The sequence below is a fragment of the Saccharicrinis sp. 156 genome (assembly GCF_050589685.1).
Lineage (GTDB): Bacteria > Bacteroidota > Bacteroidia > Bacteroidales > Marinilabiliaceae > Saccharicrinis.
Window position 1 is genome coordinate 1 of the sequence record NZ_JBNGOS010000045.1, and the last position, 50,803, is coordinate 50,803.

Consider the following 50,803-nt stretch of genomic DNA (forward strand, 5'->3'; position numbering starts at 1 on the left):
GCCTTCTTGATTTTTTCATGCAACAAATATATCCTCTTGAAATCTCTTATAGAAGACCGGGTTAGCCGTGCGGATACTAAAAATCTACGTTGTAATGTTTTATTGGGTGCTTACTTTAATGCTAAACGCACAATTTAAACCAACATTTAAATCGCTTGATGAACATGGTGTACCAGAATGGTTTCAAGATGCCAAATTTGGAATTTACACCCATTGGACACCAACTACTATAGGAAATGAATTAGTGCCTTGTGGTTGGTATCCTTATTATATGTATCAAAAGGATTCAGTTTTAACGCATGGCGGAGATAAGCGAAGCGATGGCCCTCATAGGGCGTATACAGCACATGTGAAAAAATATGGCGATCCGTCTGAGTTTGGATGGAAAGATGTGGTTAAAACGTTTCAACCTAAAAAGTTTGATGCTGCAGAATGGGCAGAATTATTTCATAAAGCAGGGGCTAAATTTGCCGGACCAGTAGCCATGCACCACGATGGTTTTGCGATGTGGGACAGTGAAGTTACACGTTGGTGTGCAGGCAAAAATTCTGGTATTGATCCATCGGCAGGATTAGAAAAGGAAATCCGCAAACGAGGCATGAACTATATTGCTTCGTTTCACCATGGTAAAACATGGCAATATTTTGTGCCTTCTTATGCGTATGATGGAACAAATCCAGAATACCGTGATTTATATTTTGAACCTCATGCATATCACGATCCAATGTCTGATAATTATAAAAAGTGGTGGCGAGATGTATTGGATGAATATATAGAAAAGTATAATCCGGACATGATATGGTTTGATATGGGAGAAAGTAAAGTGCCTGAAGAAACCATGTATCCTTTTTTAGCTTCTTATTACAATTATGGAATAAATGAAAATAAGCAGGTAGCTACAACCTGTAAAAACTACGCCAAATACCTACCTGGGTCTATTGTTGATTATGAGAAAGGCAGAGTAAAGGATATGCAAGACAAACCATGGCTTACAGATGATTCTATGGCACCTCAATGGTTTAACTCAAATAGAAAACCTACTAAAGATGCGAATGATATTATTGATATGCTTGCAGATATTGTAAGCAAGAACGGATGCCTGTTATTAAATGTGGCACCAAACTCAAACGGTGCAATTTTAGAATATGAGAAAAATGTTCTGCATGAAGTGGGCGGTTGGTTACAAACAAATGGTGAAGCTATTTACAGTACACGCACATGGAAAACTGCCGCTGAAGGTCCTACGGTACTGGAGGGTACCGGGAGCTTTATAAAAAAGAAACTAGTTTATTCTGCAAAGGATATCCGTTATACCCGAACAAAAGATAATAAAACGGTATACGGAATTGTATTGGATAAACCCACAGGTGAGTTTGTAATGAAATCGGTTTCGGCAAAGGACAATATTAAGAAAGTATCTCTTTTAGGATATAAGGGTAAGGTAAAATGGGAGCAAACTGCTGACGGATTAAAAATTGAAATGCCAAAGGATGCAATTGATGCACATGCATATGCATTTGAATTGAAAAAGAAATAATACAAAAAGGATTAGGTATGAAAATAATTAAGATTTTAACCCTAATATATTTGAGTTTGCATTTTTTTCAAGCAAATGCTCAACAAAATGCGCCTACCATGGATCAGTTAAAACCAGTTACCGATGAGCAATACTCAGCCGATTGGGCAGAAATTGACAAGCGTCCGCTCCCGGATTGGTTTAATAATGCCAAGTTCGGAATATTCGTGGTTTGGGGACCGTATTCCGTGCCATCCTATGCGCCGGTTGGGTATGCCGAATGGTATTGGGCTCGCTTACGAAATGGAGATAAAGGCACACAGGAATTTCATAAAAAGGTTTATGGCGACATACCGGTTGAAGAACTGATACACGACCTTACCGCTGATTTTTTTGATGCCGATGAATGGTGTAAACTCTTTGAGCAAAGTGGAGCAAAGTATGTTGTTACTACCGCCAATTATCATGATGGTTTTGCCATGTATCCTACCCAATATGCCGAAACCGAATCAACCAATGTGTGGAACAGCATGGTGGTTGGCCCCAAACGAGATGTCATTGGTGAATTGAATGATGCCGGAAATAAAATAGGACTTAAAATGGGAATTTATTATTCGTTGTACGAGTGGTATCATCCCTTATGGTTATCCAATAGAGATAAATTTGTGACCGATTTTTTCCACCCTAAGTTTAAAGAAGTGGTTAGTAAATATAAACCCTGGAGCATTTTCCTGGATGGTGACTGGGGCATGAATGGAAAAAAGTGGCGTAATAATGAATTGGCAAAATGGTTGTATTTCGATTCTCCGGTAAAAGATGTTGTTGTGGTAAACGACCGTTGGGGAAGTTCAAGAGGAATTAACGGTGATGTATTTGAAAGCGAATACGGATATGGGAAATGGACTTCGCCGGAACACCCATGGCAAGAAGACCGAGGTATTGGTCAAAGTTATGGATATAACCGCAGAGAAGGTATTCAGGACTATAACAGCGCCGATGAACTAATTGAACAACTTTGCTTTGTAACAGCAGGCGGAGGAAATTTCTTGCTATGTGTTGGCCCTACTGCCGATGGTAGAATCCCGGTAATTATGCAAGAGCGTTTATTACAAATGGGAGATTGGCTTAAAATTAACGGAGAAGCTATATACGATGCAAAAGCTAATCCGTTCTGGCCACGAACATTTGATTGGGGTACCGTTGGATCAAAACAGGACACCTTATTTTTATATGTTTCAGACCCAAAAACAAATGCTATTCAAATTGATGGTTTTAGTGGAAATGTAAAAGAAGCATATATAACCAATAATTACGGAAAGAAAGAGGTAAAAGTAAAATCTAAAAAGAATACCTTAAACCTTAGTTGGTCGGAACACGATAACTTAAGTACGGTTTCTGTTATTACTATTGTAACCCAAGGCCAATGTAACTATGATAAAATACAACGCCAGTTTTCTAATGGTGATTTGTATATTACTGTTCGGGCTTTTGAATTCTCTAATCCCAAAATACAACCTGTTTATGGTGGATATAGGAATAGAATGAAAGTAGTTGGTTGGACAGATGCCAATGACCATGCTAAAGCTGATGTCATAATCACCAAGCCGGGCAACTATAAGCTTTCCATTACTTATGTCGAAAAGTTTGAAAAGAACACAGGTAGTGAGCTTTCCGTCAGTATTGCCGGACAAACTTTTGAACATACCTCTGAGCTAAGCAAAGAAGAAAAAAACTTTGATTACCCTGCCAAAGAATTAGGGACTGTTAAATTCGACAAACCCGGAAAATATACCGTAACCATTCAACCCCAAAAAGATGGTGTATGGAAAGGTTTAGGCTTACAGTCTTTTTCTTTGGAGGCAGTTGATAAGTAAACAAATGGATTAAAAAATAAAAATTAAACAAATGAGAAACAGAATTATAGCAATGCTTTTTTTTGCAATCCAGATAATCAGCGTATCTGCACAAAATCAAAAACAAACGGATAAAAACGTTCTTGATTTCCTAAACCTGAAATTTGGAATGTTTATCCATTATAACACAGGAACCTATCATGCAGAACAATGGGCCTATCCATTTCACGACCCCAAAGATTTTAAACCTTCGGAACTAGACTGTAATCAATGGGCTACAGCAGCAAAATCGGCCGGAATGAATTATGCAGTTTTTACCACCAAACATCATGATGGATTTTGTTTATGGGATACCAAAACAACGAATTATGATATTGCTTCTGCTGAAAAAGAATATAAAAACATCGATATCGTAAAAGAATATGCGGATGCTTTCAGAAAAGCAGGAATCACAGTTGGACTATATTTTTCGGTTTGGGACAGGCACCAGGGAGTTCAGCACAATAACATTAACCAGGTAAATATCGATTTTACCAAAGAACAGTTAACCGAACTACTGACCAACTATGGAGATATAGCTTGCATAGTTATCGATGGCTGGGGTTCTAAATGGGGAAATGGTCCCGACTTTGAAGAACTGCCCTACGAAGTATTGGCCGACCATATTCATTCTATCCAGCCTAATTGTTTGGTAATTAACCACAGTTGCCGAACCGACTTAAAGTATACTCAGCTGGTTCATTACGAGGCAACCCACGGTCAGCATTGCCCTTACGATAATACTATTCCATCTCAACAAGGTCCAACATTGCAGTCCACCTGGTTTTGGGAAAAAGGATATGAAAATCAGGAGCTAAAGTCGGTTGATGATGTGGTGAGAGAACTGAATTTTGCTAACTCACATTATTCCAATTACCTGCTAAATGCTGCTCCCAACGATAAAGGTTTGATGGACGAAAATGTGATTCAACGACTAAAAGAAATTGGAGAAGCCGTTAAGTTATCTGCACCTTTAAAGGAGCTTCCAGAATTAAAACCAGTTCATGAAGGGGTAAAAATAACCGCATCAAGCTTTAGCTCTGATGAATACAAGCCCGAGAATATTATTGATGCCGACTTGTTTACCCGTTGGAATTTTAAAGAAGGAGATAACAAACCTTGGATTGAACTGGACTTTGGTTCTAAAAAGACATTTAACAAGGTGATTTGTGGAGAGTTCAGGCGAGGCATTGATGCTTTTAAAATTGAAGCGTTCGTAAAAGGAGAATGGAAATTGCTTGTGGAGAGCGACCAGCCAATGACGCATAACTTTAATGGTAGCTTTGAGGAGGTTAAAGCAAGAAAATTCAGATTAACCGTCTTAAAACATCATGCAAAGCCAATGCTGGCTGAACTGACTTTTGTGAAATATTAAAGAAAGAATAGTGTGTTTAGTGAGCTTTAGTAGCAAAGCTGTTCTAACTTAAGAAGTAAATTGTAAGTGAATGTTCTATGGTTCTTCCCTTTTTGCATGTGCAAAAGGGGAAGTTCCACGACGTAGGTGTGGGGATGGGGATTTATAAGTTATTTATTTAAATTTTTCCTAAATAATTACTCAAACTATCCTCTCTGTTTAAACCCAACTTTTTACGTATGCGTGAGCGTGCCATATGAACACTATTGATTGAAATTCCCAGTAGGTGCGACATTTCTTTACTATCGAAATTTAACTTGATAAGGGCACAATGTTTCAGGTCGGTAGGGGTGAGCTCCGGGTGCAAATCCAACAAACGTTTATAAAACTGGTCGTTGGTTTGTGTAAACCTAAGGTGAAAATCTTCCCATATTTTTTTGTTGCTCTGTTTATATTTGCGCTGCAGTGAATTATGGGTTTCCGGCGATTTAACCAAAATAGTCTCTAGCAGTTCTTTAACGGTTTGTTCTTTCTCGATGATTTGAAGGGCATGAGCCGTCAGTTCTTTATTTTTAACTTCAAGGATGGCTTGGTTCTTTTCTTCGTTCAGCGATTTTTCGTAAGTTATCTTTTTCATTTTTACCTTCATTCTAAAGCTAAAAAACGCAATAACAGCTAAAAACATCAAAACACCTATTAATAATCTTAACCTGAACCGGGCCTCATTGCTAATTTTAAGTAGTTGATTTTGAGATGATAATTCTTGCTCTTTCTGTATTAAATCCTCCTTGTACTTGTTTTTAATTTCAAATAGAGCCTTGTTTTGTTGGCTTTGTGTTGTAAAAAGGCTGTCGGTTAAAAGTTTAGCTTCTTGCATACATTCAAATGCCTTTTTGTTTAAGTTTATTTTCGAATATACAAAGGCTAAGTCTTGGAGTACGGCAGGCTTTAGCTTTAAGTTGTTTTGCAAAGAGTCTATTGCTGACAATGACTTCTGATAATAATAAATGGCGCTATCTGTCTGATTGAGTTCCCATTTTAATTTCCCAAAAAAATAGTTCGCCGAAGTCTGAAAACCGTTTCCCCTTTCTTCCAAAAAAGGGATGACGCCTTTTAAATATTGCTTCGCCTTTTTATAGTCTTTCTTTGCCAGATAAACCTGCCCATACACACCGTCCACAAAATGTAAACGCTTGCCCGAGGAATCGTGGGCATAACAAGAATCTAGATAAAGCAAAGCCTGATTATAATTTTTCATGGCTTCATATTGTATGGCCACATCTAAATAACATGAAACCAATCTACTTTTGTATTTATCATCTTTAATGGCGTACTCTTTCGAAATTTGTAATCCTTGCTTTGTGTGAGATAAAGCTATGCTATCCTTGCCATATACCTGATACAGGATTCCTAGCATTTGGTGGAACTCAAGCAGAGGCATTTTGTTTGATATATTTGTTGCCAGGGGAAGGCCTTCCCATAACAAATCAAATGCCTGATTAAACCTTCCTTGGCGGTGCTTAATGTCAGATAGGTGGGCTATACTTAATAAGTGATGAATAGTGTCTCCTTTTTCTAAATAGTATGCCGCAGAGTTCTTAAAATAAGAAGTAGCCTCCTTAGTATTTTTCTGTACCATTTTATATCGTTCCCTGTTAAAGTGTTCCACTTTGTATATGGAATCAATGGCATTTTGAGAATAGGCAAAAAGGGCCGACGTAAAAATAAGCGCAAGTACTAGAAAATTCCTCAATTGCATATGCATGTTTTTATTTCTGATGACAAGTTACGGAATTTGTCTTCGAAATATAGTTTATGTTAGAGGGGGAGTGTCAATAATATAGTTTTCATATAGTCATGTTTTCTTTAGTTCGTATGTGGGTTTGTAATTTTGAACTATTGTTATTCAGTGTTTTATGGCTTGTGTTTTTATTTCGAATGCCAAATGACTATGAAGAAATTGAATGTGAAAATTATAGTGCCTGAATTTGTAAAATATAGTCAATTGTAACTCAAATTACATCTAAATGAAAAAGAAATTATTTGCTGCGTTAATGGTCGTGGTGATGGCTTTTACATCATGTGAAACCAAGGTTGAAAAGACCGGAAAATTTGAAGCTACTGTAGAATCGCTTCAACAATACGAAACACCACATTGGTTTGGAGAAGCCAAGTTTGGAATTTGGGTCTGTTGGAATGCTTATGCACACACTGCTGTAGGAGATTGGTATGCCCGTAACATGTATATCGAAGGACATCCACACTACAAACATCATGTAGCCAATTATGGTCATCCATCTGTGTTTGGGTATAAAGATATTATTCAGGACTGGAAAGGGGAAGGTTTTAATGCCCAGGAACTGGTTGATTTATTTGTTGAAGTAGGAGCCAAGTACATTGTGGGCATGGCTAATCATCATGATAATTACGATCTATGGGATTCAAAACATCATAGTTGGAACTCGGTGAATTACGGACCTAAACGTGATGTCATTGGGGAGTTTTATGATGCCGTAAAAAAGTATGAGAAACATGGAATTCGTTGGGGAGTTACGAGCCATGTTGAACGTGCTTCGTGCTGGTTCCAGACCAATAAAGGAGCCGACAAAGAAGGTCCTTATGCAGGAGTTCCATATGATGGAAACGATAAAAAATATGAAGAATTGTATCTGCCACCGGATGCTGATGGAGATATGAAACCTACTCAGCCATCTAATGCACCTGATTATTGGAAGGAAAACTGGCTAGCACGATGTAAAGATTTATTCGATAATTACGATCCGGATTTCTTTTATGTAGATGGTGGTGTGCCTTTTCCTGGAGAGGATCATGGAAAGACCGGTTTAGAGATGATTTCATATCTATATAATCAAAATATGGAGCGACATGGTGGAATGAATGAGGCCGTAATGTGTATAAAAGACTGGTACAAGAAAGCACCTAAAGGCGAATGGGGTTATTACTGGGATGGGATTGCAACGCTTAATCTTGAGCGTGCCCGATTACCGTTTATCCGCAAACAGCCTTGGCAAACAGATACTTCTATTGGCGATTGGACCTACGTTAAGAATGGTAATTACCGTTCGGCAACTGAAATTGTTCAGGAGCTGATTGATATTGTTTCAAAAAACGGAAATATGCTGTTAAATGTAAGTCCGATGGGTAATGGTAAACTCGATAAAAAGGCATACGATTTATTAAAAGAAATAGGTGCCTGGATGAAAATTAACGGGGAGTCTATTTATGGAACAAAGCCTTGGTTAACAAGCGGTGCTGAACAAGAACGTTTTGTTACTAAGGGAGATAACACTGTTTACCTAAGTGTTTTTGAAGTACCTCAAAACGGAAGTGTAAAAGTAGAATACTTTGCTCCAGTAGAAGGCAAATCGCTGGACATTTCTTCCATTAGAATTTTAGGACATGAAGATAAGAAGGTGAAGTGGGAGTCAACTACTAAAGGGCTTAAGCTTGAAATACCTAATGGAATAGAATATAGTCATGCACTCGTATTTAAAATTGAAGGAGATGGGTTTGACAATGTGGATGAAAAAGTTATTGAAAGGTTATTTGACAGAAAAGAAGCATTAACGCGGTGGTGGGAAAATCAATCGGTAACAAAAACAGAAGGCGAATATAAAAGTATTAGCGCTGATGCTAAAGGTGGTATTTGGGCAATCAATACTAATGACGAATTGGTTGAACTTACAAATGGAAAGGAAACCAAGTTGGGTATAAAAGCAAAAGATGTAGGGTCTAGCTCTGCTGGTGTGGTATATACTTCGTTAAACGGTTCTGTTTATATTCACAAATTTCGTCCTTTGCAATGGGTAGAAATGCCTAAAGGAAAAGACCGTATAATAAATATAGGTAAGGATGGTAAAGAGTGGTTGGAACTGCCTGGCATAAAAGCCGAACATTGCGATATTACTCACACAGGAACGATTTGGGTTACGGATATTAATAAGGTAGTGGCATATTATTACGATGCCCAATGGAAACCGCTCGATAAAAAAGCCGAAGATATAGGTTGTGGTGGAGAATGGCTTGGTTGTGTGGCTGCTATCTCAAATGGGCAGCTCGAACGGTTTGATGGCACCCATTGGACAAACCTTGGGGGAAGCAATTTAAAAGCCGTAGATGTTTCGGTAAAAGAACAGGTAATAGTTACCATCGACAAAGACGGTGAAGTCTCGTTTTATGATAAAATGGGTTCTGCAAATATTATAACTGACAAAAATTATAAAGATGTAAGTTGTGGATTGAGTTTAAATAAGGAAACGGTAGTGTTAAGCGATAAGTAAGGTTTGTAATATAGATTTGCCTCCCATTTTTATGTATTTTTTGACATAAAGAATGGGAGGATATAAAAAAAGAATGAATCGCTTATGGTAGATCTGCAGTGTTGAAACTGCATTCGTTGACAAAAACAAAAAAAGGCAGTAACTTGATTTGTGTAGATGAGAGCTTAAATAAATGAAATGTTAAATGAAAAAGATAGTTGCCTTCTTAGTTTTGTTTATGCTTTTCTTGAGTGCTTACTCACAGGAAAAAAGCGATTCCCTTGATTTGCAGAAATTTTATTTAGAAAAAAGTGTAAATCAAAGAAACACTGGTTTGATTCTTTTGGGAAGTGGTACGACAATGATTATTGTGGGAGCCATTGGATTTGAAAGTAGTTGGGAGTCAGGATCGGCAGGAGCTACGGATGCATTGGGATTTATGATTCTGGCAGGTGTGCTTGCTGACTTAATAAGTATTCCTGTATTAATTAGTTCAGGCGTTAATAAAAGGAAATCCTTAAATGTATCATTCACGCCTCAGAAACTATATACTCCTAATCACGAGAATAATATGTTAACGGAAATAAATTATACTCCAGCTTTAACCCTAAGGTTGACATTTTAAAATACAGATTGATCTTAATATAAATCTCCTTTAAATTAGAAAAAATAAAGCCCCAGATGCACTATACATTTTCTGGTAAGTATAAAAATGGTGAAGCTACTTTGTGTTTGGGTGTTGGACGTGATCATGGTCAATCTTTAACTCCTGATGTGAAAATCAACAGAAAAAAAGTTGTGGTGAAAGGTGATGTAGTTAGAGGATACGACCAACATATAAGAAAGCGTTTTTTCTGTGTTCTTGAATTACTTGTTAACATGGAGGATCTAAAAACAGGGGATAACAAAGTTGAAGTTACCTTCCCAGATAACGGAGGGCATATTACTTCTGCAATTCTGCAAGGGCAGATGTCCGATAAACCTTTGTAGGGTTACAAATATTAAACATCATATAAATGGCTCTTTCCTTTAGTCTTGAGTCTAAGGGGAAGTACTCCGCAGTACGAGCAAAGCGACATCCCGATTCATTTAAGTATAATTTCTTCGGGAAGGCGGAGGGAAGGGTATTTTATCCGTTAAATAGTTGCCGATATTCCTTCGGCGTTTTTCCTGTAATTTTCTTAAAAGCACGGTTAAAGTTAGATAGGTTTTCAAAACCAACCATATACGATATCTCAAAAACCTTTACTTCCTTATTTTCTTGTTTTCGAAGTATTTCGCATGCTTTGCTAACACGGAACTCCTGTAAAAAAACAGAAAAATTCTTAGCTGTATTTCGTTTAAACCATAAACTGAATCCAGTTTTTGTCAAACCAGTTATCGTACATAAGTCATCTAAATTTATTGAAGAATTAAAATTCTCGTTTACAAGTTTAAAAACTTTACCAAGTCTGGAATTCTCATGAATTTGTACTCTTGTGCTGTTTGGATTAAGCAGTTGAAATTCACCAGAGGATTGGACGAAATTGAGAATGTCTAGATAAAAAAATAAACGTTTCAATCCTTTAAGTTCAAATAACTCGGGTAACTTTTCGGCAACTTTGTCTCTTGTTTTGCCTAATATTTTTAAGCCTTTGGTACTGTTCTCTAGCAAAAGTTTTACTGCTTTGAATTCTGGATAAGTAGATACTGCCGTTTTAAAAAAATCATTAGGTATTTGAACTACTATTCCTTTAACTTTTAAATTAGGATCGTTTTCAAAAAAAGCCATATCGCTTTCCCAACAATGAGGAAGGTGAGGTGCAAGCATTACCATGTCACCATTTTCAAAAGGTTCAACATTTCCGCCTACAAATCGTTTTCCATACCCTTCTTCAACATAAACCAGTTCGTATTCCTTATGGTAATGAAAAGGATAAGTAAAATGAGGTTCGTTCTTTCTTTTAACAATTATAGAAGAATCTACAGGAAATTGTATTTGCTCATTTAAAATAGACACGTAACAAATGTAACGAATTTAAAAATAGTATCACTTTATTAAAAGATTCTACCAATGTATTAAATACATAGAATATACTTTTGCTTTCAATACAAATAAAGTATAAAGCAATGTTTGAATTAAAAGGAAAAGTAGCCATTGTTACCGGTGGAGGAGGTGTGCTTGGAGGTAGCATATCAAGAAGCCTAGTTGAGGCAGGAGTTAAAGTGGTGATATTAGATGTACGCAAAGAGAATGTGGATGCCCGTATTAATGAGTTGAAGCAATTAGGGGGAGAGGTAATTGGTTATGTATCAAATGTGTTAGATGTTGAGGAACTTAAGCAGACACGTTCAGAAATCATTGCAAAATGGGGACGTATCGATATCTTGATTAATGCTGCCGGAGGTAACATGCCTGGAGCAACATTAACGGAAGAGCAGAGCGTATTTGATATGAAGATTGAAGACTTTCAGAAGGTGAATGATTTAAACATGAATGGAACCGTGTACCCTTGTTTGGTTTTTGGAGAAGTTATGGCAAAACAAGGTGAGGGCAGTATCATTACAGTTTCTTCTATGGCCACCTATTCCGCCATCACAAGGGTGCCGGGTTATTCTACGGCAAAGTCGGCCATAAATAGTTTTACACAATGGATGGCCATGGAAATGGCAACTAAGTTTAGCGAAAAGATTAGAGTTAATGCCATTGCTCCCGGTTTTTTTATTGGCGACCAAAATCGAAAAGTTCTTATCAACGAAGATGGTAGTTACACCGAACGCAGCAAAAAAGTGTTGGCCCGCACACCTATGGGACGCTTCGGCGATATTAGAGAATTAAATGGCGCCGTTCAGTTTCTATGCTCCGAAGCCGCATCATTTATCACCGGAGTAATATTACCAATTGACGGTGGGTTTAGTTCGTTTAGTGGGGTGTAAGGTAAGGGGCTCGCAAAGACGCTAAGCTGCAAAGAGTATTAAGTTTGTTTTTGTACCTTGGTGGTTAAAGAAGTTTTTCAATCCATTAAATACTTTAACCACTATGAGAGAAAATAGTCTTACAGAAAATGGAATAGCCAGTATCATAATTAATGCTTGCTATGAAATTCATGTAGATTAGGCCCTGGATTATTAGAATCCGTGTATGAGGAAATCCTGTATTATGAATTAACGGAACAAGGGTTAAATGTTGAAAGACAAAAAGCAATACCAGTCTCCTGGAAAGGAAGAAAGATGAATGTTGGATTTAGAGCGGATTTAATTGTTGAAAATAAGGTTATTGTTGAGTTAAAATCTGTAGAGCATATTGCTCCTGTTCATCCAAAACAACTACTAACCTATTTAAAGGTAACAGGTATAAAACTAGGACTTCTAATTAATTTCAATGAAAAACTAATAAAAACTGGAATTATAAGAATTGTCAATAATCTTTAATTCTAATATAAAAAGAAACATTTTGGCCTTTGTTGTTTAGCGAGATGATTAAAAGACTATACTTTTTTTCTTTGCGACTTAGCGCCTTTGCGAGAATTTATATGAAAACACTAGAAAAAACATGGCGCTGGTTCGGATTTAACGACCCAATTACCCTCGACGATTTAAAACAGATGGGAGTGGAGGGTGTGGTAACGGCTCTTCATCATATTCCTAACGGAGAAGTATGGCCAATAGAAGAAATATTAAAAGTTAAAAAAGCTATCAAAGAAAAAGGTATGCGGTGGCGTGTCGTTGAAAGTCTGCCGGTTTCAGAAGGTATAAAACAACATTCCAATGATTATCCTCGATTGATAGACAATTATAAACAGTCCTTAAAAAATCTGGGACAATGTGGCATCGATACTATTTGTTACAACTTTATGCCTGTGTTGGACTGGGCACGTACCGATTTAAATTATGCATTGCCCGATGGAGGAGAGTCTATGTTATTTGACTTTCCTACATTTATTGCCTTTGATGCTTATATTTTAAAGCGGCCTAATGCCGAAGAAGAATATCCTGCCCAATTGCTTGAAAAAGCTAAGGAAATATATTTAAATATGACCAGTGCCGAAGCCGATAAATTGGCATATAATATCATTGTTATAACGCAGGGGTTTATTGATGGTGTAATAGATGGTTCTGTTTCAAACCCAAAAACTTTGTTTTTAGAATTCATAAAGAAATATGCAAACATCAATAAGGAAAAGTTAAGAGAAAACTTAAAGACTTTTTTAGATGATATTATTCCTGTTGCCGAACAGGTAGGTGTTCGTATGTGCATTCACCCCGACGACCCTCCGTTTCAAATATTGGGATTACCCAGAATTATTGGAGGATTGGATGATTTCAAGTGGCTGCTTTCTGCCAATTCATCACCCAATAATGGAATTACTTTTTGTACAGGTTCCTTATCGGCCAAACCAGAGAACAATTTGTTGGAGATAATTCAGGAATGCGGACACAGAATTTATTATACTCATCTGCGTAATACAACTTTGCTTGATGATGGTAGTTTTTATGAGTCCGGCCATATGGATGGTTCACAAAATATGCCTGAGATTATTAAGGCCTTATTGCTAGAACAACAAAGTAGAATAGAATCAGATAACTCCAATATTAGAATTCCTGTTCGTCCCGACCATGGTTTAAAAATATTACATGATTACCAGAATAATTATAACCCTGGTTATCCACTAATAGGCCGATTAAAAGGTTTGGCCGAAATTATGGGAATGGAAAAAAGTATTATAGAATTAGGAATGTAAAGGACTCTAATTGTTAAATGTTTCCAATTCCACCAATTCGCAACTAACATCAGTTCGTTGTAGTCCACTTACCTCAAATAAGGCATTGAAGGTTTTGGAATTTTTGGGTAATTGTTTTTCAAAGCCTTTTAGCCAGTCTTTATCTGTAAATTTGCGCAAGGTTGCTAATACACCAATGTCATTATTGGATACAAAGTAAAAAGCCATTTTTCCCGATTCTATTGGCTTGTAACTTACCATGGCATATTCTAATTTTCCGTTCTCTTTAAACCGGGTATTATAAATTTTTTCTTCGTTGTTGTTAGCGTATTTAAATCCATCGCGATAAGTAGAAAACATCTTGCTGTTTTTTAAAAACAACGAGTTGGAAATATTCATGGTTTTATACTGACCAATGAAAAGAATATTATTCTCCCGAACATCATCGTAAGTCAGATTGCTTTCTAATTGAAGGTTATAACTGCTTTGGTTTGATATGAACCACTCTGTCAGTATTTTAATACCATAAGGAGCCATTTTTGACATGATGGTATAATCCGTGTTTTTTAAATGAATATCAGGATGCTTTTGATTATAGTTTAGCAAATCTTTATTGTTGTTGATATCGCCATATAGGACGGCGTGTCTTAGTCCATCCTCTAACTTTTGCGTTACTGTAAATTGGTCAGAAACTACAATCAGGTTGTTGGCACCTTTTATAAAATAAGGTTCCCAAAGTATATTAGGTTTTCTTGAGAAATGTAAAATTATAAAGAACAATAAAAGTGAGCCTGCAACAGATAATGTTGCGGTTAATAGTTTTTGTTTTGATATTTTAAAATAAGACTCCTCTTTGTTGATACTGCTCTGATACTCTTTAGACGACAAAAAGCTAAGGTTATACTGGCCTTTTTCTAAATGGAAAACAATATCGTTAATTGGTTTAGCACTTTCATAATATGCAGCCACCTTTTTTCTTAATTTATACATGTACGAACGTACCGTACCATTATTTTTATCTATAGAATAATCAATGCCAAACAAATCTGAACCAATGGTATATTCTTTTAAATCCTCACCCAAAATTGCCTTTTCAACCAGGTATCTTAAAAGACGGGTGTGGGTATTGGAATGAATAAATAAGGCATGTGAACATATTTGTTCAAGTGTTTCGTCGATAGCTTTTTTATTTTGCTCAACCTTCATAAGTCCAAAAATAGCTTTTGTAAGTTACTCTTAAAAATATTGATGCTAAAAAAAATGAAGTCAAATGTTTCAGGGGCTAGATTATTCGGTTTTTATCGCAGCGGGGTGATATGTGTAGAGAAATATAACCACGGTACGAAATGACCCCCTGCTGAATCGAACATCGACGGCAAACACTTATAATGTGTGACTCTGGTTGAGTCGTTTGTGCCTGTATAGAGTTGATTATATAAACGTGAGGCGCCTCTGGATTAATCTTGCTGGGAAAAAAAGTTTGGTTTATATAATGGTAAGAATATAAGTCTTATATGGTCTTGATTTAACCGTTAAAATCACCGTATCAACTACCGTTTTAAAACCGCAATCCTTTATTAAAAGGCAGAGTGTTAATAAATCTTAATGTATACTTGTAAGAGTAATATCATTTACTATCTGTGAAAATATTCAATATGAAGATTTTAAAAGTTCTATTCGTACTTGTTTTAATATTAAGCAATACATTGGCTTTTGCACAACGCCCGGAGGGTTATCCTGCTAACAACAGGACCAAGCAAAACATCAACCTTAATTGGAAATTCTCCAAGATGCCGAAGCAGGATAAACCCGTGACAGTTGCTTTTGATGACAGTAATTGGGAAACGGTTTGTTTGCCGCATAACCCTGATCCACTTTCATTATGGTTAGATAGCGTTAATTATCGTTGGGAACAAGAAGCATTTATTCGCGACCTTAACTGGTATAGAAAGCAATTATATATCGATCTTACGCAAGAAGAAAAGGCTTTTATTGAATTTGAGGGTGTTCACAACGCAACGGAGCTTTACGTGAACGGAAAGTTTGTAGGGCGTTTTGAGGTGAACGGTTATGTGCCACACCATTTTGATATTACCGATTTTGTGGTATCGGGAAAAGAAAACACAATCGCTGTTCTTGCTGATAATAGTTTTAACCCTACCATTTCTCCTGACCCATATGAGACGGATTATTTAAAGTGGGGTGGGATTTATCGCGATGTGTATCTGGTTAAAACCAATAAGCTGCATGTTAATTTTAATTGGGAAGATTTTGAAGCAGGTGTGCATATTACAACACCAAGTGTAAAAAAGAATAATGGTACAGTTTCGGTAAAAACAACAGTTGTTAATGAGTTTGATGTACAAGTTGATTGCCGTATTGAAACCTTGCTTTTGGATGAACATGGTTACCTGGTTCGAAAGTTAAGTTCAGAGGCCAAGGTGGGAGCTGGACAAACCAAAACATTTCGTCAGACAACGGAAATAGTCGATGAATACCGCTTATGGTCGCCCGATGATCCCTATTTATACCGGGCTGTTTCTGTGATTTATACGGACGGCAAAGCAGTTGATTTTGTAGAGAATAAATTTGGATTCCGTTCTGTGGAATTGGTCGATGGTCAAGGTTTGTTGTTAAACGGAGCGCCATTTTTTATGGTAGGGGTAAACCGTCACCAGAGTTTTCCGCATATTGGGGATGCGGTTCCAAACTCCATGCACTATGAAGCGGCCCTTCGTTATAAAAAAGCTGGAATCAATGCCGTCCGTTTATCACATTACCCTCAGGACGATTCCTTTATTGAGGCTTGTGATGAGTTAGGAATTCTTCTTTACGAAGAACCTGCTACCTGGATTAAATGGAAGGAAGGCGAGTGGATGAACAAGTTGGAGCGATCGCTTCGAATGATGGTTCGTAACCACCGCAATCACCCGTCGATTATCATCTGGGGAGCAGGAATTAACCACCGGGGGCCGGTTCCACAATTAAATAATGCAGCCAAGGAAGAAGACCCATTCAGGTTAACCGCAAGTGCATCTGCGCCATGGAATGGTATTAAAAACGCAGGAGTAACAGATATCTATGCCACCATGGATTACCGCCAGACGGATATGCCTGAGGGTGATTTTTGCATGGTAATGGAGCATGGATTTACCCATAATGGTTTAGGACAACAACATCATATTTCACGCTACAAGAAACGTAAAAACAACATTGGCGCGATACTTTGGGTAGGAGCTGATTACAATCGCTTACAACCCAAGCCAGAATCGTTTGATTATATGACAGATTATGGAATGCAAACGGCTTACCGTATTCCCAGGCCGGAATATTATTGGTATAAATCGGAATTGACAGATGCTCCTTATGTTCATATTGCAGATGAATCGGTTTATAAGAATCGTAAAATTCATGTATATAGCAATGCCAACAAAGTTGCGTTATATGCCGATGATAAGTTAGTTGCTGTTCAAAAAGCCGATAACGACCCATTACGTTTATGGAACGATCATCCATCCTTTACTTTTAACCACAATTGGACAAACGAAACACTTACGGCAAAGGCTATCAGTTTTGGCCAAGAAATTTCGACTCATTCGCGTTTCAAAACTCAAGACCCATATGCATTAAAACTGGCAGTAGATAATCCTGATTTGAAGTTAGTAGCAGGCGGTTCAGACTTAAAAATGATTCGGGCATACGTGGTAGATAAAAATGGAGAAACGGTGACAGACGCTGATGTCAAAGTCCATTTTGAAGCCAAAGGTGCAGGTACGATTATGTATGAAGATAAACATTTTACCCAAAATATGCAGGCATACCATGGGGTGGCTACGGTTTATTTAAAAGGAAATCAAGAAAATGGGGAAATAAAAATAAGGGCAACATCTGGTAAGTTAAAAGCTGCTAATTTATCTCTTACTACCATTCCGTTTGTTGCGGATGAGTTGGCTAAAGCTAAACCTATATATGATTACCCTACTCATAAAATAGATATGCAAACAGAAGGCCAATTAGAGCAGTTTGGATGGAAAATAAAAAATGGAGAAGATACTAAACAATTTGAATTTGAGGTAGAGGGTTGTAACTTTAAAGTAAGCTCAGAATCGGATTTGGAATGGAGAGAAGGAACCTTTGCTATTTTAGGTGATTTGGCATTTATGGCCTGCGATGGTGTTTTTGCTAAAAAAGGTGAACTTGTTGTTACGATAAAAGATGTACCAAAGGGCAAATATCGATTAATAACCTATCATCATTCTTTCCAAGATCTAAAAAAGTTATTCCCATATCATATGAAGGTTGAATTGAATGATGCTAATGGAGTTTTTGACTATGTATCTGACGATGCGGCAGTAGGTATTCAGGATGGAAAAGATATCGGCGAACGTAAACCTATCTCTGTTACCAATTATATTGAAAGCGATGGGGTGAATCCTATTGTTATCAAGTTTGAAACAGATAACAAAGGTGCGGAAACCTGGTTAAATGGACTGGAGTTTAAGCGAATTAAGTGAACGCTATGAATAAACGAATCTACAGTTTGTTATGGTTAGTATTGTCTTTGCTATGGGTAACATGCACTTCAACAAACAATGAAGTTAAAACAAAAGAGAAATTAACTGCTCCATACGAAGCTAACTGGGAGTCATTACGTAAGCACCAAACCCCGGAATGGGCACTCGATGCTAAATTTGGAATTTATGCCAGTTGGGGAGCTTATACTCAAGTAGGGGCATGGAAAGATGTTAACAATATCAATTGGGGTAATTATTATATTACACCCTACCACGGTTTCTATCACTCTGATCCCGATGAGCCTCGTCGCAAGGCATTTGAAAAACGTTATGGTTCAGTTTTAGAAGGCAATGGTTATAAACGATTGTGTGAGGACTTTTCAGTAGAAGGTTTCGATCCTGTTGCTTGGGCAGCTTTGGTGAAAAAGTCGGGAGCTAAATATGCCGGTATTTGTACTATTCATCATGATGGTTATGCCATGTGGGATTCCGAAGTCACACCTCACTGCGCTGGTAAAACAGGTCCTAAACGCGATATTTTAGGTGAAATACTTGGTGAAATTAAAAAGCAAGGATTAAAGACTATTGCCACTTTTCATCATGCACGTACTTATCACCAGTTTACTAAACATCAAAACAATTTAAGAAAAGAAGGAATGAATGGTGCGGATCTATTAGATCCTAACATGGAAGATTATTATTGGTTTTTAGGAGGTAAAGAGCGTTTTATTAAAAATAGAAAGGCTCTTACAACCGAAGTAATTGATAAATATAAACCTGATATTTTATGGTTTGATGGATTTTCGGGTGGTGGAGATGACTTTGGTACAGAGGAGATTTTGGCGCATTATTTTAATATGGGTTTGAAAGAGCACAAAGATGTCTGCGTTCATAATAAAGGAAACTTCGGAACCAACTTTGGTATTTATTCCTACGAAAACGGTGCACATCGTCCAGGTTTTGTGGATTGGCCTTGGGAAGATGATACTCCAGCGGCTGTAGCGTGGTGCGATTGGCCTTGGTGGTATGGTATTGAGTATAAAAAGCCTCGTGATATTGTGGTGCGTTTGGCCGATTTGGTGGCGCGTAATGGAGGTTTGTTGTTGTCTTTGAACCTTCGTCCTGATGGTTCTTTTGACCAGGCTCAGATTGATTTATTAGAAGGAATTGGAAGCTGGCTAAACGTTAATGGTGAAGCTATTTATGGAACCCGACCTTGGGTCGTTTACGCTGAGGGGCATGTGGAACCTTTGTTTTATCAGGATGCAAACTGTCCTATCAAGCATCATACTGCATATGGCAAAGAGGCTCGACCAATTCAGCCCGATACTAAAAAGTTTGATGCTTCTGATATTCGATTTACAGCCAGAGAGAATACTTTATGTACCATTCAATTGGATATACCTAGAGGTGGCAAAACAGTCGTTAAATCTTTAGGTACTGCAACGGCTGTTTCCGATAAAAATGAAATTAAGTCTATTGAGTTAATGGGCTATGGGAGAGTTGACTTTACCAGAGAAAATAGCCAATTGGTGATTGAATTACCAAAGCAACTGCCAAACAATTGGGCTTTAGCTTTTAAAATAGAAGTAAAAGGAAAATGGAAACAGCGTGTGTTAGAGGGAAAGAATAAAATAATTCCAATGCAATCGTAAGTAACTAGAAATACCAAATTATGGAACTGGCTAAATATATATTAATTACTTTTTTGACAATTTTATTATATGGTTGCCAAACAAAAAGTGATGTTGCAGAAGAAACCAGCACTCGTTATCCCATCCTTTTTAACATGGTTCACCATAATCCCGGAGAACCAAGGTTCAATACAAAATATACCGAGCCTGCTTATATTATGGAATTAGGCTACAACGGACAAGTTCCCAAGTTTGAAATTCAGTGTGCTGTAACATACGACGGCTATGAAGACAACCTTGTTACTGATAACACGCCCGAAAAAATGTGGATTGAGCGTAAAGCTGCCGACATTAGAATTATGCTCGAAAATGCAAAACGTGCCGGAATGCCTATGTACCCATTTATGGATGTATGTGTTGTCCCTCACTCGGTAATGGAGAAGTATGGTGATGAAATGAAAAAAAATGGCCACCTGTCCATTCAAAAAGCCAAAACAAAAGAGATTTTAAAGGCACAGATAGCTGAAATATTCGCGAAGTTCCCGGAATTAGGTGGGTTAACTATACGATTTGGAGAAACCTACTTACATGATACGCCTTTCCATGTAGGTGATAGACCTGTTCGTTCTCCTGAAGACCATGTTACTATTCTAAACTTATTAAGAGAAGAAGTATGTGTGAAAAGAAACAAGAAACTGTTTTACAGAACATGGGACTGGGGAAAAATTAAAAGGAAGTTTCATCTTGATCCTGAGATATATTTACAAATAACAAACGCCATAGCGCCACATGAGAACTTGTATTTTTCTGTCAAACATGTTCACGGCGACTTCTTAAGAGGACTACCTTTTAATAAAACCTTAGGTATTGGCAAACATCAACAAATTGTAGAGGTATCCATGAACCAGGCAGGAATGTACGGTAGAAATGCACATCCATACTACATTGGTCAAGGAATAATAGAAGGCTGGCCTGAAATGGAACAGAAAAAAGGCTTACGTGATTTGTATGGTGACCTACAGGTTAAAGGTGTTTGGACATGGACATGGGGCGATGGTTGGTTTGGACCTTACTTTGGAAATGAATTCTGGATGGATCTAAACGAATATGTTATTCGCCAATATACTTTAAATCCTCAAATAACAGAAGAAGAGCTTTTTAATGAGTATGCTACTAATACCTTAAAAATGTCGTCTGAAAACATCACCAAATTACGTGAGTTATGCTTGTTGTCGGTAGATGCTGTGTTTAAAGGACAAGCAACAGCTTTGCAGCACATGGCACCCTGGTGGATTCGCGACCATTTTTTCTCGGCGCAAGATATGTCCATTTATGTAAAGAAAGGTTTAGCCGAGAAAGTATTGGCCGAGAAAAAGGAAAATCTGCTTACCTGGTATAAAATGGAGGAAATTGCGCAAAGTATTTCTCTACCAAACAAAGACGACGAAGAGTTTTTAAAGGTTTCCACTACTTATGGTCGCATAAAATACGAATTAATAGAATTGATTTTTCGCACGCAAATCATGTTTGCTCAAATGGAGTTAGAAGGTAAAGCCTTCGATAGACAGGAAGCAAAAAATATATTGGAAACTTACAGCAATAAATGGGAAGAATGGATGATGCTTAAGAAGGAAAATTCTTGCTGCCCGACACTTTATGTCGATTATGAATCAGATCATTGTCAGGGTAATGAACCGTTTAATGTTTCTATTAAGAAATTGGAGAGCTTGCTAAAAGCAAATAAAAATTAGATAATTATGAAAAGCATTATTTTGTTATGTCTTTTGATTTGCTCGGCACTTCTCTTTGCACACGAAGACAATAAAAAGCCGAATATTATTTTTATTATGTCTGATGACCATGCTGCCCATGCCATTGGTGCATATGGCGGTCGGTTTGCCAATTTAAACGTAACGCCTAATCTCGATAAGTTAGCCTCGGAAGGTATGCTTTTCGAAAATGTATTTTGTAACAATTCTATTTGTACACCAAGCCGGGCGTCAATTATCACAGGACAGTACCCGCAAACCAATGGTGTTTTAGATTTAGACCACAAGCTCGACACCGATAAGCAATACCTTCCCATGGAACTAAAAAAGTTGGGCTATAGCACTGCCATATTCGGGAAGTGGCACTTAAAAAACGAACCCCTTAATTTTGATTTTTACAAAGTTTTACCCAGTCAGGGACGCTATACCAATCCTATTTTTAATGAAAAAGGCAAAGGCAATTGGCCCCAAAATAAAGTTGAAAACGAGGGGCATTCCAGCGATATTATTACCAATTCGGTTATTGAACACATAAAAAACAGGGACAAATCGAAGCCATTTTTTGTAATGCATCATTTTAAAGCGCCACATGGTCTTTTCGAATATGCCCCACGCTACAGCAATTTTTTGGCAAATACTGAAATACCGGAACCGGCAAGCATGTATTATCAACCCAACTGGGGCTCGGAAGGCACACGTGGCATAAACGATTCATTACGAAATTATATTGGTTCTTCTGTTTCGACTAGGAACAAGTATATTAGTTACTACAATATTATTTTCGACGATGAAACTTCGGTAAATGAGTCGGCACACAAAGCCTACCAACACTACCTAAAAGGTTATTTGCGCCTGGTAAAAGGGATTGACGATAATGTGGGGCGTTTAATTGATTTCCTGAAAAAAGAAGGTTTGTACGAGAACACTATTATCGTTTATACCAGCGATCAGGGTATGATGCTTGGCGAACATGACTTTCAAGACAAAAGATGGATGTACGAAGAGTCGATGCGTATGCCGTTTATTATGTATTACCCCAAAAAGATAAAAGCGGGCGGAAAAACGGATTTGTTAGTTAACAATACCGATTTTGCTCCAACTTTAATAGACTTGGTTGGCGGGAAAGTTCCCAAATATATGCAAGGACATAACTTCGTAAAAACCCTGGAAGGTAAAGAAGAACCAAATTGGCGAACAGCAACTTATTACCGTTACTGGATGCACATTATTCACCATTATGTTCCGGCACATTTTGGTATTCGCACCACAAGTTACAAGCTAATGTTTTTTTACGGTAAGCACTATTTACCCGAATCAGAACACGAGGGGCATTATTGGAAGAAGAATTATCAAGGCGAAGAGCTTGAAACACCCCACACCTGGGAGTTTTACGATTTAAAAAACGACCCACAGGAATTACATAATCGCTACAACGACCCTGCTTGTAAAGAATTAATTGCCGAGCTGAAGATAGAACTCAAAAGGCAAAGAAAGGAACTGAATGAGACGGATGAGAACTATCCTGAGATTCAGACTATAATTGAAAAGCATTGGAATGATTAAACACTCATAGTCGGGGCGCGACATAGCGTTGCACCCCGACTGAGAAATTATAGAAATTATGAAAACTAAAATACTTTTATTAACACTGGGATTATTGTCAAACCTGATAATATACGCCCAAATAGAATACCACGTATCGCCAGATGCAGGTAAAAACGGGAAAGGTACACTCGAAGCTCCTTTTAATTCAATAGAGGCAGCTAAGCAAAAAGTTGCAAAGGTGAATAAGAATATGCAGCAGGATATTGTGGTGTATTTGCATGGTGGCACATACCAGTTAACCAGCCCAATTATGTTTAAAGAGAAAGATTCGGGAACAAATGGGCATTCAATAATGTATAAAGCTTATAAAAATGAAGTTCCCCTTATTAGTGGCGGTGAAAAAGTTACAGGCTGGGAACAGGTAAGTGGTAACATTTATAAGGCTAAGCTGAACAGGGAAAGTAAACTGCGAACCTTATTCGTTAACGGGCAACGAATGCGTATGGCTGGTACCGAAGAACCAATAAAAGGATTTGGTCAGTGGGGAAATTTTGAAGTTAAAGGAACTGAAAGCTGGGCTTTTGATGGAGGCTCTTCAATGGATGGAGTTAAATTTAAAACAGAGGATGTTGCTGCATTTAAGAATGCTGAGGATGTAGAACTGGTACAGTGTAATGTTTGGACAGAGAAGATATACTGCATTAGGGAGGCACAACAGATTGGAGATACCACAATTTTAAAATTACAGCAACCCTATGGAGCAATTGCCACCACAATGGGATGGGCTGCGAAAATCAAGCCTGCTAGTAAGTTTGTGGTCAGGAATGCGCAAGAGTTACTAAACACGCCTGGTGAATTTTATTTTAATAGAAAAACCCAAACCCTTTATTTTTATAGCAATGGCGAAGACATGTCTACAGCCCAAGTAATTGCTCCCTTATCTGATGGTTTAATCCGTATTGAAGGAACATCAACCGAGTCGAGGGTAAGAAGTATTCGATTTGAAGGCATTGATTTTTCTTACGACCATTGGAACTTAATGGAGATAGAAGGCTCGCACGCATTTGCCGGTGTTCAAAGTAGTGGATTGGCTATACAATATATTTCTGATGGGAATTGGCATCGTACAGAATACAACTGTACAAGTGTACCTCGTGGAACCGTCGAAATTAAAAATGCTGAAAACATTACCTTCGATAAGAATAGTTTTGAGCGATTAAGTTCGGCCATCGCTATTAATTTGGTAAATGATGTAAAAAACTGCAAAGTCAATGGTAATTATTTTTACGACTTATTGGGGAATTCTGTCAATGTAGGTCATCCGCAGCATTATAAAATTGGCGATGGTCATTTATTTTCCCCTGATGTTGAAGGGATTTGCGAAAATATACATATCACAAATAATTACATTCGAAATGTATGTCTTGATTTCCGTCAACTTGAAGGTATAACAGCCTTTTTTGTAGCCAATGTAAAGATTGATCATAATGATATTGCAGGTATGCCTTATGGTGCTATCACGATGGGTTGGTGGTGGGGTAACTCAGGCCTTCCGCCTTCAAAAGTAGCCAAAAACAATTCTATGAGTTTTAACAAGGCTGGCAATACGCACCGTGTACTTAAGGATGGCGGTATTATCTATACATTGGGTGAACAACCTGGTAGCGTAATTGAAGGGAATTACCTTTACAAGGGGCGCCGTTGTATATACCCTGACGATGGTTCGGCGTATTGGACAATTAAACGCAATGTAATCGATAACCGTATTCCCGGTGAAAAGAACATCATTTGGTTACATATTTGGCGCGATAACTGCCACGACTTAGTGGTGCAAGACAATTTCGTAAAAAGCAATAACATAAAGGATAACGGAAAGAATACGACGATTGAAAATACGCATCATTTTATGACATCGGATTTTTCAGAAGAGGCTAAAGAAATCATGAAGTTGGCTGGAATTCAGGACGAGTACAAGAATATTGTGCCTAAAAAGGAACCTAAAAGAATTGAGCTTTATCCCAATGATTTTAAAGATACTGACCATTAAAGTAGTGAATCAATTAAAGAAACGAAATAAACCACAACACATGAAAACGATAAAAATATTATTTTTTATTCTAAGTTTTTCTTTCGCAGGAAAAGCTTTGGCACTGCAACCCAATGTACTATATATCCTTACCGACGATCACCGTTACGATGCGGTTCGCGCTTTTAACAAAATGCTCACAGGTAATGAAATGAGTGAATTAGGTTATGTAGAGTCCCCACAAATCGACAAGCTGACCGAAATGGGAACGACCTTTATCAATACCTATTGTCAAGCCCAAGGTTGCGCTCCATCTCGTGCATCCATGCACTATGGACGTTATCCTTTCCGTTCGGGGATTTACGAGTTTGAGTACCATAATAATACACTGAAACATTCCCGTCCTACCTTGCCAGAGCAAATGGTAAATTTAGGGTATCAAACCTTTCATGTAGGTAAATTGGGTGTGCGTATCAAAACGTTGGAGAATGGTAAAACAAAGTCATATCCAATTTATCAAACCGATATTGATTTTAGAACCCTGGCACGCGAAAATTTAACGGCCTGGGGCAAAGACTGGATAAGTGAAATTGACGGTAAAAAGCTGGAGAAACCACTTCAAAACGTAAATTTCTTCGTGAATGCTGAGGGTAAGCGAGAATACCTGGCTACCGAAATTGAAGATTTGGGATTCCAGGAGAAAGGAATAGCAGAAGGTGCTGTAAAAAAATATGATTTGTTGCGTAAGATTAAAGGTAAGAAAAAAGCCACCTTCGACATAGGAATGATCATTGGTGGTGTAAGTTCTCGTGAGGCGGGTAAAACCCGCGATGGTTATTATACATCGGTTTTTCAGGATTACCTGAAAAATGCAAATAAGCCATTTGAAGTTGGTTCACTAAGCTACGATGGCGTTAACTCTTCAAAACCTGTTTTTATTCATCTGGGATATGATTTTCCACATACACCAGTACTTCCTCCTGCCGATTACCGTGAGCGTTTTAAAAAGCACAGTTATAAAGTTCCTGAACTTAGTGATACAGAATATGCAGAAATGGCCAGGCAAATGAAAACAGTCGTTGACAGGAATTTTACAGATAATTATTCCGATGAGGATAAACAAACTATGATTCAGGACTACTTTGCTTTTTGTGCCTATGGCGATAAGTTAGTGGGAGATGCGGTAGATGAATTTATTAAATATAGTGAAGCGCAGAAACAAGAATGGATGGTGATTTATGTGCATGGCGACCATGGATGGAAGTTGAATGAACATGGAGCTATTTCAAAATTTACACCTTGGGATATTGATAGTCATAATCCCATTGTTGTGGTGTCATCGGATAAAAAGCTATTCCCTGCAGGCAAGGTGGTGCGCGAGTTTACTGAGTTTGTGGATGTGGCTCCAACCGCATTGGCAGCAGCTGGAGCTAAGTTAAAAAGTGACGAATACAGTTATTTGGATGGCCTGGATTTGGCAAAGGTTGTTAATGGAAAAGCACCAGTTAGAGATTATGTAATTGGCGAAAGCCACGCTGTTACTGGCCCGCGTGCTTTTATTCGTACCAAAGACTACGTTTTTTCTATACAAACCCGTCCCAACACCAAGCATGGTGGAGATATGAAGTGGGCTTTAAATGCGGATTACAAAGACCTGGATCCTGCCTTGTATGATATGAGCAAAGATCCTCAAGAAGTGAATAATGTGGCTTTTGACAAGAAATACAAGGCTATTGCCGAAGCCATGAAAAACAAACTTCTCAACATTGTTCTTGGAGATAACCGGGTAGAGGTAAACTGGGAAAAATGGGGAAGTGGAACAGAAGTTTTCTATAGCAATTTTGCTCCTGGAGCTCACGATTATAAATTGAAATTACCTAAAAAATAAAAATCACATCATGATAAAGAACTTTACAAAAGCAATTCTGGCAAGCTTAATATTAACAAGCAGTCTTGCAATTGCGCAGAAACCTGAAATTAAAGTATACGCTGTACAACTTGAAAATGGGAAAGCTAATCCATTGGTAGAAGTAGCACAAGAGAATATTGACCCTAAAATCGGGTGGAAAAACTTGATTTATCTTCAACCGGAAATGACTTTTCAGACCATTGAAGGGATTGGGGGAGCATTTAATGAAATAGGTGGAGAAGCGCTATTGAGCCTGAGCAAAAAGAAGCAAAAAGAAGTAATGGAAAACATGTTTGCTGGCGAAAAAGCAGGTTTTACTTTTTGTCGTACCGCTATTGGTGCCAGTGATTTTGGTATTGATGCTTATAGTTTTTCAGAAGTCGCTGATGATTATGAAATGAAGCATTTTTCTATAGATCGTGATAAAAAATATGTGTTGCCCTACATTAAAAGTGCATTTGCCATTAACCCGGAACTTACTTTGTTTGGTTCTCCATGGAGCCCTCCGGGATGGATGAAAGAAAGCGGTCATATGGTAGGTTTAAAAGAACCTAATAATAATTTAAAACTAGATGATAAAACCTTAAGCGCTTATGCAAAATACTTTGTAAAATATCTTCAAGCGTATGAAAAAGAAGGCGTAAGAGTTGACCGTATCTGCATCCAAAATGAAAATGATGCCAATACGAAATATCCAAGTTGTACTTTCCCTGCTAAGGACATGGTATCATTTGCAAACAAATATTTGATTCCAGCATTTGAAAAAAACAACATTAAAGCAGAGGTTTACGCCGGAACATTACGTACAGCAGAAAAAATGGATTTAATGGACTTTATGATGGCTGAAGGAAAAGAAAACCTGGCTGGTGTAGGTATTCAATACACAGATACGCGTTTCCTTGGAGATGCAAGAGCTATGATGCCTGAATTGAAACTCTTCCATACCGAAGGACATTGTTATAACGGTAAAAACTCCGTTGAGCAGGCTGAAGATAGGTTAGAAGAAATAGCAGGTTACATTAATGCTGGATGTACAGCATTCACCTATTGGAACATGATATTGAACGAAACCACTGAAAGTGGTTGGGAATGGACTCAGAACTCGTTGATTAATATCGATCGAAAAACAGGTGAAATTACCTACAATCCAGACTACAATGCCTTGTATATCATCAGTAAGTTTGTAAAACCGGGTGATGTTAGAATTGCTTGTGTACAAAGAGGTAAAGAACCTCTAATTGCCGTAAAATCTCCGGATGGCAGCATCAAAGTTATTTTCCAAAACACCCATGCGCAAGACAAAAGTTTTGAAGTGGTGCTGGGCGAAAAGAAATTAAAGGTTAAAGCTTTGGCAAAATCGATTTGTGCTTTAGTGTTAGAATAAAAAGATGGGTATATTCCTTAACCGTTAACAATCGGTTATTTAGGCAAGTTGTATTTCAAGCTTTTAAATAAAAAATATGTTACATAATATAAAAAAATACCTCTTAGTTCTTCTGCTTATTTTGCCAATATTTGCTAATGCTGAGGACTACAACATTACAGGTTACTTTACGCATGTTTATGCCCGCGAACATGTCACCGATATGCCACGTGCCTTTTTCATGCTCATTGAGGCCGATGGAACAATTACACCGATGTACTTCCATCGTTATTCGAGTAAAAACACAGGCGATTTAGGCAAGTGGAAGTTTGACCCGCGCGATTACCTGGGTAAAACGGTTAGCATGGATTTTGAGGGAACGCCAGAGAATAATAATAACGAGTACCCAATTTATGAGGGTGAAAATTTGGTTTTGATACCCAAAGTAAGTGTGGAAATTATTAACAGTTTAACGGTTGTAGCTTCAGATATTACAGTAGATGAACAATACCAATATCCGCAAACGGATACTTTATTGATTCCACACGATGTATTGATTGCTGAAGAACACTATTCTGATAAAAATCCAACAGAAGTGGTAAAGCTTACCGATTATGTTCAAGGAAACGGAACCGAAGCTTCTCCTTATACTTCTCCCGATGGATTTGCAGGTTTAAAAGCTGCTATTGCCGATTTGCCAAATGGAGGAACCATAGAAGCAGTCTCCGGAGTGTACAAGGCTACTTCCAAAAATTTAACTATCCCACGTTTCGTCTCTATTAAAGGAGTAGGCGAAACCAAGCCTTACTTTATTTTGGCAAATGAGCGGATGTGGTATTTAAAAGGCAGCAACACCCTTGATTTTATTGATGTGGATGTAACGCAAATTAATCGTACATATACCCACGAGGTAATCTCTATCCATAACAATGCACGTGATGTAACCATTAAAAACTCAAAGTTTATTGGCAATTATGCTGTTGACCCAGTCACTTATAAGGAATCGGGTAATGTAGTGATGTTTAGAATGTATAGCCACCTTAATAATATTACATTCGAGGCGGATACAATCATCGCACCTTTAAGAGGAATTGTATGTAAAGGTCAGCGTAATCAGCATAACATTACGATTAAGGATTGTGTTTTTAAAGACCAAGCCCAAATGAGTATAAGTTTCGATCAGAGTTCGAATATTAGCAATGTAGTGCTTGAAAACAACAAATTTCTTGAATTCAGCCATTTTGGGGTAGCCTTTGCCAGGATAAATGATGTGACCATTCGAAATAACACATTTTATAGCCAAAATAAACTCGCTTTTAATACTTATAACCAGGCTTTGCACATCGAAGAGCATTGCCAGAACTTTGTCATCGAAAACAACGACATTGATGTTGAATTGCGCACAGCAGGATATGACAATGACCCAAATACCAAAGAGCGTAGCCCTGGTATTCTTGTTACCGATAGCCGCCAATTTACAGTAAATAATAACCGTCTGAAAAATGCGGATATCGTGTTTATTGGTGTTCAAAGTCGACTTATCGGACACTCAAATATATTTGATAATACAGTGGACAACGGTGGATTTAAATTACGTGAATCCGTAAGTAACATGACGATTAGCAATAATGAAATTAGCAATTCTCCGGAATATGCGTTTTACCTCTATAGCACTATTCCTATGGCCTACCCTTTTGGCGAGCATAAAATTGAATCAAATACGATTACTGCTTTGGAAGATGCGCAGGCTTTTTATTTAAACGGCCAAATTAAAGGATTAAGTGTTACAAATAATACTTTTCGCGGCTGCTCGCAAAATTCAAGTTCCCTCAATATTTCCGATAACTCTCAAAATATAAGTTTTGAAGGTAATACCTTTTTCGGCCGAACCGCGTCTAATACCTTTAGTGTGAATGGTGTTTTGCCTTCCGGAATATCTCTGTCAACAATAAAAAGTGGAAATAAGTACTTTGCTGACTGTACAGACACGAGTATTGGTTTGGGAAATAGACATGACTATGCAGGTATCTTTCCTAATCCAATTAAAGCAGGGGAATTACTTTCTTTTAACAATTCAGCTCAAATCACGCAATATGAAATTTTTCGTTTAAACGGAACTTCAATCGCAAAAGGGGAAGGTGTCAACTTGGATACATCGAATTTGAAACCTAGTGTTTATTTAATACAACTGAAAAATGGAAATTCGATTTCTGCATATAAATTGGTGGTGCAGTAATTTAAGATCTAATCAGTTTCAACTATTCTAATCGCCTCAACTTTTCAAATAAAACAAAAACAATATGCCCAATTATAAGAATTACATACTGTCTCTTCTCCTTTTATTTATTACTCAGCTAATACATGCCCAAGAATTTTGGAAAGATAAACAGGTGTACACCGTGGGAACAGAGCCACATGCCTGTACGCATCATATTTATTCAGACGTTGCATCTGCCATTAAAGGAGATTATGAAGCATCTCCTTATTATAAAAGCCTGGCAGGCGATTGGAAATTTAATTGGGCCGAAACGGTAGCAGATAAACCCGAAGGTTTTCAACTGCCTACCTTTAATGTTGATGATTGGAAGACAATACCTGTTCCGGCTTGTTGGGAGCGGCATGGTTATGGGGTTCCCTCGCATCGTGGACTTGGAATGTTGGTACGAGATGAAAAAATTAAAATCCCTGCAGTACCTGAAAACGATAACCATGTGGGAAGTTACCGTACCACTTTTGAGATTCCTGGGACTTGGAAAGGCCGTCAAACTTTGCTTCATTTTAATGGTGTTTCAAGTGCTTTTTATCTTTGGATAAATGGAGCTTTGGTGGGCTACGATGAAGATGCCATGACCAGCTCAGTTTTTGATATTACACCATTTTTAAAGGAAGGTGAAAACACTATGGCTGTACAAGTCTATCGCTGGACAACGGGTAGCTATCTGGAATCGGGAGATACATGGACTTTTAGCGGAATCTTTAGAGATGTATTTTTACAAAGCCGCCCGAATGTACAAATCAAAGACTTTTTCCTGACTTCAGATTTGGATGAGAGCTACACCGATGCGGAATTTAATGCGAAGATTAAATTAAACAACTTTAGCGAGTCCGTTCCTAAGAATTACTCGGTAGCGGTTGATATATTTGATGCTTCAGGAAAGCTGGTTTCGGAATCGGGTGCTAAAAGTCCGAAAGTGGGATGGCGTATGGGTAACCTTGGAGCTGAAACCATTCTGGAATATTCTACTACATTGAAAAGTCCAAAACTCTGGTCGGCTGAGATCCCTAACCTGTATACTGTAGTAATGACACTTAAAAATGCAAAGGGAGAAACGATAGAGGTAACTCAAAGTAAATTTGGTTTCCGCAAAATTGAAATGAAGGATTTACAAGTTCACATCAATGGAAAACCGATAAAAATCAAAGGTGCTAACCGCGGCGAATCACATCCTGAAACAGGAAAAACCTTAAGTGAGGAATCTATGATTCAGGATATCCTCTTGATGAAACAAAACAATTTCAATGCGGTACGTTCTAGTCATCACCCGAACGACCCAAGATGGTATGCATTGTGCGACAAATATGGATTGTATGTGATGGACGAAGCATTGGAATCTCCTGATTATTTCATTCGAGGAAATGGCTTGCCTGGGAGTGATATAAGCTGGATGGGAGCGGCATTGGATCGAGCCGTTGCCATGGTTGAACGTTCCAAAAATCACCCTTCCATTATTTTTTGGTCGCTCGGAAATGAATCGGGCTTTGGGCAAAATTTTGCCTTAATGAGCGATTACATCCGTCGATACGACCCAACGCGTTTGATTTCGTACGATGGCAGGGAAACGGATTGTTGGGATGTGAAGGATTACTTTGATCTGAACAGTTCGATGTATCCGTTTATTGAAGACGATCCCGAACAAAAGCATTGGAAATTGCTCAGCTTTTGGGCAGACCCCAAATACAACAAACCCTACATCATGATTGAGTATGCCCATGCCCAGGGGAATTCATTGGGTAACTTTGCCGAATACTGGAGAGTGGTGGATAGGAACCCTTCGTTTGTAGGTGGTTACATATGGGATTGGGTAAATCAAACCTACAATACCAAAATGCCCGACGGTAGGATACGTCAAAGTCATAAGTTAGATTACCATAAAGTAGATACAATGCCTGTTAACAAGAACTTTTCGAAGTTCGATTATACAGGTAACGAGTGCGCAAAGGGGGCGATATTTGCCGATCGCTCAGAGAAACCATTCATGCCTGAGATTAAGAAAGCACAGCAGTATATCTCGATTACTGCCGATGAAAGCAGGAATAGCGTTTTTCATGTGAAAAACAAATACTACTTCACAAATCTAAATGACTTTGAAGGAACCTGGGTATTGCTTAAAAACGGAAAGAATGTAAAGAATGGAATCATCCCTGTTCTAAACTTAAAACCTGATGAAACCGGTTGTTTTGAAGTCTCAATTCCCAAGATGGAAAAAGGAGCCGAATATGCCATTGATTTTAGCTATCGTTTGAAAGAAGCAAAACTCTGGGCGGAAACTGGTCATGAAGTTGCGAAAGAACAAATCGTTCTTCAAAATTGGACGCCTTCAGAAATGCAAAACAAAGGGAAAGTTACGCTGACCGATAACACAAATACCATAAAGGTGGAAGGAAAAGGATTTGTTGTAAGTTTTAACAAATCAACCGGAACAATACAATCTATTTTGGTTGCTAAAAAAGAACTGATTGCTCAAACTGGTGAAGTAACTGGACCAAGACTAAATGTCTATCGTTCACCCGTTGAGAACGACAATAAACATTACAAGATGAGCTGGCTTAAAGCTTCATTAAATGACTTAAAGGAGAAAACCAATTCGGTTAAAGCTTCGCAGCTAGACGAGTCAACAGTTGGTATTACCATTATGAAGGAATTGGCTTCGGATTCGGGTAGTTTCAAACATGAATGTATTTACGAGATAAGTGGCAATGGAAACATCAAAATCGATAATAAAGTAAAAACATCAGGCTTTTCTGATCTGCATGCTTTACCAAGAGTCGGCTTGAAATTAGGTTTAGCGGAAGGTTTGGAGAATGTAGAATGGTACGGACGTGGTCCTCAAGAAAACTATCCTGACAGAAACGAATCGGCTCATTTAGGAATCTATCAATCCACCGCCACCGATTTATTTGTACCTTATGTGGTACCTCAGGAATGCGGTGGACGTTCGGATACACGTTGGTTGAATCTTCGATTTAAAGACAGTAAAAAAACAGCGCTCACCCTCGAATCAGACAAACCATTCCAATTTTCGGCATTGCATTACGATGCGAAGGATATGGATAATGCCAGTCGACCTGAATTCATGACTAGTCGAAAAGAAACTGTTTTAAGTATCGACTCGGAAATGTTAGGGCTTGGAAATGCAAGTTGCGGCCCACCACCCTTAAATAAGTATTTACTTCCTGTAAAAGATTATGCGTTTAGCTTTACTATAAATGTAATGGGAAAGTAGTGAGTTTAGTAAAATTATAACCTCTCATTAAATGGCTCTTCCCTTTGCTCCTGAGAGCAAGGGGAAGTACGCTGCCAAAGGCAGTGGGATGGGGATTTATAAGTTCTGCATTTTAAATGAAGGTTTTCTAATAATAATATCAATGTCTATAAAAGTTAATGTATTACTGCTTTTTCTGTTTTTGGCAAATAGCATTTTTGCACAAGATGTTGGGATATTTTACAACCATAAAATACCCCAGTTCGACTTTGCTGCTTCCGATATAAAAAAAGCGCTTAACAAACATGGACTAGCGGTCTTGTTAAAACCAATAACGGATTTATCCGAAAGCAAGCTGAGTTGCAATATCATAATTGCCCTTAAGTCAAATACCGAAGTAGTTGAATTATTGGCAGAAATAGGCGGTAGAACATCTAATATCATCAATCTTGGAGAACAGGCCTACGCATTGCGAACTACTACTAAGGATTGTACCAACTATTGGGCAATTGGAGGAGATGTTTCAGGGGCTTTGTACGGTGGACTTCAAATGGCAGAAAACATTACTTTTAATGCTTTAAACGGAGTTTATAACCAAGATGATAAACCTTACCTGAAGAAAAGAGGCATCAAATTTAATATAGCTCTTGACCAAAAATCGGATAGTTTTGATAGCGACGGCGATCAGGACAAGAGTAATATTAAAGATGTGTGGGATATGAGTTTTTGGAAATCGTATCTCGATGACCTGGCACGCTATCGTTATAACACTTTATCTTTTTGGACAAAGCATCCTTTTACCTGCATGATAAAGCTGGAAGAATATCCTGATGTTGTCATAAACGATGTAACCGATGGATATGGCAACTTGGTTATGAAAATGACCATTGAAGAAAAAATTGCCTTTTGGCAAGAGGTAATGACATATGCGAATGACCGCAGTATTGACATATTTTACTTCACATGGAATATTTTTCTGAGCACTGCCGAGGGAAAGTACGGTATTACGCATAAAGGAACCAATGAAAAAACAAAAGAATATTTGAGAAAAAGTGTGAAGGAGTTTTTGTTAACCTACCCACATGTGGATGGCATAGGTGTTACCGCCGGAGAACGTATGCGTGATTTGAGCTTTGGAGAGCGCGAGAAATGGCTTTGGGACACCTATGTAATGGGAATTTTAGATGCCAAAAAGGAACAAGGCAATCGGGAGATCCGTTTTATTCATAGGCATTGGAATACAGCGGTCAGCGATATTATGGGGCATTTTGAAGCGTATGAAGATCCTTTCGAATTCAGCTTTAAATATGCCAGAGCACACATGTATTCCAGTCCCAAAATTACGTTTGAGGACTTTTTACTCGAAGAAATGCCTGAAGGAACCAAATGTTGGTGGAACGTGCGTAACGATGATATTTTCCAATTACGTTGGGGCGATCCGGAATTTGCAAGAGATTTTTTATTGGGTTTCGATAAGCAAAAAACTGCCGGTTACCTTATGGGATCAGATGGTTATACCTGGGGCAGAGTTTATTCAGACAAGGACCCAAGCATTAGAGGTAAAAATGAAATAAGTAAGCATTGGTACAACTTTATGCTTTGGGGGCGTTTGGGATATAATCCTGATTTGTCGGAGGATGTTTTTAAAAATCATTTAAAACAACATTTCCCTGAAGCGCCAACTGACACCTTGTATTTGGCCTGGAAAACCGCTTCCAAAATTATACCCCAAACAACTCGCTTTGCTTGGAAAGATTGGGACGGAAACTGGTATCCTGAAGGTTGTAAAAGCGGGAGCTTTATTAATGTAAAGGGTTTTATGGTTGGTCAAACCATGGATGGAATTGGTATTATAAACATTGCCGACTATTGTGATAAAATCATCAACAAAGAAGATATTTCTGAAATCACACCATTGGATGTAGCTAATAAACTGGAAAGCTATGCCAACCAATCCTTGTTTTTGCTTACGTGCATTAAACACTCAGACAATACAGCGTTAAATCTTACCATTAATGATATATCCGCCTTTGCTCATTTGGGGAATTACTACAGCGAAAAGATAAGAGGAGCAACAGAGCTGGCCTTATTTATGAATACATCAAACATAACTCATCAAAATAAAGCAGTAAAACATCTGGAAAAAGCCTTATCGCATTGGAAAAAATACGCCAAATGTCTAGATGCTCAATATATTCCAAAAGTTCTGGCCAGAACTGGTTTATTCGATTGGAATAAGCTAATTAAAGATGTTGAAGGCGATATTGAAATGGCTAAGAACTTTGTTAAAACTGAAATAGACATAAAGTTTGAGGGAGTTACTGATGGGGCTGTTTATCCGGTAGGAACCAACTTATCAGTTAAGCTCTCCATTAAATCAACCCTTCCTCTCACAATAGTAGGCTTGGTACCAAACGGTGAATTTCTTGGATTAAAGAAAAATCCTCCCTATTTGTGGGAATCAGAAACAACTCCTTCTTTTCAAAATATGAATACCGGAATATATGAAATTAAGGCTCACGCTACAGATATTCATGGAGTTAGAGTTGAAAAGATTATAACGATTACAATAAAATAAGAACCTTATGAAATATTTAATACTTCTACTATCGATTCTGATTTGCTCTTGTAGTTCAAAACAAAGTAAAGTTGGTGTTTTTATTGAATCAACATACCCACAAACAGAATTTGCCCTCTCTAATGCCTCGGAGTTGTTTGGTACAGATTTATTGCAACGTATCCACAATAAAGCCGAAGCTGATATAATCGTTTCTGTTGTTGAAGACAATGAGTTTCCCGATCTTAAAAAGGAAGGATTTGCGTTAAAGAAAACAGCCAAAGATAAATGGGAAATACAAGCCAAAGATCCCATTGGCGCTATGTACGGCATTTTCGAAGTGGCTGAACTCTTATCTTTTGGTAAAGATATCAGCGATATTAAAGAAAAAACCATTAATCCATCTTTAAGAAACAGGTTTGTAAAGTTTAATTTGCCCTGGAGCTCCTACAGAACGGGTGAAGCATTATTGCTTCATGAAGAGACCTGTAGAGACACTGTTTATTGGAAGTCGTTTTTGGATATGATGGCCGTGAATAGGCTTAATGTTTTGTCCCTGTGGAATATGCATCCTTTTATGGATATGATTAAACCGGTAAAATATCCAGAAGCATCTTCTCTTAGCAATGAGGAATTATCGGAACGCAAGAAGTTTTGGAAAACTCTTTTTACGATGGCCAAAGAGAGGGGTATTCAGACCTATATTGTCAATTGGAATATCTTTGTTTCCAAGGAATTTGCAACAGCACATAAATTACCGGGTTATAATAAAACAGGCTCTTTTTGGGGGGATGGTTATAATTCTGGATTGATTGAGGATTATACCCGGGAATGTGTGAAACAAGTCATTAATGAATATCCCAATTTAACAGGTATTGGCCTTACGCTTGGAGAACGAATGGGAGGAATGACGAATGTGGAACGAAGAGACTGGGCTGATCGTACCATCATTGAAGGTATGCGAATGGCCAATCGAAAAGCTAAATTATTGTATCGGGCGCCATTATCGGCAGGTTTAACCAGTCACGGTACAGCGGATAAAATAACGGAGGTAATTACACGTGAGACTTTAGATACCCTAAAAACACCACTTGAAACGGTTATCAGTTTTAAATACAACTGGTCGCATGGTCATTCGTCTGATAAACTATTTATTGTACATGGCGGTAAGTTGACCGATACCTATTGGAATCCAATTCCAGACAATTATTCTATTCTTTGGACGGTAAGGAACGAAGACTTTTTTATCCACCGATGGGCAGAACCCGATTTTGTAAGGCGTTTTATTAAAAACAACCTTTCACAATCTTATATGTCAGGATGCATCATAGGTTCGGAGTGTTATATTCCGGCAAAAGATTATTTCTCGAATGATGCAGGGAAGGAACACTTTGATTATGCTTTTGAGCGTCAGTGGTTGTGGTATTCTATTTGGGGGCGGCTACTTTATGATTCCCAAACAGACGATCAATTATTTGCTCAGCAACTCAATAAAAAATTTGGTATTGATTATGGCAATAATTTGTTGAAAACCTGGAAAACAGCCAGCAGTTATTACCACCTTTTATCATCCTTTTACAAAGGTACATGGGATGCTACACTTTATTCCGAAGCTTTTACTTCTATAATGCGTGGGTCTAATATCGAAAAAAACAAAATCGATATAATTACCATGCAAGCGCTAGGCAATCGTCCTGTGCTTGATACAACCCGGTATATAAACATCACAGATTATGTCCTGAATAAAAACGCAATATCTGATAAGTTAATTACGCCAGTGAAGCTGGTTGATATTTTAAATGAAAATGCAGATACGATTTTTAGTGATCTGGAAAATTATCGAAAAGAAACACCTGGTAATGAATTAGAAGTAGAACTATGCGATTTGGAAGTATTGGCTTATTTACAGCGTTTCTTTGCAGAACGAATCAATGCAACAGTCTTTCTCGCCGAACATATTTTATTGGATAAAGAACTTGAAGAAGACAATATAAAAAGGCATCTGGGTTTATCCATTCAATATTGGGAAAAGATTATTGAACTCAAAGAACGATATAATAAACAGCAGATACCTTATGTTTTTAAAGAAAACCTGGATTATCATCAGTACTTAAAAACTTTAACAGAAGAACGAGAGAATTTTCAGAATATCGAAGAGTTCTGGATTCATGATATAAAATAAATTGAAAATAAGATGATGTTAAAAAGAATGATTATTGGTTCTCTTATTCTGGCAGCATGCCTGGTTAAGATGAACGCACAGGTTTGGAAAGACCCCAACGCTTCCTTAGACGAACGTGTTGAAGATTTATTGTCAAAAATGACATTAGATGAAAAGATAAGCTATTGTGGTTCCAGAATACCGGGCATCGAACGTCTGGGTATTCCTTCTTTTGAGTGGTACGGTGAAGCGCTTCATGGACTAAAAGCATGGAATTGTACGCAGTTTCCGCAAAATATTGCGATGGGTTCAACCTGGAACCCTGATTTAATGTTTGATGTAGCTACAGCCATTTCAAATGAATCAAGAGCTTTAAAAAATTTAGGTCAAAAAGAGGTGATGATGTTTGCTCCGACTGTAAATATGGCTCGTGATCCTCGTTGGGGAAGAAATGAAGAGTGCTACAGCGAAGACCCGCATTTGATGTCGGAAATAGCACGTATGTATGTACGTGGTATGCAAGGTAACCACCCCAAATACACCAAAACGGTAACTACCGTTAAGCATTATGTAGCAAATAATGTTGAAAAGCGCAGGGAGTTTAGTCATTCCCTGGTACGTGATGTCGACTTGTACGAATATTACTTTCCTGCCTACAAAACTTGTATTGTGGATGAAGAAGCAACAGGTATCATGACAGGTTTAAATGGTTTAAATGGAACGCCATGTTCTGCCAATAATTGGTTAGTGAACAATGTTCTTCGTAAAGATTGGGGTTTTAAAGGTTATGTAATTGCAGATTGGGCTGCTGTTCAAGGACTGGAAAAACGTATGCGCTTTACTAAGTCACAAGAGGAAGCCGCTGCTATGGCCATAAAAGCGGGTGTTGATCAGGAATGTTTTCGTCATAAAACAAAACCAGCTCCTTTTGTAACAGCACTTAAACCTGCCATTGAACAAGGGCTTCTGACCGAGGCTGAGTTAGATGTATCGGTTCGAAGATTATTGCGTCTTCGCTTTATGACGGGGGATTTTGATGATTCATCGCTCAATCCTTATTCAAAAATTCCTAAGGAAGTGCTTGAATGCGAAACCCACAAACAATTGGCACTAAAAGCAGCAGAACAAAGTATCGTTCTATTGAAAAATGATGGTGTTCTTCCGTTAAAAAAGAACATAGACAAGCTGGCAGTTATGGGGCCATTTGCCAATCGCTGTTGGTTGGGTATTTATTCGGGTAATCCTAAAAGCAAAATAACGCCATTGGCTGGGATTCAAAACAGTGCGAAAGGAAAGGTTAGTTTTGCTGAAGGTTGCTCGGTTACTGGAGCAGAAGATGATCAAAAAAAGATTGATGAGGCCGTTGAGCTTGCAAAAAAATCAGACACAGTAATTCTTATTGTTGGAAATGATGAAACTACCGCTACTGAAACACGCGATCGACTGTCGTTAAGTTTGCCAGGTAATCAACACAAACTCATCAAAGCGGTTAAAGCAGTGAATGAGAATGTGATTTTAGTATTGGTGCCAAGTGGTTCAACTTCTATTGGTTGGGAACAGACAAATATTCCAGGAATTGTTTGTGCATGGCCCAATGGTCAGGAACAAGGCACAGCGTTAGCAAATGTTCTTTTTGGAGATATAAATCCTGGTGGTAAATTAAGTACAGCTTGGGTGAAATCTGAAAATGATTTACCGCACCTACACGATTACAATGTTATAACCTGGAAAGATGATTACGGACCAGAAGTAGGCAGAACGTATATGTATTCTCAGGTAGAACCTTTATATCCTTTTGGTTTTGGATTAAGTTATACGCAATTCGAAATTACAGACACAAAATTGAGCACTAAAAAGCTTAAGTGCATGAAAGACCTTGTTGTAACTACTAAAGTAACAAATGTCGGGGAAATGGATGGAGATGAAATTGTACAAGTTTATGTACGTGATTTAACATCTAAACGTGTGACTCCGGTAAAAGCATTAAAAGGTTTTAAACGTATTCATATTCCTGCGGGCGAAAGCAGAACTGTTTCCATTAGCTTGCCTTACGAAGCATTTTCTCATTATGATGTTGATGCGAAAGAATTTGTAGTAGAGGAGGGTGATTTTGAAATTATGCTTGGGCAATCGAGCGAAAGAATCGTCACTTCCAATACCTTAATGGTAAATGGTGGTTCTATACCTAAAATTAGCGTGGGGCAAAAGAGTGGATACTTTAATGCTGATGATGAAAATCGCACCAAGAAATGGGATTATTTGTATGACGGTGATGCTTTTAAAAGTACTAAGAAAGAACAGGCTGAGGATGCAGCATTTGATTGGGTAGAGTATGAAATTGTATTTGTCGATCCTGGAGTTTATGTGAGTACCTGGGATGCAGAATTGAATTTTTCTCATGCAAGTAAAGAAGCTATTGTTGTGACTTCTATGTCCGGTGTGGAAATTAAGTCTTATACTATTTTAAAAAATCAGCGTAAGCTTCCGATTAAAATTCCTATTCCACCAGAATATGGTAAGCCAGTTCGTTTGCGTATAAAAACTATACATGGAGAGGTGAAGCATGAATCAATTAAAATAATTCCTCCAGGAAATAAGCAACCATTTGTAATTCATAAAGTGGCTGCAAAGTCTAAGTAAAAGAATGAATAGGCCTAACAGGTTTTAAAAGCTGGTTAGGTTTTCTATAAAATAAAATCGAATGAAATTGAATAAAAATTTATTACTGACATTATTCTTTACTTTAGCTTTTGGAAATATAAATGCCCAAAGCTGGAACTACAACAATAACCGTATAGCTATCAGTTTTGATGGTAACAGTGCGCCCGACCATCAATATAAATGGCCTATTGGCGATCCTGATGATTGGGGGGCAACAGCAGCAAGTATGGCTATTATTGCCAGGCTCGGGCTGCAAGACAAGTTGGTACATTGTTCTTACAATAACTTTATTGATGCCCCGGTAGGACCGGATAGTGAAAATCAAAACAAATTAAGTTGCGATGGAGCTATCATTAGGTGGCATTTTGATGCATCAAAATTTTATGATGTTACCACACAGCTCGAAGAGGCTAAAACAAACCTGGCTTCAGAAATGCTTAAGTCAACTGCCGATGACCCGCTATACTTTATACATGCCGGATTATCGGAGTTTGTTTATCAAGCCGTTAAAAAAGCTATTGATATGGGCGGACTGGAAGTGCTCTCACATGTAAAGTTGGTTTCGCACAGCGGTTTTAACGAAAACGAAACCCGCAGGGATTGGCACCACACATGGAGCGATATTCAGGAGTTGTGCGGAAACCGTATTCAATACCATAAAATAAAAGACCAGAATGCATGTACCAAACCTAATGTATTGTGGTGTTCAGGTAAGGATTTCTCGCCTTGGTACTGGATGCGCGACCATCAGGACGAAAGCATCCGCTGGTTATACAGAAGAGCACAAGCGCACGATACTGGCAAAGCAGATATCTCAGATGCCGGCATGCTGTTTTGGTTGCTAACAGGCGATGAGAACGGAAGTCCTGATAAATTCAGGAATTTTATCGGTGACGGAATTCCCGATGCAGTAAAGGGAATAAGCGTGATTAAAGGATTGGACGAAAACAACAAATTCACACTTTCGGCAATGGATGATTTTCCAATACTGACTATTCCTGGTTATGCACCACCTTATAAGGATAAATACCGCAAAGCCATGGCTATTGATGCCGTGCATTACAAAAATGTATTTGCAGCAAGTAAAGTACAGCTGACAGCGCCTAAGGGTTTGTATAATATCACTATTTCAACTTTAGGCGAAATAGATGGAGAATCAACTTATCGACTAAAGGTAAATGGAGTAGAGCTAGGGCAAACGCAAAATAAGGAAACAGAGAAAGATTATAAAATCGATAACTTTACTTTTAAAAACGTTAGGCTTGAAGAGGTTAATGATATTCAAGTGGAATTTAATTCGCACTCTAACGGTAAAATTCCTGAAGATGATGCTTTTGCTTTTTCAAGGGGTAGATGGACCCAATTGAAGTTTCACTGTGTTGAAAAAGAGGTAGAACAGGAAATAAAAGGAACCATAATTAGCATTGAAGGTGAACATTTTGATTTGCACGGTCATTGGAAATTTGCCGATGATAAAAAGGCCAGTGGTGGAAGATATATTCAATACATCGGTAAAAACCATTATCAGGAAGTGGTCAAAAAAGAAATTTGTGATGCCTATTTTATGGTGGAAGAACCAGGAAGGTATACCGTAAAATGGATGATGCGTCAGCCTGATAATGCCGAAGGTGATAAATCGAATGATGCCTGGATTGATTTTCCGGGAGCTAAATATTATGGAAACAAAGAGGAGCTATCGGGATATGTGAAGTTTCATGGCAGGGGTAAAGGCGAGTTTACCTTAAATGGTCAGCTCGATTTACACGATAAAGGTCAACCCTGGATGACAGTGGATTTCCCGGCTGCAGGTCAGTATATGATAAAAATAGGAGGCAGGTCAGAATTCCTTCAAATTGATAAAGTGGTCTTGTATAAAGACATCACATTTGATCAATTGAAGACCTTGATGGAATAAATCAAGGAACAGGAATAGCCTGGTCGGTAAAAAAAGTACACAACTCTATTACATAGCATTATTATAACAAATTAAGTCAGTTCATCAGTTTTCCTACATACAAAGGAGGAAAACTGATTACCCTTATGTAAAATTTAATTCAGCACTAATATAATGAGTATTCAAATGCTCGACAATAATATTCCGTTCAGTAAATTAAGGTTTAATCCCTTTGTTGACGGTGGCTCTGCTAGTCAACTATTGTGCTCGAATTCGAATCTGGATAACAGCTGTATTTTTAACAATCCTTTTGCTAAAAAAAAATTAAACATATTATATTGCGATTAAAAGAAATATTATGAAAATAAGAAAATTTATTTTTGTAGCCATCATTCTAAATCTTGCAGTAGCAAATAGCTTTGCACGTCCAATTTTCGATAAAAAAAAGGATATTTTAATTGCACAATTTGATAGTAAACCAGATACCGATGACATTCATGCCCAGGCAGCTTTGGGATGCATGTTGTTGCATAAAGACCTAAAAGATTAAATTATTATGCAGTTGCCGGGGCTATTGGAATTCAGAATGGAAAATATATTGACTTGGGCGAGTTATTCAATATGATTTTTGGCAAAAAATGGACAGATGCGCATTATAATTGGCAAGGTTCAGTGCAAAACATTGCAGATAAGGTTATGCCTATTTTACAAAAAGTTGGAAAAGTATGGTTTCAAGAGGCAGGACAATCTAATACAACCGCCGATTGGATTGATGAAATTTTAAAGACTGTTTCTGAAGAAGTGGTGAAAACAAATGTATTTGTGGTTCAGCATAGGAATTGGAACGAAAAAAAAACAACGCAGACCGAATTAAGCTGGTTAAAAGCCAATACCGATTATATTGTAATAGAGGACGGCAATAAAAGCAATGCGACGCCTGGTTTTAAAGATGACAATACAATTTGTCTGCAAAAGGCTAAAGCATCCGATAACTCCAATGTATATGCCAGAAAAGCCTGGATGGAAGCTTCCCGCATATGTGATGAGTGGACAGCTTCCTGGGATAATGAAGTCATTACAGCCGGTGGTGTTGATTTTTCTGATGTGGTTGAGTTTTGGTGGATTTTTGAACTTGGCAAAAAAGCCAATACAATCTCGAGTTTTTGGGATAGATATGTTGTTAATCTAGACAGTTAGATTATACAAAAGACCTGAGATTGGTTTACGATATGCTTAAATTATATGGCTTGAATAGTGTTAGCTGTAGGAAACCAAATGTTTTGGAGCTGTAAATCAAAGCGGGTAAGACAGTCGAGGAGTAGAAGGCCGAAGTGGGGTTTAACCTTGTGTTTGATAAAACACCTACTTCTGTAGATATTATAAACAATTGGGAAGAGAGCGAGGGCATTTTTCTCGACTAGAGTTTTTTGCCTGGTTTTTGGGGCGATGCCAAAATGAAGTAGGGTTTTAGGGATGACATCCCTAAGTGTTTTTGAGGTTGCATAAGTGTATTTAACCCTTGGTTTGAATTAATTAAATTAATAAATAAGATGATTTTAAAAAAGATGATTACTGGTTCCCTGATCCTTGTGGCATGCTTGGTTAAGATGAATGCACAGGTATGGAAAGATCCCAGCGCTTCTGTAGATGAACGTGTTGAGGATTTATTGTCAAAAATGACATTAGATGAAAAAATTAGCTATTGCGGTTCCAGAATACCGGCCATCGATCGTTTGGGTGTCCCCTATTTTGAATGGTACGGTGAGGCTTTGCATGGTGTCATCGCCTGGAACTGTACCCAGTTCCCTCAAAACATTGCTATGGGAGCTACCTGGAATCCTGAGCTGATGTTTGAAGTGGCTACAGCCATTTCAAACGAAGCACGCGCTTTAAAAAACACAGGCCAAAAAGAGGTGATGATGTTTTCGCCTACCGTTAATATGGCGCGTGATCCAAGATGGGGTAGAAATGGCGAGTGTTATAGCGAAGACCCTCATTTAATGTCGGAAATGGCTCGTATGTACATTCGCGGTATGCAAGGTAACGATCCAACGTATACCAAAACAGTTACAACGGTAAAGCACTATGTGGCTAACAATGTGGAGACCAAGCGTGAGTGGATTCACTCTAATATCAATAAAAAAGATTTGTATGAATACTATTTCCCGGCATATAAGACCTGTCTTGTGGATGAAGAGGCAACAGGAATCATGACCTCTTTAAGTGGCTTAAACGGTATACCTTGTTCTGCTCACAATTGGGCGGTGAACGGAGTATTACGCGATGAATGGGGCTTTAAAGGATATGTGATTGCCGACTGGGCCGCTGTTCAGGGACTTGAAAAAAGAATGAAATATGCTAAAACGCAACCCGAAGCTGCAGCCATGGCTATCAAAGCCGGTGTTGATCAGGAGTGCTTCCGTCATAAAGAAAGACAGGCTCCAATGGTAAATGCATTAAAACCTGCTATTGCACAAGGTTTACTTACCGAGGAAGAATTAAATGTTTCGGTACGCAGATTACTTCGCTTACGTTTTATGACTGGCGATTTGGATGATCCTGCGTTAAATCCATATTCTGAAATTCCGGCTAGTGTGTTGGAATGTAAAGCCCATAGAGAATTGGCGCTTAAAGCAGCAGAACAATCCATCGTATTATTAAAAAATGAAGGTGCTCTTCCTTTAAAGAAGAATGAAGAAAAACTGGCGGTTATAGGGCCTTTTGCTGATAGATGCTGGATGGGAATTTACTCGGGTCATCCTAAAAATAAGGTAACACCTTTGGATGGAATTAAAAAGTTAACGAATGCCGAAGTAAGTTATGCTGAAGGATGTCATGTAACTGCAGAAGATGAGGATGGTGCGAAAACTAAGGAAGCCGTTGCATTGGCGAAAAAATCAGATCGTGTGATTCTTGTAATGGGTAATGATGAAACCACATCTACTGAAAATACCGATCGTAAATCGCTTAAATTGCCAGGTAATCAGCATCAATTAATTAAAGCCGTTCAGGCAGTGAACAAGAATATAATTTTAGTGCTTGTTCCGAGCGGACCAACGGCCATAAGCTGGGAACAGGAAAATATTCCGGGAATTGTGTGTGCATGGCCTAATGGACAAGAGCAAGGAACGGCTTTAGCTAACATGTTGTTTGGAGATGTAAATCCCGGAGGAAAACTCAATTCTACCTGGTTTAAGTCGGATGATGATTTGCCTGATTTTCATGATTATAATATTCAGACCGGGCGTACTTATATGTATTATAAAGGAGATGTTTTATATCCGTTTGGTTATGGCTTAAGTTATACCAACTTTAAAATAGATGGTATAAAAGTAAACAGCAAAAAAATCAATGCTCAGGGAAATGTTGTGGTTTCTGCTAACATCACCAACACGGGCAGCATGGACGGCAATGAGGTTGTTCAGGTTTACCTCCGCGATATTAAATCTTCTGAGCGCAGTCCAATGAAAGCCCTAAAAGGGTTTAAGCGTATGCATGTGGAGGCCGGAAAAACAAAGAATGTGGATATCACACTTCCTTACGAAGCTTTTGCGCATTACGATACCATCCAAAATCAATTTGTGGTTGAGGCAGGTAAGTTTGAAATTTTAGTGGGTAATTCTAGCCAAAATATTTCAGCTAGCCAAACGGTCAATGTAAAGGGAGGTACTGTCCCTGCTATTAAGGTTGGACAAAAAAGTGGATATTTTAATGCTGATGATGAGCTACGTTCTAAAAAGTGGGATTATCTATATAAGAACAAAGGGGATATGAGTTCTTTGGATACGGGCAAAGACGATGGAAATGCCTGGGTGGAGTATGAAATTACTTTTATCGATCCTGGATTTTATGTAAACACCTGGGATGCAGAATTAAGTTTTTCATTTGCCTCTAAGGAAGCTATCATTGAAACATCAATGGCAGGAGCAAGTATTGATAGTTATACCATATTAAACAAGCAACTACATCAGTCTATTAAAATTCCAATTCCACCAGAATATGGTAAGCCTGTAAGATTGAGAATTAAAACCTTACATGGTGAGGTGAAGCATGAATCGATTAAAATAATCCCTCCTGGCGATAAAAAACCATTTGTAATTAACAAAGTGGTAGCTAAATCTAAGTAAATGAATGAATAGACCTTGTAGGTTTTAACAGCCTGTTAGGTTTTCTATAAAATAAAATCTAATTCAATGAAATTGAATAAAAATCTATTACTGACATTATTAATTACTTTAGCTTTCGGAAATATAAACGCCCAAAGCTGGGGCTACAATAACAACCGTATAGCTATCAGTTTTGATGGTAACAGTGCGCCCGACCATCAATATAAATGGCCCATTGGCGATCCTGATGATTGGGGGGCAACAGCAGCAAGTATGGCCATTATCGCTAAGCTAGGATTGCAAGATAAATTGGTGCATTGTTCTTACAATAACTTTATTGATGCACCGGCCGGTCCGGATAATGAAAATCAAAACAAATTAAGTTGCGATGGATCTATTATCAGGTGGAATTTTGATGCATCCCGCTTTTTTGATGTTACCACCCAACTCGAAGAAGCCAGGACAAACCTCGCTACTGAAATGGTAAAGTCAACAGCCGATGACCCGCTTTATTTTATGCATGCCGGATTATCGGAGTTTGTCTATCGGGCTGTTGAAAAAGCAATTGATATGGGAGGGTTGGAAGCGCTCTCACATGTAAAGCTGCTTTCGCACAGCGGCTTTAACGAAAACGAAAAACGTCGCTCATATCATCGCGATTGGAATGCTATCAAAGAATTATGTGGCAACAGAATACAATACAAAAAAATAAAGGACCAAAACGCTAAATGGGATCCGGATCTGTTATGGAATTCGGGCAAGGATTTTTCGGTTTGGTATTGGATGCGCGACCATCAAGATGAAAATATCCGCTGGATGTATACAAGAGTTCAGGCACACAACAAAGGAGTAGCAGATATTTCTGATTGTGGTATGCTGTTTTATTTATTGGTTGGAGATGAAGATGGTAACCCTGAAAAATTCAAGGAGTTTATAGATGATGGAATTCTTGTAAAGTAATTTGGGTTTGAAGTAATGTTAATGATTCATCGATTAGAATTAATATATTTCAACTCCATCGACATATTGGTGGGATCTTTTCCTTTTGCATAATATTGAATGGGTTTTAAATATGCCCGTATGCAAAGTGGTTAGGTATAATTAAAAACTGAAATAAAGTTGGCGAAATGCTCCGGGAGCTTGCTCCTGAGATAGTCAACGCTATGGATTTTCTTTATTTTATATTTAAAATAAGCTACTTTTGTTTTCTGTAATCAACTATTTATTTTATCCATAACTTTCTTGCCAAAAGAAAATAATGTGAAGCCAATATCGTTTTTATGCAAATGGAATAGTTGCTTCATCAAGAGGGAAGTAGAGCAAGAATGCGATTGATCTTGAGAGCTTATAGAATAAACGAGTAAATGAATAAAATAATTAATATGAATAAGTTTAATATTGCTTTTATATTAGTGCTTATTGGTCTTCAAGGATTAAAAGCACAAGACGTTCCAAGCTCTTTTAAAAACCCAATTCTTTCAGGTTTTTATCCAGACCCTTCTATTTGTAGGGTTGGAGATACTTACTACATGGTTAATTCTAGTTTTGAGTGGTATCCGGGATTACCCATTCATCGAAGTAAAGATTTGGTGAACTGGGAGAAAATTGGGCACGGCCTACATCGTACTGATCAAATTGTGTATAAAGATGGCTTGAAAAATTCGAACGGCATTTTTGCGCCAAGTATCCGATTTCATAAAGGTACTTTCTATATTATTACAACAATGGTTGGCCAAAAAGGGAACTTTATTATTACAGCAAAAGATGCTGCTGGCCCATGGAGCGACCCAATGTGGATTAAGGATGCTCCAGGTATTGATCCTTCGTTATTTTGGGATGATGATGGGCGTTGTTATTACACCGGAGCAGGTGTGGTAGACGGAACACAAGGAGAATGGCCTGGTAAAAACGGTATTTGGATGCAAGAGATTAACCCAGATAAGGGTGTTTTGTTGGGGGAAAAGAAACAATTAACCTATGGTCATGCGTCTAATGCTCGTTGGGCAGAAGGACCTCACCTGTATAAAATTGATGGCGAATACTTATTGTTAATTGGTGAAGGTGGCACAGGGGAATATCATGCTGTTACAGTTTTTAATAGTAAAAATCTTTGGGGACCATACATTCCTAATCATGCCAATCCGGTTATGACGCACCGTCATTTAGGAAAAACGCATCATATTGGTCAAACGGGTCATGCAGATTTGGTACAAACTCCCAATGGCGAATGGTGGAGTGTGATGCTAGCTAAAAGACAAGTGGATGGTTATGTTACGTTGGCCAGAGAAACCTTTTTGGCCAGCGTTAAAATGACGCAGCAAGAAAGTGGCGTAACGCCTATTTATAATCCAGGTGTTGGGCTTCTGCAAAGTGAGCAAAAACGTCCTGATTTAGCATGGGCTCCTGTACCGGAAATAAAAGTGCGTGATGAGTTTGACGCAAAAGAACTGGGCTTAGAATGGAATTTTCTGCGCTCACCCCATGATAAATGGTATACTCAAAAAGATGGTATAATGGAAATTCAGTTGCGACCAGAGACGGTAACCGAATTAGTAAATCCGTCGTTCATGGCACAACGCTCACGTCATTTTAACTATCAGGCAATTACAAAGCTTTCGCTAAAAACGAAAAAAGAAAACGAAAAAGCTGGGTTGGTGATTTACCGACGTCATGGCAATAATTATCAGTTACTGAAAGGGAAAAACGAAATTGTTTTAATCAAAGTGTTTCAAGAGGGAAATAAGGGGGAATTTGAAGCTCAGGTGATAAATACTGTTCCTTACAAAAGATCAGCAGTTGTATTAAGTGCAAAAGTTAATGGTTTAAAACTACAGTTTTTTTATGGTGATAATGAACAGAGTTTAAAGCCAATTGGAGATATTCAGGATTACACGGTTGTTTCAGATGAAGTGGCTCAAAAATTTAATGGAGTTTACGTAGGGATGTATGCTACCTCGTCAGGTATAGAAAGCAAAGAAATAGCAAAATTCGATTGGTTTTCGCTGAAGGGCGAGGATGATTAAACGCTTAGAATTTTAATATAGTTCCTGATGGTATAATATTTTCATTTTATAAAGCGGTAAGCAAGTGGCTCGATTTGTAAGTACAAATAAAAATAGTGTCCTGTCTAAGGGCAGGGTATTATAGAATTTTTTCAGAAAGTTTAAGGTATTTCAGATTAATCTAAAATATCCTCAAAAGAGGTGGCATAATCTTCCTCAAAGGCCGATTTATGTTGCCTGCAAAAATTCTCGAAAGTACAATGGCTGACTTAGGTTTGCCCATCTTTTTATAGAGGTTTATTTTAAACTTCAAGAAGTTATCATTAAAACCAACACTAAACTCTCTTTAGGATAAAAAGTAAAATGATTCAAATTTTTTGTGGGATGTTTAATTCCATCTTTATCCTTTCGTTTTTCCAGATAGTACTTAAACTTCT

At 38.0% G+C, this 50,803-nt stretch carries 30 protein-coding genes; 27 read left to right on the plus strand and 3 right to left on the minus strand.

The features are described from left to right. Positions 1-94: 94 nt before the first annotated feature. The 3 genes from ACRD64_RS21560 to ACRD64_RS21570 all read left to right on the plus strand — a co-directional run bounded on the left by ACRD64_RS21560 (position 95) and on the right by ACRD64_RS21570 (position 4,783). Positions 95-1,537, plus strand: coding sequence for an alpha-L-fucosidase (locus ACRD64_RS21560; protein WP_430935976.1), 1,443 nt, complete (start codon positions 95-97; stop codon positions 1,535-1,537). Between the two features lie 98 nt (positions 1,538-1,635). Further along, positions 1,636-3,390, plus strand: coding sequence for an alpha-L-fucosidase (locus tag ACRD64_RS21565; RefSeq protein WP_430935978.1), 1,755 nt, complete (start codon positions 1,636-1,638; stop codon positions 3,388-3,390). 31 nt (positions 3,391-3,421) lie between these two features. Then, positions 3,422-4,783: an alpha-L-fucosidase gene (locus ACRD64_RS21570; RefSeq protein WP_430935980.1), complete on the plus strand. Its 1,362-nt coding sequence runs from the start codon at positions 3,422-3,424 to the stop codon at positions 4,781-4,783. A 157-nt stretch (positions 4,784-4,940) separates the two neighbouring features. Here the strand turns inward: ACRD64_RS21570 and ACRD64_RS21575 are convergent, their stop codons facing one another. Further along, positions 4,941-6,521: a hypothetical protein gene (locus tag ACRD64_RS21575; RefSeq protein WP_430935982.1), complete on the minus strand. Its 1,581-nt coding sequence runs from the start codon at positions 6,519-6,521 to the stop codon at positions 4,941-4,943. A gap of 268 nt (positions 6,522-6,789) precedes the next feature. Here ACRD64_RS21575 and ACRD64_RS21580 point away from each other — a divergent pair, with 268 nt between their 5' ends. The 3 genes from ACRD64_RS21580 (at position 6,790) to ACRD64_RS21590 (ending at position 10,032) form a co-directional block, all read left to right on the plus strand. Further along, entirely contained in the window at positions 6,790-9,063 is a 2,274-nt protein-coding gene (locus tag ACRD64_RS21580) for an alpha-L-fucosidase (RefSeq protein ID WP_430935984.1), read from the plus strand. A 184-nt stretch (positions 9,064-9,247) separates the two neighbouring features. Next, positions 9,248-9,667, plus strand: a complete 420-nt coding sequence (locus ACRD64_RS21585; protein WP_430935986.1) for a hypothetical protein — start codon at positions 9,248-9,250, stop codon at positions 9,665-9,667. A gap of 56 nt (positions 9,668-9,723) precedes the next feature. Beyond that, positions 9,724-10,032, plus strand: a complete 309-nt coding sequence (locus ACRD64_RS21590; protein ID WP_430935988.1) for a hypothetical protein — start codon at positions 9,724-9,726, stop codon at positions 10,030-10,032. 139 nt (positions 10,033-10,171) lie between these two features. On the opposite strand, the gene ACRD64_RS21595 is transcribed toward ACRD64_RS21590, so the two are convergent. Continuing rightward, positions 10,172-11,041, minus strand: a complete 870-nt coding sequence (locus tag ACRD64_RS21595) for an AraC family transcriptional regulator (protein ID WP_430935990.1) — start codon at positions 11,039-11,041, stop codon at positions 10,172-10,174. Positions 11,042-11,151: 110 nt separating this feature from the next. Here ACRD64_RS21595 and ACRD64_RS21600 point away from each other — a divergent pair, with 110 nt between their 5' ends. From ACRD64_RS21600 to uxuA, 3 genes are all read left to right on the plus strand, one after another. Continuing rightward, a complete protein-coding gene (locus tag ACRD64_RS21600; protein ID WP_430935992.1) occupies positions 11,152-11,958 on the plus strand; it encodes an SDR family oxidoreductase in 807 nt (268 codons plus the stop codon). Between the two features lie 201 nt (positions 11,959-12,159). Then, a complete protein-coding gene (locus ACRD64_RS21605) occupies positions 12,160-12,453 on the plus strand; it encodes a GxxExxY protein (protein WP_430935994.1) in 294 nt (97 codons plus the stop codon). A gap of 101 nt (positions 12,454-12,554) precedes the next feature. Further along, the gene (gene uxuA, locus ACRD64_RS21610) at positions 12,555-13,763 is read left to right on the plus strand and encodes a mannonate dehydratase (protein WP_430935996.1); all 1,209 of its coding nucleotides are present in this window, start codon (positions 12,555-12,557) and stop codon (positions 13,761-13,763) included. Between the two features lie 6 nt (positions 13,764-13,769). Here uxuA and ACRD64_RS21615 read toward each other — a convergent pair whose 3' ends face one another. Beyond that, on the minus strand, positions 13,770-14,948 hold the full coding sequence (locus ACRD64_RS21615; RefSeq protein ID WP_430935998.1) for a hypothetical protein: 1,179 nt from the start codon (positions 14,946-14,948) through the stop codon (positions 13,770-13,772). 449 nt (positions 14,949-15,397) lie between these two features. Between ACRD64_RS21615 and ACRD64_RS21620 the strand changes: the two genes are divergently transcribed. The 18 genes from ACRD64_RS21620 to ACRD64_RS21705 all read left to right on the plus strand — a co-directional run bounded on the left by ACRD64_RS21620 (position 15,398) and on the right by ACRD64_RS21705 (position 50,387). Beyond that, complete coding sequence (locus ACRD64_RS21620) at positions 15,398-18,256, plus strand: glycoside hydrolase family 2 protein (protein ID WP_430936000.1); 2,859 nt, start codon at positions 15,398-15,400, stop codon at positions 18,254-18,256. 5 nt (positions 18,257-18,261) lie between these two features. Then, entirely contained in the window at positions 18,262-19,911 is a 1,650-nt protein-coding gene (locus ACRD64_RS21625) for an alpha-L-fucosidase (RefSeq protein ID WP_430936002.1), read from the plus strand. A gap of 20 nt (positions 19,912-19,931) precedes the next feature. Beyond that, positions 19,932-21,641: a hypothetical protein gene (locus ACRD64_RS21630; RefSeq protein WP_430936004.1), complete on the plus strand. Its 1,710-nt coding sequence runs from the start codon at positions 19,932-19,934 to the stop codon at positions 21,639-21,641. A 6-nt stretch (positions 21,642-21,647) separates the two neighbouring features. After that, on the plus strand, positions 21,648-23,222 hold the full coding sequence (locus tag ACRD64_RS21635) for a sulfatase family protein (RefSeq protein ID WP_430936006.1): 1,575 nt from the start codon (positions 21,648-21,650) through the stop codon (positions 23,220-23,222). Between the two features lie 58 nt (positions 23,223-23,280). Further along, positions 23,281-25,251, plus strand: a complete 1,971-nt coding sequence (locus ACRD64_RS21640) for a hypothetical protein (RefSeq protein ID WP_430936008.1) — start codon at positions 23,281-23,283, stop codon at positions 25,249-25,251. 40 nt (positions 25,252-25,291) lie between these two features. Next, positions 25,292-27,118 carry a sulfatase-like hydrolase/transferase gene (locus ACRD64_RS21645; RefSeq protein ID WP_430936010.1) on the plus strand — a complete coding sequence of 609 codons (1,827 nt, stop codon included), beginning with the start codon at positions 25,292-25,294 and terminating at the stop codon, positions 27,116-27,118. A 10-nt stretch (positions 27,119-27,128) separates the two neighbouring features. Continuing rightward, complete coding sequence (locus ACRD64_RS21650; RefSeq protein WP_430936012.1) at positions 27,129-28,523, plus strand: glycoside hydrolase family 30 protein; 1,395 nt, start codon at positions 27,129-27,131, stop codon at positions 28,521-28,523. 76 nt (positions 28,524-28,599) lie between these two features. Next, positions 28,600-30,738, plus strand: a complete 2,139-nt coding sequence (locus ACRD64_RS21655; RefSeq protein ID WP_430936014.1) for a right-handed parallel beta-helix repeat-containing protein — start codon at positions 28,600-28,602, stop codon at positions 30,736-30,738. A 64-nt stretch (positions 30,739-30,802) separates the two neighbouring features. Beyond that, the gene (locus ACRD64_RS21660; RefSeq protein ID WP_430936016.1) at positions 30,803-34,006 is read left to right on the plus strand and encodes a glycoside hydrolase family 2 TIM barrel-domain containing protein; all 3,204 of its coding nucleotides are present in this window, start codon (positions 30,803-30,805) and stop codon (positions 34,004-34,006) included. 142 nt (positions 34,007-34,148) lie between these two features. Then, entirely contained in the window at positions 34,149-36,563 is a 2,415-nt protein-coding gene (locus ACRD64_RS21665) for a hypothetical protein (RefSeq protein WP_430936018.1), read from the plus strand. A gap of 7 nt (positions 36,564-36,570) precedes the next feature. Then, complete coding sequence (locus ACRD64_RS21670) at positions 36,571-38,724, plus strand: hypothetical protein (protein WP_430936020.1); 2,154 nt, start codon at positions 36,571-36,573, stop codon at positions 38,722-38,724. Positions 38,725-38,736: 12 nt separating this feature from the next. After that, the gene (locus ACRD64_RS21675; protein WP_430936022.1) at positions 38,737-41,343 is read left to right on the plus strand and encodes a glycoside hydrolase family 3 C-terminal domain-containing protein; all 2,607 of its coding nucleotides are present in this window, start codon (positions 38,737-38,739) and stop codon (positions 41,341-41,343) included. A 61-nt stretch (positions 41,344-41,404) separates the two neighbouring features. After that, entirely contained in the window at positions 41,405-43,279 is a 1,875-nt protein-coding gene (locus ACRD64_RS21680; RefSeq protein ID WP_430936024.1) for a hypothetical protein, read from the plus strand. Positions 43,280-43,616: 337 nt separating this feature from the next. Continuing rightward, a complete protein-coding gene (locus ACRD64_RS21685) occupies positions 43,617-43,808 on the plus strand; it encodes a hypothetical protein (RefSeq protein WP_430936026.1) in 192 nt (63 codons plus the stop codon). 53 nt (positions 43,809-43,861) lie between these two features. Next, positions 43,862-44,455: a hypothetical protein gene (locus ACRD64_RS21690; RefSeq protein ID WP_430936028.1), complete on the plus strand. Its 594-nt coding sequence runs from the start codon at positions 43,862-43,864 to the stop codon at positions 44,453-44,455. A 353-nt stretch (positions 44,456-44,808) separates the two neighbouring features. Beyond that, positions 44,809-47,385 carry a glycoside hydrolase family 3 C-terminal domain-containing protein gene (locus tag ACRD64_RS21695; protein WP_430936030.1) on the plus strand — a complete coding sequence of 859 codons (2,577 nt, stop codon included), beginning with the start codon at positions 44,809-44,811 and terminating at the stop codon, positions 47,383-47,385. 66 nt (positions 47,386-47,451) lie between these two features. Beyond that, entirely contained in the window at positions 47,452-48,324 is an 873-nt protein-coding gene (locus ACRD64_RS21700) for a hypothetical protein (protein WP_430936032.1), read from the plus strand. A gap of 422 nt (positions 48,325-48,746) precedes the next feature. After that, complete coding sequence (locus ACRD64_RS21705) at positions 48,747-50,387, plus strand: glycoside hydrolase family 43 protein (RefSeq protein WP_430936034.1); 1,641 nt, start codon at positions 48,747-48,749, stop codon at positions 50,385-50,387. Positions 50,388-50,803: the final 416 nt, after the last annotated feature.

What these genes read in the sequence shown, in the direction of transcription:
- ACRD64_RS21585 (WP_430935986.1), top strand. Translation starts at nt 9,248, where the DNA reads ATGAAAAAGATAGTTGCCTTCTTAGTTTTGTTTATGCTTTTCTTGAGT.
- ACRD64_RS21630 (WP_430936004.1), top strand. Translation starts at nt 19,932, where the DNA reads ATGGAACTGGCTAAATATATATTAATTACTTTTTTGACAATTTTATTA.
- ACRD64_RS21670 (WP_430936020.1), top strand. Translation starts at nt 36,571, where the DNA reads ATGAAATATTTAATACTTCTACTATCGATTCTGATTTGCTCTTGTAGT.
- ACRD64_RS21600 (WP_430935992.1), top strand. Translation starts at nt 11,152, where the DNA reads ATGTTTGAATTAAAAGGAAAAGTAGCCATTGTTACCGGTGGAGGAGGT.
- ACRD64_RS21700 (WP_430936032.1), top strand. Translation starts at nt 47,452, where the DNA reads ATGAAATTGAATAAAAATCTATTACTGACATTATTAATTACTTTAGCT.
- ACRD64_RS21560 (WP_430935976.1), top strand. Translation starts at nt 95, where the DNA reads ATGTTTTATTGGGTGCTTACTTTAATGCTAAACGCACAATTTAAACCA.
- ACRD64_RS21655 (WP_430936014.1), top strand. Translation starts at nt 28,600, where the DNA reads ATGTTACATAATATAAAAAAATACCTCTTAGTTCTTCTGCTTATTTTG.
- ACRD64_RS21695 (WP_430936030.1), top strand. Translation starts at nt 44,809, where the DNA reads ATGATTTTAAAAAAGATGATTACTGGTTCCCTGATCCTTGTGGCATGC.
- ACRD64_RS21635 (WP_430936006.1), top strand. Translation starts at nt 21,648, where the DNA reads ATGAAAAGCATTATTTTGTTATGTCTTTTGATTTGCTCGGCACTTCTC.
- ACRD64_RS21640 (WP_430936008.1), top strand. Translation starts at nt 23,281, where the DNA reads ATGAAAACTAAAATACTTTTATTAACACTGGGATTATTGTCAAACCTG.
- ACRD64_RS21665 (WP_430936018.1), top strand. Translation starts at nt 34,149, where the DNA reads ATGTCTATAAAAGTTAATGTATTACTGCTTTTTCTGTTTTTGGCAAAT.
- ACRD64_RS21645 (WP_430936010.1), top strand. Translation starts at nt 25,292, where the DNA reads ATGAAAACGATAAAAATATTATTTTTTATTCTAAGTTTTTCTTTCGCA.
- ACRD64_RS21625 (WP_430936002.1), top strand. Translation starts at nt 18,262, where the DNA reads ATGAATAAACGAATCTACAGTTTGTTATGGTTAGTATTGTCTTTGCTA.
- ACRD64_RS21580 (WP_430935984.1), top strand. Translation starts at nt 6,790, where the DNA reads ATGAAAAAGAAATTATTTGCTGCGTTAATGGTCGTGGTGATGGCTTTT.
- ACRD64_RS21675 (WP_430936022.1), top strand. Translation starts at nt 38,737, where the DNA reads ATGATGTTAAAAAGAATGATTATTGGTTCTCTTATTCTGGCAGCATGC.
- ACRD64_RS21650 (WP_430936012.1), top strand. Translation starts at nt 27,129, where the DNA reads ATGATAAAGAACTTTACAAAAGCAATTCTGGCAAGCTTAATATTAACA.
- ACRD64_RS21565 (WP_430935978.1), top strand. Translation starts at nt 1,636, where the DNA reads ATGGATCAGTTAAAACCAGTTACCGATGAGCAATACTCAGCCGATTGG.
- ACRD64_RS21660 (WP_430936016.1), top strand. Translation starts at nt 30,803, where the DNA reads ATGCCCAATTATAAGAATTACATACTGTCTCTTCTCCTTTTATTTATT.
- ACRD64_RS21620 (WP_430936000.1), top strand. Translation starts at nt 15,398, where the DNA reads ATGAAGATTTTAAAAGTTCTATTCGTACTTGTTTTAATATTAAGCAAT.
- ACRD64_RS21685 (WP_430936026.1), top strand. Translation starts at nt 43,617, where the DNA reads ATGAAAATAAGAAAATTTATTTTTGTAGCCATCATTCTAAATCTTGCA.
- ACRD64_RS21590 (WP_430935988.1), top strand. Translation starts at nt 9,724, where the DNA reads ATGCACTATACATTTTCTGGTAAGTATAAAAATGGTGAAGCTACTTTG.
- ACRD64_RS21680 (WP_430936024.1), top strand. Translation starts at nt 41,405, where the DNA reads ATGAAATTGAATAAAAATTTATTACTGACATTATTCTTTACTTTAGCT.
- ACRD64_RS21705 (WP_430936034.1), top strand. Translation starts at nt 48,747, where the DNA reads ATGAATAAGTTTAATATTGCTTTTATATTAGTGCTTATTGGTCTTCAA.
- ACRD64_RS21570 (WP_430935980.1), top strand. Translation starts at nt 3,422, where the DNA reads ATGAGAAACAGAATTATAGCAATGCTTTTTTTTGCAATCCAGATAATC.
- ACRD64_RS21575 (WP_430935982.1), bottom strand. Translation starts at nt 6,521, where the DNA reads ATGCAATTGAGGAATTTTCTAGTACTTGCGCTTATTTTTACGTCGGCC.
- ACRD64_RS21615 (WP_430935998.1), bottom strand. Translation starts at nt 14,948, where the DNA reads ATGAAGGTTGAGCAAAATAAAAAAGCTATCGACGAAACACTTGAACAA.
- uxuA (WP_430935996.1), top strand. Translation starts at nt 12,555, where the DNA reads ATGAAAACACTAGAAAAAACATGGCGCTGGTTCGGATTTAACGACCCA.